We start from the raw sequence: 56636 nt of genomic DNA on the forward strand, positions 1-56636 counted from the left end.
CGGCGGGCGGCACCGGAACCGGGAGGCCACAGAGATGACCCGTTACGCCGCACCGGGCACCGAGGGTGCCATCGTCTCGTTCGAGTCCCGTTACGACCACTGGATCGGCGGCGCGTACGTCCCGCCGGCCCGTGGTCAGTACTTCGAGAACCCGAGCCCCGTCAACGGTCGCCCCTTCACGGAGATCGCCCGCGGCACCGAGGACGACGTCGAGCGCGCCCTGGACGCCGCCCATGCGGCGGCCCCTGCCTGGGGGGCCGTGCCCGCGGGTGACCGTGCGACCGTCCTGAACCGCATCGCCGACCGCATGGAGGAACATCTGGAGGAGCTGGCTGTCGCCGAGAGCTGGGAGAACGGCAAGCCGGTACGCGAGACACTGGCCGCGGACATTCCGCTGGCCATCGACCACTTCCGGTACTTCGCGGGTGCGCTGCGCGCCCAGGAGGGCTCGCTCAGCGAGATCGACGACGACACCGTCGCCTACCACTTCCACGAGCCACTGGGTGTGGTGGCCCAGATCATTCCGTGGAACTTCCCCATCCTGATGGCTGTCTGGAAGCTCGCCCCCGCGCTCGCGGCCGGGAACGCGGTGGTCCTCAAGCCGGCCGAGCAGACCCCCGCGTCGATCCATGTGTGGATGAGCCTGGTCGCGGATCTGCTTCCCCCGGGCGTGGTCAACATCCTCAACGGCTTCGGCGCGGAGGCGGGCAAGCCGCTCGCTTCGAGTCCCAGGGTCGCGAAGATCGCCTTCACGGGCGAGACCACGACGGGGCGCCTGATCATGCAGTACGCGTCGGAGAACCTCAAGCCCGTCACACTGGAGCTGGGCGGCAAGTCGCCGAACCTCTTCTTCGACGATGTCTGGGCGCAGGACGACGACTTCCGCGACAAGGCGCTCGAAGGCTTCACGATGTTCGCCCTCAACCAGGGTGAGGTGTGCACGTGTCCCTCGCGGGCGCTGGTCCAGCGCGGACACTACGGCGAGTTCCTCGAAGCGGGCATCGCCCGTACCGAACAGATCGTGCCGGGCCACCCGCTGGACACGGACACCATGATCGGCGCGCAGGCCTCGGCGGAACAGCTGAAGAAGATCCTCTCGTACCTGGAGATCGGCCAGCAGGAGGGTGCGAAGGTTCTGACGGGAGGTCAGATCATCGAGCACGGGGGCGAGTTGGACGGCGGCTACTACGTCCAACCGACGATCTTCGAGGGTGACAACCGCATGCGGGTCTTCCAGGAGGAGATCTTCGGCCCCGTACTCGCGGTGACGTCCTTCTCGGACTTCGACGAGGGAATCAGGACGGCCAACGACACCCTCTACGGGCTCGGCGCGGGCGTGTGGACCCGGGACAGCAACACGGCCTACCGTGCGGGCCGGGCCATCCAGGCGGGCAGGGTCTGGACGAACTGTTACCACGCCTATCCGGCCCACGCCGCTTTCGGCGGCTACAAGCAGTCGGGAATCGGCCGGGAGAACCACAAGATGATGCTGGAGCACTACCAGCAGACGAAGAACGTTTTGGTTTCATACAGCCCGAAGAAACTTGGGTTCTTCTAGAGCCTCAAGTTGGGTGCCTGGAGGGGCGTTACTCTTCCAGGCACCCACAGGGCGCAGCCACTATCCGTGACCGATCAGCAACTTTCCGGACCCGTTCACCATGAATCTGCGTCCGTCCGGACCAGCCACGGACCAACTGGGGCGCTACATCGCGTCGCCTTCGGCGAGACGAAGCTTGCGAAGAAGTGCAGACGGCGTCGAGTGATCGCGAGGACCGGCCCCAGCGCATACCGACGGTATCTCGGTCCGGGATGGCGCCACGTTCTCGTTGTTCGCGGAGGTGCACGAAGTTTCGGACACCGATGTATCCGTGCGCGGCAAGGACGCCAAGGCCGATCCGAGATGTAACGTCGCGCGGGAGTTGAGACAGCGTCACGGCTGCATCATGAAGGATCTCAGTGTCCTGCTCGGAGAGCAGACTGATTGCCTGGGCGCGTACCCAGACGTGGTCCTCAGGGTCAGTGGCGGACGCCTCGGCCAGCCGTAGCCCCTTTCCACGGAGCGACGCCGAACCGCCGGAGAACTTGAACGAGCTGAGCGGGTGGGGGCTACCGGTCACTTCTCCGTCCAGGTAGCTTGCGTCCCGCCTCCCGAGTGCGTACTCCTTGGCTAGCAGGAACGTCTGTCGTTGGACTTCGACCGGCAGGTCGATGACCAGGTTGCGGGCACCGGTGATGGCGTCCTGCCGTGCCATAGCGATCTCGCGGGGGTCGGCCGGGGACTGCTGCACGAGTAGGTGACAGCGTCACCTACTCGTGCAGCAGTCCCATGGCACCCACGCCACACGACCGCAGAACCACATCGAGCCAGACCCCCACAACCGAGACCCAACCTTGTAGAAGCAGCTGACCAGCCACCACCGATTCACTGATCAGCCAGCCCGAGCGTGACGTCACCGTGAAGCATGACCGCGACAACAGCCTCAGCGAGAGCCGGGAACATGCCCAACTGTTTCGTGGCAGTCGTGCGTGGATCCGTGCCCATCGCCTGCCACTGGCCTAACGCCCCAGAGATCGCCTTGCCGACCGGCTGGCCACGCAGAACGCTCCCCTTGTAGACCATCACCAAGTCATCCCCACCGAGCCTCTGCAACTCAAGGGAATACCCAAATCCCTCCGCCGTCTTCTTCACGGACCGGCTGATCTTGGCCATGCCTTCCTCCCAAACCACGGCTGACTACGAACCAGGACGCACCGAGCATCTCCTCCGTACACGGACCGCACAGCCACGCAGCACAACAACTCGCCACCTACACGTAGGTGACGGGGCATCATCGACGCGACGGTGGTGCCGCAGGCTTCCACTTACAGCGGCTAACACAATGAGGTGGATCGCTCCTGTTGGCCGTGTCCGCGTCAGGGGTTGGGCGTTGTCCGGGCATGGGGACTTCGCCGTGGATCGTGTCGGATGACCTTTGGGAGCGGATAGAGCCGCTGCTGCCGTGCAGGGAACGTCGGTTTCGGCACCCTGGACGGAAGCCGCTGCCGGACCGGCAGGTGCTGTGCGGCATCCTTTTCGTGCTGCACACCGGCATCCAGTGGGAGTACCTGCCAAAGGAGTTGGGCTTCGGGTCTGGCATGACGTGCTGGCGTCGGCTGCAGGTCTGGAACGAGGTCGGCGTGTGGGAGCAGCTGCACGAAGTGCTGCTGGTCGAGCTCAACGCGGCGGCCCGTCTCGACTGGTCGCGTGCGGTGGTCGACTCCAGTCACGTGCGCGCCATAAAAGGGGGAGCCGGACGGGACCGAGTCGGGTCGATCGTGGCAGAACCGGATCGAAACACCACTTGATCAGCGACGGACACGGCGCACCGCTCGCCGTGATCCTCACGGGCGGCAACCGCAACGACGTCACCCAGCTCATGCCGCTGATCGACGCCATCCCACCTGTCAGGGGCCGGGTCGGGCATCCGCGACGCAAGCCGGACTCACTCTTCGCCGACCGCGGGTACGACCACGACATCTATCGCGACCAGGTCCACCAGCGCCGCATCGTCCCTGCCAGCGCCCGCCGCGGCACCTACCGCTGGGTCGTCGAACGCAGCTTCGCCTGGCTCCACGGCTTCAAACGCCTCCGCATCCGCTGGGAACGACGAGCCGACATCCACGAAGCCTTCCGCGAACTCGCCTGCTGCCTCATCACCCACCGACAGATCAACTCATTGCGTTAGCCGCTGTTACACCGGTGCGCTCGGACAGTTCTCCGATTTGCACGAAAACTCCATTCTCGGCGAAGGCACCAGCGCTGATCGGTCCCATGTTCCAGTGGTCCGCCCTCCTCATGCAACTGGCTCTTCGGCTATGCATCCGCTCGACAGCGGTGGCGTTGGTCGACTCCCCGTCGCAGGAGACGGATTTCGCAGCTGCGACCTTGGAGCGTCGGCCGCCACGGCAGGACGTCGAGTCGCTCGGCCCGGCCTGGGAAGACCCCATGCCCGGCGCGGGGCAGCGAGGGCTCACCGCGATGGACACCTGGCTGCGGGACTCTTCCCGGCCGAAAGTCCCCGAGAAGTCCCTGCGGACGCGGATCGCCCCTCGGACGCCCTCGAACATGCAAGTCAAGGGCATAGCGCGCCAGGGCGCGGACATGAGCGTCAAGTACAAGGAGACGGCGCGCGGCGGCCTCGCGGTGAACATCATCGAGTGCTAGCTAAGCTAGGCGGACAGGCCCGGTCCCTTCGGGTCAACGGTCCTGGAACGTGTCCAGGGCCACGGCCTGGGCGACGACCAGGCGGGGGTCCAGTCCGGGGGTGAGGATGTCGACCACGTAAAGGTCCCGCGGCCCCCACTTCCTGTCCACCTTCAGCACCTGCTTGCCCCCGGTCTCGAAGTCGAAGTGGTACGGCCACAGGAACGGCACCAGGTCCAGCGGCAGGAAGTCCCAGACGCGGCGGAGCACGGCCACGAACCGGTTACGCTCCCGACCGACGGCGGCCGGGAATCCGGGCTGGTCCAGCACCCAGGTCGAACGCACCAGTGAGGCGACGACCTCCTCCTCGAAACCGCCGACAAGGTTGCCCTCCGCGTCCCGCACGTCGTAGCCATCACCGGCGCCGCGCTCCTCGATGGTGAACAGCACGCGGGTTCCGGACACGCCTGAGTGGAAGGTGATCTTCTCCTCGATCGAGAAATGCTTCACCTCGGTGCGGGCCAGGACCTCGCCCTCCGAGCCGTCCGGCATCAGCTTCCTCACCGTGTAACGGCCGGCCTTGAGACGGTTCTCCTGCCGGACGATGAAGCGTCTGCCGGTCCACTGTCCCGCACTGTCCACTGTTCCGCTCCCGAAGCCGTCGTTCCCTGTGCCGCCGCCGAGCGCGTCCGGCGGAGCCATCATCACCGGACCGCCCGCCCTGCGACAGTCTCCATAAGTCGTCACCCGTAACGACGAAAGAGAACAGGGTTCCCAGGAGCCCCCGCCTCCCGGACGCCCCTGACCGGAAGTCCGTGACCACGCTCCCGACCGGCTTGGGCATGATGAGCCGGCCTGTTGTCCGCCTGTCACACCGATCCCGCGCAGGAGACCGTATGATCCGGGTTCTCATAGCCGACGACGAACCGCTCATCAGAGCAGGCATCAGAATGATCCTCACCTCCGCCGAGGACATCGAGGTCGTCGCCGAGGCACGGGACGGCCGGGAGGCGGTGGACACCGCCCGGTGCACCGCGATCGACGTGGCCCTGCTGGACATCCAGATGCCCGTGATGGACGGTCTGACCGCGCTGGCCGAACTGGGCCGTGCCGCGCCGGGAGTACGGGCGCTGATCCTGACGACATTCGGGGAACGCGACAACGTCCTGCGGGCGCTCGGTCACGGCAGCGCGGGATTCCTGCTGAAGGACACCGCCCCGCAGGAGCTGATCCACGCAGTCCGCGCGGCGGCGGACGGCAACGCCTGCCTGTCCCCGGGCGTCACCCGCCACGTGGTGGACGTCCTCGCATCCCCCGCCGCAGCCGTGCGCGGCGAGGAGGCGCGCAGCCGCCTGGCCGGGCTGACCGGTCGCGAACGCGAAGTGCTGGGCCTGCTCGGCGAAGGACTGTAAGAGTGCAGGGCTAGGACGTTCCCACCGGGTGCTTTTCGTTCGCCGCTATAACAGCGGCTAACGCAATGAGTTGATCTGTCGGTGGGTGATGAGGCAGCAGGCGAGTTCGCGGAAGGCTTCGTGGATGTCGGCTCGTCGTTCCCAGGGGATGCGGAGGCGTTTGAAGCCGTGGGGCCAGGCGAAGCTGCGTTCGACGACCCAGCGGTAGGTGCCGCGGCGGGCGATGGCAGGGACGATGCGGCGCTGGTGGACCTGGTCGCGATAGATGTCGTGGTCGTACCCGCGGTCGGCGAAGAGTGAGTCCGGCTTGCGTCGCGGATGCCCGACCCGGCCCCTGACAGGTGGGATGGCGTCGATCAGCGGCATGAGCTGGGTGACGTCGTTGCGGTTGCCGCCCGTGAGGATCACGGCGAGCGGTGCGCCGTGTCCGTCGCTGATCAAGTGGTGTTTCGATCCGGTTCTGCCACGATCGACCCGACTCGGTCCCGTCCGGCTCCCCCTTTTATGGCGCGCACGTGACTGGAGTCGACCACCGCACGCGACCAGTCGAGACGGGCCGCCGCGTTGAGCTCGACCAGCAGCACTTCGTGCAGCTGCTCCCACACGCCGACCTCGTTCCAGACCTGCAGCCGACGCCAGCACGTCATGCCAGACCCGAAGCCCAACTCCTTTGGCAGGTACTCCCACTGGATGCCGGTGTGCAGCACGAAAAGGATGCCGCACAGCACCTGCCGGTCCGGCAGCGGCTTCCGTCCAGGGTGCCGAAACCGACGTTCCCTGCACGGCAGCAGCGGCTCTATCCGCTCCCAAAGGTCATCCGACACGATCCACGGCGAAGTCCCCATGCCCGGACAACGCCCAACCCCTGACGCGGACACGGCCAACAGGAGCGATCCACCTCATTGTGCTAGCCGCTGCAAGAGCACAAGCGAAGGCGCCTGACCTTGAACCGTCCTGGGTTCGGTAGAGAGCTCAGATTGTGGTCTTGACCTGGGGTTTTGTGGATTCCTTGTAGTGGTTGGCCTCGTACTCGGCGGGTGGGATGTGCCCTATCTCACCGTGCAGGCGGCGGTGGACATACCAGTCGGTCCACTCGGCGGTGGCGTCCACGGTCAGCTGCGTCAGGCGCTTTCCGACCTGGTCCACCGCGACCAGGGTGTGGGTCTTCTTGTGGGAGTCGATACCGACCACGATCACGGGATGCTCCAACGGGAGTCGGACGAAGTGTCATCGCCTCCGCGGGGGCACGCCTCAATCGGGCGAGCAGCACGCTTCTAAGGCCACATCGCGAAGAACGAAGACACCGACGGGGCGGCACATCGCCGAAAAGCCCTCAACTGACGTGGCAGCAAAGAAAAAAGCCAACCCATCGGCATCTGTCCGTGTCGCACCGTCACCGGGGCGACGTCTCCAACGACAGCATTGACGCGAAGAAACTCGCCGCCGCCTTCAGGATCCCGTTCGCTCGCTTCAGCTCGGCTTTCTCCTGCTTCAACGCCTTGAGCTGGGCCGATTCCTCCCTCGTCGCCCCCGAACGCGTCCCCGCATCGATCTCATACTGCTTCACCCAGTTCCGCAGCGTCTCGCGGGAGCCGATGCCGAGCCTATCGGTGACCACCTGCAGAGCGGCCGTCTCGTTCGGGTGGTCACCGTACACCTCGGCGACCATGCACACCGCACGGCGGCGGAGCTCAAGAGGGTAACGGGAAGGTCGTGCCATGACTCGTTCCTTTCATGAAATCGAGTCTCCATTCGGGCCGGGGCGATTCAACGTTTCTGATCAGACACTGGGCCGGACGCTGCGGGGCTCGGTCGGCGGCGGGGTGGAGTCCGCGCGCTGGGTGGAGACCTCCTCGCGGTCGTCCGGCTTGCCGTTCCGGTAGCGCATAAGCACACATCCGGCGAGTGCCGCCAGGCATATCCCCGCCACGATCAGCAGTCCCCCGCTGACGCTGCCCGTGCGCTCTTGCACCTGCCCGAGAAGCGTCGGGGCGACGAATCCTCCGAGGTTGCCGATCGAGTTGATCAACGCAATACCCGGCGCCACCATCGCACCGACCAGGTACTGCTGCGGGATGGCGAAGAACGACGAGGCCGCGACCTTGAAACCAGTCGTGGCGACGATCAGCATAACGACCGCAAGGACCGGCGAGGCGAGTGCGGCCACCGTCAGTCCGAGGGCCGCCAGCAGAAACCCGGCGCCCAGTACGGTGCGGCGCAGTCCGGTGCGATCCGAGAGATGTCCTGCGGCCAGGATCGCGAAGAACGCGACGGAGAACGGGATCACCGAGATCAGGCCGATCATGAACTCGCTCAGACCGCCGATGTCACGTACGAAGTCCGGCAGCCAGAAGGTGACCGAGTACTGGGCGAGTTGGGCGGCGAAGTAGACGAAGCAGAAGAGCAGCATCTGCGGGTCGCGCAGCATCGACCAGCGTGAGGGGGCCTTGCTCCTGACGGCGGCCGCCCGTTCGGCTTCCTCGGCGGCGAGCCGGTCGAGCAGCGCCATCTTCTCCTCGGTCGAGAGCCAGTCGGCGTCGGCCGGGCGGGATTCCAGCCGGGACCAGACCAGGGCGCCGACGGCGATGGCGGCGAGGCCCTCGATCAGGAACATCCACTGCCAGCCGCGCAGCCCGAGGGTGTCGTGCATGCTCAGCAGGGCGCCGGAGAGCGGCCCTGCGATGACCGCGGCGATGGCCGAGGCGGAGTAGAGCGCGGCGTTGGCCCGGCCGCGGATGGCGTTGGGGAACCACTGCGTGAAGTAGAAGATGACGCCGGCGAAGAATCCGGCCTCGGCGGCCCCCAGGGCCATGCGCAGGGTGTAGAAGATGGCCTCGTTGTGCGCGAACATCATCAGCGCCGAGACCAGTCCCCAGCTCATCATGATGCGGGTGAGCCAGAACTTGGCGCCGTAGCGTTCGAGCAGGATGTTGCTCGGGATCTCGAAGATCGCGTAGGTGACGAAGAAGAGGCCTGCACCGAGACCGTAGGCTCCGGCGCCGATTCCTGAGTCCGCCTCCAGGGCGTCTTTCGCGAAGCCGATGTTGACTCTGTCGATGTAGTTCACGACGAACATCAGCATGACCAGCGGAACAAGCCGCCGGAAGGCCTTCTTCGTCGCGGCGTCAAGAGCCGGCGGATTGGTTGCTGCTGTGGACGTGTGCTTCATTGCACCTGCCTCGGGGCGAGAAGGGGGCAGAGGCCAGTGCTGCCGAGCGGCGCCTGGCGGGGGAAGGGGAAGAGCGGCGACGCGGAGCTGGGTGGTCCGTGGTGCGAGGCCTCTTGAGCGTTCGCGGCCAACTCCGCCTCGCGGCGGACATGCGTCAGTCGAGGTCGCTGGGCATGGCCGAGGGAGGGCGGAGGAAGGTGCCGGTCCCTTGGGAATTGTGCGTATTCAGCTGATGTGCTTGTGAGTGCGCACCGCTATGTGCGTGCCACCTGGGAAAGGATGGCGGGAGTGCTCAGTGTGAGCGGTCCGCGGTAGGCCCCGCCGGGTCGATCCGTCCGTCGAGGGCGGGCAGGACGCGGGTGATGAAGCCGGAGACATGAGCGGCGAGCAGCTGCGCGGCGCGGTTCGCGTCGCCTTCGAGCGCGGCTGCCAGGATCCCCTCGTGCTCGTCCGCCTCGTCAGAGGAGCCCCCTGCCGAGCGCCAGCCGGACACGCCGACCAGGGCCGCCTGATCCCTCAGCTCGTCGAGGGTCCTGACGAGGATCGGGTTTCCGCAGGCCATGTACAGGGCCCGATGGAACTCGCGGTTGTGCAGGCTCATTTCCGCCGTGTCGCCGGTCGCGCCGGCCGCGGCAGCCAGGTCGAGCGAGCGGCGGGCCAGAGTGAGGTCCCCGCCGTTGCGCACGGATCGGCGTACACCTTCGGGTTCGAGGAGGATACGCATGTCGTACACGGCCGTGGCCGCCGCGCTGCCCATGGCCCTGACTCTGGCGCCGCGGTAGGCGCTCAGCACGACGAGTCCGGACCCGGCGAGTGTTTTGAGGGCCTCGCGGATCGGGGTCTTCGACATGCCCAGCGACGCTGCGATGTCGGACTCGACGACGGGCTGACCGGGGCGCAGCCGACCGGTCAGGATGGCGCGCCGGATGACGGATGCCGCCTGCTCGGTACGGTTGGCCGTGGGATCGACATGGTCGAGGGTCAGCTCGACGGGCGTGGACACCTCATCTGCCGTGCGGCGGTTGCTCACCGAGTCTCCTCTCACGTATCAGATATGATCCTAGAGACCGCTGACCGCCCCGGTCAATCGGCTGGATGTCTGTTCAGCTGACGCCGTCGGTGGTGACGGTCCAGGTCTTGACGGCCAGCTTGTTGATCAGTTCCTGGTCGTAGCTGACGCCTACGCCAGGACCGGAGGGGACCGGGAGCGTGCCGTCCTCGCCGATGCTCGTCCAGTCATCGGTGTAGCCGCAGGTGTAGATGCGCGGCGACGGGTTGGGGTGGTGCGGCGAGACGTTCGCGACCTCGTAGAACGACGTGCCCTGCATCGAGGCGACCAGGTGCCGATGGATGGGGCTCGGGCCGTGGACCTCGACACCCACGCCGAGTGACTGCGCGAACTTCATCGTGGTGAGGGAGCCGGTGACCCCGAGGTCGTAGTGCGCGTCCACCCGGAGCAGGTCCGTGCCGCCGGCCAGCAGGAAGTCCGCCTTGGCCTCGGGGCCGGGCACGTGTTCAGTCTGGAGGATGGGAATCTCCAGGGCATCGCGCAGCTGCTTGTGCTGGTGGGCGCCGATTCCGATCGGGCGCAACGGGTCCTCGTACCAGCGGAAGCCCGCCTCCTGGCACGCCTTTCCGACGAAGATCGCGTCACTGAGCGAGTCGAAGACGCAGGCGGGGTCGAGCATGAGCTCGGCCCGCTCCCCCAGGGTCTCGCGCATGCGGGCGACGTTGCGGGCCTCCTCCCACTTGTCCCCCTCGTGCCAGCTGTGCATCTTGAACCCGGTCCAGCCCGCACGCTGCAGCTCGGCGAAGAATTCGACAACCTGCTCGCTCGAGGAGAGACTTCCCGACCGGTCGGCATTCACCGTCGAGGCGTAGGCGGGCACGTGGTCCCGCCAGCCGCCGAGCAGCTCGGTCAAGGAGGCACCGTAAGCCTTGCCCGTCAGGTCCCACAGGGCGTTGTCCACGAAGGACAAGCCGTAGTTGTGCATGGGGCGAGCCATGCGCCGGGCGGTGCGGTACAGCCGCTCGCGGTGCTGCCAGGGGCGTCCGACCAGCACCCGTGCCACGTCGACGGCCTGGACCGCGGCGGCGCTCGCTGTCGCGTGGTAGGCGTACTCACCCGTCAGACCGTCGTCGGTGTGCACGCGCACCATCAGGTGGCCGCGCAACCCGACGCTGCCGGGTGTGTAGTACCACGACCCCGCACGGTCCTCCGAGGAGAAGTCCCGGACGTAGTCGGGCTCCTCCTCGTTGAACTGGATGATCTCGACCTTATCGACGAGCGACATGGTTGCCCTCTCCGTTCTGGGTGGTGCCGGCCGTCCTCACCCTGCACCACAACCGAACCGCAGTAGATATCTGGTATATGACTCGTCGAACTTAAGCAGCGGCAACCGGGACGTCAAGACTTACGTGAGAGCAAGATGACGGCGAGAGTCGGCTGCGGGTCCCACCGGGCGCTCCTCCGGCAGCCAGAAAATCGCCCTGAGCTGCATATACGTGAATTCGCTCGACGTGTCGATCCTGTCAGCGGACCTGGAGTGACGGCGCATACAACGCGAACAAGGGCGGCAGTCGCGCCATGCCAGATGCCCGTTTCAGGCAGTTAATCCGATGTTCGACGCCCGGCGGAGCCTTGACCGATCGTATATTGCGGCCTAGTTTTCATATCTCGTATATGAAAACAAGGGGTTGAGTCGCCCCTGGATTGGAGGAGAACATGGACCTCTCGGCACTGCGGTCCCGACTGGCCACGGTCGTCGCGATCACGCCGACGCCCTTCACCGACGAAGACGAGGTGGACCGTTCCACTCTCGAACGCGTCGTTGCGCGCCTGGTCGAGGGCGAGGTCGGTGTGGTGACCGTGAACGGCAACACCGGCGAGTTCTACTGCCTGACACCGGCCGAGCGCCGCACCGTCCTGGAGGTGGTGGCCGCCGGTTCCACCGGACGCGCCCTGCTGTTGGCGGGAGTCGGCTTCGACGTCGCCACCGCGATCGACGACGCCCGCTTCGCCCGCGATCGCGGCGCCGAAGCGATCATGGTGCACCAGCCCGTGCACCCCTACCTGTCGGCCGAAGGGTGGGTCGAATACCACCGCAGCATCGCCGCCGCCGTCCCCGACCTAGGGGTGGTGCCCTACGTCAAGAACACGGCCGTCGGCCCTGACCAGTTCGAGGCACTGGCCGACACCTGCCCGAACGTCGTCGCGGTCAAGTACGCCCTGCCGGACACCGCCGCCTTCGCCGTCGTGGCACGCCAGGCCGGTCTCGAACGGTTCACCTGGATCGCAGGCCTGGCCGAGCTGTCCGCACCCGGCTATGCGGCTGTCGGCGCACGCGGCTTCACCTCCGGTCTCGCCAGCATCGCTCCGCACCTGTCGACCGGCATGCACAGGGCCCTGACCGGCGGGGACTACGACACCGCCATGAAGATATGGGACAGCGTGCGGGAGTTCGAGGAACTACGGCTGGCCCGCAACAACGCGGACAACGTCAGCGTCATCAAGGAGGCCCTCCACCAGATCGATCTCGGCAGCTCCCGGGTCCGGCCGCCGTCCGCCCCGCCGACGCCGCAAATCCGTGAAAGGGTCACCACGATTCTGCAGTCCTGGGGTGTCAAGTGAGCAGCGAAACGATCACTACGGCCAACCCGAGCACCGGCGTCGTCACCGCGACCGCGCTGCAGAAGAGCACGGACGAGGAAGTGGCCGCAGCCTGTGCGCAGGCGGCGCAGGCCACTGCCGAACTGGCCGCACTCGGCAGGCCCTTCCGCAGCGCGCTGCTGCGCCGGATGGCCGCGGCACTCGATGCCGAAGCGTCCGAGATCGTGGCGATCGCCGATCAGGAGACAGCCCTCGGAAGCGGACGCCTGGAAGGCGAACTGACCCGCACCACCTACCAACTGCGGCTGCTCGCCGACGTCGTCGACGAGGGCGGCTACCTCGAAGCCACGGTCGACCACGCGGCCGGCACCCCGATGGGCCCCCGCCCGGACCTGCGCCGGATGCTCGTTCCCCTGGGTCCGGTGGCGGTCTTCGGCGCCAGCAACTTCCCTCTCGCCTTCTCCGTGCCCGGCGGCGACACGGCGTCCGCGCTCGCCGCCGGCTGCGCGGTGGTCGTCAAGGCACACAGTAGCCACCCCCTCACCTCGGCACTGTGCGGGCGCATCCTCCGCGAGGCAGCGGATGCGCACGGCGCACCCGCAGGAACACTGTCCCTGATCCACGGCACCGAGGCCGGCCGGACCCTGGTCACCGATCCGCGGATCACGGCCGTCGCCTTCACCGGAGGCCACACCGGAGCGGCGGCACTGAAAGCGGCGATCGCCACCCGCCCCGTACCGATCCCCTTCTATGGCGAGCTCGGCGGCGTGAACCCTCTGGTCATCACACCCCGCGCCGCCGACGAGCGGGGCACCGAGATCGCCCACGGTCTCGTCGACTCCTTCACCCTGGGCGGCGGCCAGTTCTGCACCAAGCCCGGCCTCGTCTTCGTGCCCGAAGGGCACACCGGGGACGAACTCGTCTCAGCCGTACGCAGCCGGACGGCCGCCTCCCCGATCCCCGCCCTGCTCAACAAGGGAATCGCCGGCTCGTACCACGACAGCCTCGGCCGGCTCGCGCCGACAACCCAGCTCACCCTGGCACAAGCAGAGAGCGGCGAAGGTTTCCGTGCCCCGCCGGCGGTGGCGGTCCTGGACTCCGAGCAATTCGACCCCTCACAGGTGGACGAGGTCTTCGGTCCAGTGGCTCTCCTCGTCCGCTATCACCCTGAGACGCTCAACTCGGTGATCGAGCAGTTGCCCGGGGCCCTGGTCGGCACCGTCCACGGCGCCACCGGCGACGACCCGGTGCGCGACTCCGCCGCCTCGGTACTCGCCGCCCGATGCGGCCGAGTGCTCTTCGACGGCTATCCCACCGGGGTAGCCGTGACCTGGGCACAGCAGCACGGCGGGCCCTGGCCGGCCACCGACAACCAGCACACATCCGTCGGACCGGCCGGCCTGCGCCGCTTCCTTCGGCCCCTGTCCTGGCAGAACAGCCCCGCCCACCTCCTGCCACCCGAGTTGAGGGAAGACACGCGCACGGCGCCCCGCCGGGTCGACGGCCTTCTGCAGCTTCCGCGACCTTAACTGAGCGTCTGGCCTGTGAGGTGTGTCTTGTCCCGAGTCGACATCCCACCGCGCTAACTGATCGTTTCAGAATGAGGTTTTGAGCCGTCTCAAGCAGATGATGCTGCACGCGAGTTGGAGGAGTCCGAGGTGAAGGTCGGCGCGTGTCTCGTAGCGGATGCGGAGCCGTTTGAACCAATGGAGCCAGGCAAAGGTCCGCTCGACAACCCATCGAGTCTTGCCCAGGCCGGAACCATGCGGGGCGCCACGTCGGGCGATCTTGGGCGTGATGCCGCGAGCCCGGATGAGACGGCGGTACTTGTCGAAGTCGTAGCCGCGGTCGGCGAACAGCCGTCGAGGTCGGTGCCGTGGTCGGCTGCACAGGCCACGAATGCGGGGCATCGCGTCCAGCAAGGGCATGAGCTGGGTGACGTCGTGGCGGTCTCCGCTGGTCAGAGAGATGGCGAGCGGAGTTCCGTTCCGATCGACGATGAGGTGGTGCTTGCTGCCAGGCCGCGCTCGGTCAACCGGCGAAGGTCCGGTGTGAGCCCTCCTTTGAGGCCTCTGGCGTGCGAGGCATCGATCGCCGCGTCGTCCACCTCCACTGGTCCGTCTCTGCGAAGTTCTGCCAGCAGGACTTCGTGCGGGCGTGGCCACACTCCCGCAGACGGCGCCGGGCCGTCACCCCACTGCACCCGACGACCTCAGCGGGTACGTCCCGCCAAGCTCACACTCTTGCGAAGCACGTAAACGATGCCCCGCGGAGCAGCACGGTCATCGGCCGGCAACCGCCCGGGAGTAGCGGTGCCGCCGCGGCGCACGAGCCGGCAGCAGCGGAGCCACACGTTCCCACAGGTCATCCAGACACAAGATCAGGAGACACCCAACAGAGCCTGGGAAGCGCTGTACCGGTGGGCGGGGGCGGACAGATACGCGCCCACCGTGGTCGTGCTGGGTGCCAGCACATCCCGCAGGACACCACCATCGCCGCCCCGCACGCCCGGCGCGCCATGGTCCGCCTGCGGCTCGTCGCGCACACGGCCAAAGCGCCTGCGGTGCGGGGGCACGTGCTCAGTGTCTTCGAGGACTTAGCAGGCCAGCCCGCCACCACCCAAGTATCTGGTGGACGAGGTCAGCGCCTGGCAGGCCGACAAGAGCTCCCCGCGCAGCGGCTCTCTCGCGTTTCTCGCGCTGATGACCGCCGAGGGCGACGGCAGCCCGCAACTGCTGCCCATGCCGGGCATCGACACGCCCCGAGCCGTGCACGAATTGCTCAGCTCGCCCACGACCGCCCCCGAGGTCATCTCCCCGCTGACCGCATGGATCGGCAACAGCACCAAGGACCCGGCCGCCTACACACAGCTGCGCGACCTGCTCCTGCCCGCGCCGCGCGGCCACAACATGTTCGAGGCCGGCATGAAGCTCCTGCAGGAGCTCCAGGGCCTGTCCACCACCGACGGCGTCAGCGTGGCCGCGCCGAAATGGTCCACCGACTCCACGGACACCAACCACCCACACGTAGCAGCTCCTGCACAAATGGATGTGGCGAGCAGCGCCAACGTGCTGGTCGCCACGGTAATCCGGTAGCCGAGGGCACAAGATCCGGACCATTTCCGGACCAGTCCCCGACCGAAGGCTGCACCAATACCACCTGGCCTGGTCAGCGTGGGTGCAGCGCCTGTACCACCAGCAGACGAAGAACCTGCTGGTGAGCTACTCGCCGAAGAAGCTCGGCTTCTTCCAGCGGCACGAAAGAAGGTGCCTGACCTGGGATTTTCCCCGGGACAGGCGTCTTCTTGGGGCGCACGGCCCTTCCCGTGGGGGCGTCGAAATGCTCCTCAGGACCGTCCAGGGACATGGCGTAGCGCTGGAAACGCTCTTGGACGCTCTGACAGGAATGGCGCGATGACCCGCCGACCGGCGGGGCTTCTTCGGCTGTTCCCGCCGTGGGGCGCCCGACAGGTTGGTGCGGTGGTGCGCATCATGGTTCGCCCGTACGCGGGTGTGACGTACGAACTGGCCGGAACCTCCGGGTTCAGTCGCGTCTGCTGATGCGGGGCATGGCCCCGCACGGGGCGCCGCCCTGCGCGGAGTCGTCCCGGTGGGGCAGGTCCGCCCCGTCTGCGCGGTCGGACCAACCCCACCGGGACGAGGTGCGGGAAACCGTCAGGCCGTGGCGAAGGCCGCGAGGATTCCGGCCGTCAGCGCCGAGCGTTCGACCATGCCGCTCAGTGTCACGTGCTCGCTGCGGGCGTGTGCGCCGCCCCCCACCGCGCCGAGTCCGTCGAGTACCGGTGTGCCCGCGGCCAGGATGAAGTTCCCGTCGCTGGCACCGCCCACGGCAGTCTCCCGCAGGTCGAGCCCGAGTGGGGCGGCACACTGCCGGGCGATCGCGAACAGGTGCCCGACGCTCTCGGTGCGCTCGAAAACCGGGCGGTTCCAGCCACCGGCGACGTTGAGGCCGGTCCTGGGGTCGACCGGGGCGAGCGCGGCCAGGGCCTTGTCCAGCCGGGCGCGTTCGGTGTCGGTCGCCACGCGGATGTCCAGGTGGGCGGTGGCCTCTCCCGCGGTGACATTGCTGCGGGTCCCGCCGCGGAGCACACCGACGTTGACCGTGGTACCGGCCTGCGGGTCGGCGAGGGCCTCCAGCGCGAGCACCTGACGGGCCATCTCGTTGACCGCGCTGGCGCCGCGCGTCGGGTCGAGTCCGGCGTGTGCCTCCTCGCCGGTGACGGTGAGGGAGAACAGCCCGACCCCCTTGCGGGTCGTCTTCACAGCCCCGTCCGCGCTCGCCTCGAAGACCAGCGCAGCCCGGGACCTCCGGGCCTCGGCGACGATGACGTCGCTGGACGACTGACTGCCCGTCTCCTCGTCACCGTTGAGCAGCAAGGTGCACTCCGGACGCGGCAGACCCAGCGCCGTGAGCGCGCGCAGCGCCCAGACTGCCTGGACGAGTCCCGCCTTCATATCGAACACACCGGGGCCGGAGATGCGGTCGCCCTCCCGGTGGTAGGGCCACTCACCCAGGGTCCCCGTGGGCCAGACGGTGTCGTAGTGGCCGACGAGCAGCAGCGGGGCACCGGACGACGGGCCCGAGCCCGCGTAGCGGCGGATCAGGATGTCGCCCGCCTCGTCGCGGGGGATCAGCTCCTCGGCCGTGGGGGCACCGAGGGTGGTGTCGAGCCAGCCGCGGACCCAGGCGAGGCAGGCCGCGAGGGAGAGGGTGTCCTCGCTGGAGCTCTCCTGGGAGGTGTAGGCGGCGAGGTCGGCGTCCATCGCGTCATGGTGCTGGTCCAGCCAGCGCTGTACGGCGACGGCCTGGGCCTCGGTGAGCACGGGGGATGTCGGCAGACCATGACCTGCGGAGGCCTCGGCGGCCGTACCCCGGCCGGCCGCCACGGCCAGCCGGTCGAGGACGTCCAGGCGGGACTCGGACATGGCCGAGGGGTCCTTCTCCAGTTCCCGCAGACCGTCCACGACGGCCCGGAGTACCGGCATGTCCCGCCCCGCGCGCCGCGCCTGCTCGAACACCGGGGCGTAGTGCGTGGTGACCTCCACGGGGCGGCGGCGGACGGCCAGGTCACGCCAGATGCCGCTGCGGTCCTTGGGCTGGGTACGCAGCCACGCGGTCAGCCGGTCGCAGGCCGCATCCCGCAGGGCGGGGTCGTTGTCGGGCCGGAAGGCCGCCGCCTCGAAGGCGTCGAAGGACTCGAGACGGACGTCTGCCGCTTCGGCCACCGCGTACACCTCGGCGGTCAGCGCGTACATGGTGGCGCGATGGCGGTCCATGAGGTCGGCCATGGGGGCGTCGGCCAACGCGGTGGCCGAGAGCATCGCGCCGAACGCCGCCTTGGCCCACAGGTAGCCCTCGACGTTGTCGTCGGCCCGCGCGGGGCCCCATGCCTGGAGGTCGGCGACGAGAGCTCGAACCCGGTCCGAAACGGGTGCGCCGCCGCACTCCCCGATGACGAACGCGCCCGGTCCTCCGTCCCGCACCACCCCCGGTTCGACGAGGTCGGCGAAGATGTTGACGAATGCCGCGAGGGTACGGCCGGTGCCGGCGTGCTCCGCGATCAGCGCCTCGTTGAAACCGTTCTGCACGGAGACGACATAGCCGTCCGGGGCGAGGCGGGGCGCTATCCATTCCATGGCCGCCCCGGTGGCCTGTGCCTTGACGCTGAGCAGGACCCGGCCGAGCGGCGGCCCCTGGTACGCGTCAGGCGTGGTGGCGTCCAGGCGGACGCTCTCACGCTCCTCCCCGCGCAGGATGGCCAGGCCCTCCGCCTGGATCGCGGCCACGTGGGCCGCGTCGGTGTCGATGACCGTGACGTGGTGTCCGGCCGCCGCGAGATGGTGGGCGAGCGTGCCTCCGATGGCACCCGCTCCGACCACAGTGTAGGCGTCGCCGGTCATGAGGTGTGTCCCTTCGTGGTGTCTTCGGCCGCCCCCTGGAGCGGCTGCGGGGAGGTGTGCGTGGCCGGAGGGGCGGTGGCGGTCTCGCCGCCCGCTGGTGGCCACAGCCGTGGCAGTTGGCTCGCGCCCGTACCGCTGCCGCCGTCCACTCGCAGGATCTCCCCGGTCACCCAGGAGGCTTCGGGGCCGGCGATCCACACTACGGCGCGTGCGATGTCCGCCGGGGTGCCCGGCCGTCCCAGGGGATTGACGGAGACGGCTGCGGCGTATTCGTCGGTGACGGGGTTGCAGGCGCTGTCCACTCCGATGAAGCCGGGGCTGACGGCGTTGACGCGGATGCCGTACGGGCCGAGTTCGAGAGCCGCCGCGCGGGTTGCCATCTCCAGCGCGGCCTTGGAACTCGCGTACGGGCCGCCGCCCGGCCGGGCGCGCAATGCGGAGCCTGAGGAGATGTTGACCACCGACGCGCTCCGTCCTGAAGCAGCCGCGCGGCGGGCCAATTCGGCCGTGGCGAGGACCGGTGCCCGGGTGTTGAGCGCGAAGACCCGGTCCCATTCGGTGGCGGTGACCTCGGCCATGTCGAGCGATGGGTAGACACCGGCCGCGTTGACCAGCACGTCCACCGGACCGTGGGCGTCCCAGGCACCGGATACGGCGGCGGCCGGGCCGCCTGCGGTGCGCAGGTCGTGTACCTGGTGGGCCCCGCCCAGCGCGCTCGCCGTCGCCACAAGGCGGTCGGCGTCGATGTCGACGAGGGTCAGCGTGTGGCCGGTCGCGGCGAAGTGTTCGGCGATGGCCTGTCCGATACCGCTCGCGGCGCCGGTGACCAGTACGTGCGTCATCAGGAGAACTCCTTGTCCTTCGTCTCGGGCATGGTCAGGTAGACGACGAGGGAGAGCAAGGCGGCACCGGAGACGTACAGCCAGAGCTTGTCGGCGTGGCCGGAGTCGCTCAGCCAGGTGGTGACGTACGGGGCGGTGCCGCCGAAGACGGCGACGGCCAGCGCGTACGGCAGGGCGATACCGGTGGACCGCACCTCCGGCGGGAACTGCTCGGCCATGATCACCGCGCAGTTGGCGGAGTAGCCGAGGATGAGCAGCATGCCTGTGAGCTGTACCAGGAACAGGACCAGGAAGCTGTCGTTCAGCAAGTGCAGCATCGGCCAGGAGAGGAGGACGAAGCCCCCGGCGAAACCCACCAGGGTGGGCTTGCGCCCCAGCTTGTCGGAGAGCAGCCCGGCGAAGGGCAGCGCCACGATGAAAATGAGCAGGCACAGGGTCTGGGAGAGCAGCGCCTGCTTCAGCGGGATGCCGGTGGTGAGATTGGCGTACGTAGGAAGGTAGTTGACCCAGATGTAGTAGGTCAGCGTGCCGGCGATGGTGATGCCGGCGACCCGCAGCGCGGCGGCCGGGTGCTCGACGAACATGGCCTTCAGCGGGTTCTTCCGGTCCTGCCCCCCGGCCTTGGCCTCGTTGAAGGACTCGGTGTCCTCGACGGTGACCCGCAGCCAGAGGCCGACGAGGCCGAGCAACGCGCCGATCACGAAGGCGGCCCGCCAGCCCCAGCTGCGCAGGGCTTCGTCGCTGAGCAGCGAGGTGAAGGCGGTGCCGAGCAGTGAGGCGATCAGGACGCCGCCCGCGACCGACACCTGCTGCCAGGAACCGGCGAAGGCCCGCCGTCCGGGCGCCGCGGACTCGACCAGGAACGCCGAGGACGAGCCGAACTCGCCGCCCGCGGAGAAGCCCTGGGCCAGCCGTGCGAGCAGCAGGATCACCGGCGCCGCGATGCCGATCGTCTCGTAGCCGGGGGTGATCGCGATGATGAGACCGGCGCCCGCCATCAGGCCGATGGTGAGGGAGAGCCCCTTCTTGCGGCCGTGCCGGTCGGCGTACGCGCCGAGGACGGCGGCACCCACCGGTCGCATTACGAAGCCGACAGCGAAGACGGCGAGCGTGGACAGGAGTGCGACCGCGCCTTCGGCCTTGGGGAAGAAGACATCCGCGATGATCTTCACGAAGATGCCGTAGAGGGCCCAGTCGACGAATTCGACGGTGTTGCCCACGGAGCCGGCCACGATGGCCTTGCGCTGTTTGGGCGTCAGTTTGTGGGACGGAGCGGTACCGGATGCGGCGGCGTCGGTTTTCACGAGGAGGGTCCTCGCCTTCCTTGGGGTGTTTCTCAGGAGACGGACCGGGGTCCGGGCAGCGGGCGCGGGTGTTCCCGGTGGGGACGGTTTCATCACGACATCGCGGGGCGGGCACGGCCATGGTGCTGGGCGCGCCGGGGGACGGGTGCGCGTACGAGGGAGCGCACATGAGAGTGGTGTGCGCGGACGGGGTGCGGCATCCGGGTGTGGGTACGCCGGAGTGTGGGCGGTGACGCGGGTACGCGTACGAGGTGCCCGTGGTGGGCCGCGGGGGCTGCGGGTCAGGCCTGCCGCTGGTGCGCGAGGCAGTGCTCGGCGACCTCGCGGTGGGTGGCGAACCACACTCCGGTGTGCTCTGCGATGTGCGCGAGCAGTTCGTCGAGCACGACCAGCCGGGAGCGGTGACCGATGATGTGCGGGTGCATGGTGAGCTGGAAGAGGCCGCCGGCCGTGTACGCGGCGTCGAACTCGTCCTGCCAGATCCGGAGCACGTCCCGTGGCGCGATGTAGGGACGCAGCGAGCCGAAACGCTCCATCATGAAGTACGGCGCGTCGTCGCGGATCCACTCCACCGGGATCTCCGCCACGCCGGTCGCCTCGCCGTCCTCGACCAGCTCGTAGGGCTCGTCGTCGGCCATCAGCGAGGAGTCGTACAGCAGGCCCATCTCACGGGTGATCGCCAGGGTCTGCGGTGAGAAGTCCCAGCTCGGGGTGCGGATACCGACAGGGCGTACGCCGCCGATCCGCTCCAGAGTGTCGGCTGCGCGGAACTGGAGCTCCCGCTCGGTCTCCGGGGAGAGGAGAGTGTTGCGCTCGTGGATCCAGCCGTGGATCGCCAGCTCGTGTCCACCGGCCGTGTAGGACTTGGCCTCCTGCGGACGCAACAGCGCGCAGACGGCGGGCATGAAGAAGCTCGCCTGAACGCGGTGCCGCTCCAGCAGGGCGAGGATCTTCGGCACGGCGACGCGGGCGCCGTACTCGCCCTGGGCGAGTTTCGCCGGGCTCGTCTCGCCGTCCCGCAAGGCCGGGGTCTCGTGGTCGGAGTCGAAGGACACCGCCACCGCACAGCGGGCCCCACCGGGCCAGCTGCCGGGCGCCAGGGAGCGCCCGGCTCGGACGCGTCCGACATGACCGCGCCAGGTCTGCTCGTCCCATTCCCACGGCTGCTGCTGTTCGCTCTGCGGCATCAGGATCCCGCCTTCCGTGAGAGAAAAGTGTTCTGGGAGGGTTCGTAACGTTTGCCTTCCGGCTCTCGCCGCTCTTGCGCGGCCCGCCGGTGGTGCACCATGGTGGCCGTCTCCTATTCATCAACCCCGGAAATCGTTGAGAATCGCCATGAGGCACCTTCAGGTAAAGGATTCCGCCGCGCTGCAGGCACAGCTCGACGAGACAGACCTCGCCATCGCCCACGCGCTCCAGATCGCGCCCCGCGCATCGTGGACGGCGATCGGCGAGGTACTGGGGCTGAGCTCGGTGACGGTCGCCCGCCGCTGGGGGCGGATCTCCGACCGGGGCCTGGCATGGGTGACGGCGACCGGCAGCCCCGCCCTGTGGCGGTCCCTGTGCAATGCCTTCATCGACGTGGACTGCGGGCCTTCCGCCCGGAGCGGCGTCGCGCTCGCGCTGGCCCGGGACCCGCGGACGAAGTCCGTCATGGAGCTGGCCAGCGGGCGCGACATCCACGTCAACGCCGTCACCCAGGACCTGCCCAGCCTGTCCCGCTTCATCCTGGACGGGGTGAGCCGGCTGCCGGGGGTGATACGGGTGAACACCCAGATCACCACGCGCATCCTCGTCTCCGGCAGCGACTGGCGGCTGGATGCGCTGTCTCGCGCGCAGCAGCTCCTGCTCCAGGCCGTCGCGGACGAGACCGCGCCCCGGCAGGCCGCCCCCGGGCCACTCAGCGGCCCGGACCGGGAGCTGCTGCTGGCCCTCGCCCCGGACGGCCGCCTGCCCGTCACCGATCTGGCCGAGCGCACCGGCACCAGCCAGACCGCCGTCCGACGGCGGCTGGCACGGCTGGAGCGTACGGGTGCCGTAGCCTTCCGCTGCGAGATCTCCCAGCACATCACGGGCTGGCCGGTCACCTCGCTCATGTGGGCCAAGGCTCCGGTCGCCCAGCGGCGGCGGATCTTCGAGCAGCTCGGACGGATACCTGACGTCCGGCTGCTGACCGCCACCAGCGGCGAGACGAACATGCTGCTCTCCACCTGGCTGCACTCGGTCGACAGCGCCCACGATCTGGAGGACCGGCTCGTCACAGGGTGCCCGGGGCTGGAGATCGCCGACCACGGCATCGTCCTGCGGACCAGGAAGCGGCAGGGATGGATCCTCGACGAGATGGGACGCCGCCTGGAGAGCGCGCCCATCGATCCCTGGTACGACGGGGACATCGCACCCCCGGCCCGCTGACGAGCCCGCGCCCGGCCGGCGGTGGCGCGACGCGTACCACGCATCCGCGCCCCGTCACCGGCCCACACGGCGGTGATCGCCCGGTTCAGCGGCATGGCGCTGGTGGGCAGTGGGTGCGCGACTTCGGCGGGATGGCCTGGAAGAAGGTCTTCGCCTAGCTTTTCGCGGTATGAGTCAGGCCCCCGGCAGCGCCTGGCGCAGGGGGCCTTCCTCATTCCCAGCCTCCACGCACCGGCAGGTCACGGTACGGCGCACAGCCGAGCGGTGAACCGAGGTACGCGCCGACTCCGTGCGGTCACCCTCGCCGAGGCCTGGGAGAGGCCACAGGGAGCCTGCGCCCGCAGAAGCCGGTGAGGCGGCCAGGAGCAGGAGCGGGCCGAACGGTGCCCTTGGACGCATGCCGCGAGAGAGGTTGACACGAACACGTCTACTTGTATGGTCTATACCAAAGAACTCACCGCTCCGCTTGCGGAGTTGGTCCCACTCGGCGTTTCCGCACGCCGACGAGGACGGTGAGTGCGCGTGGACCTTCGCGCCTCTTGGCCCCCCACCCAGAGGCCGTACCCCGGCATGTGCGGGCACCCCCCACATATGACCGCACATGCCCCGGGCGGCCTGATGTGAAGGAGTACGTATGCACGCCAGCAGGAAGACAGCGGCACTGATCGGTGCGGCCCTGGCCCCCGTCATCGCGATCAGCCTCCCCGCCGGTTCGGCGAGCGCCCACGGCTACATCTCGGATCCGCCCAGCCGGCAGGCCCAGTGCGCCGCGGGCACGGTGTCCTGCGGGGACATCACCTACGAGCCCCAGAGCGTGGAAGGCCCCAAGGGCCTGACCAGCTGCAGCGGCGGCAACAGCCGCTTCTCGGAGCTGGACGACGACAGCAAGGGCTGGGCCGTCACCTCGGTCCCGAAGAACACGACGTTCTCCTGGAAGCTCACCGCCCAGCACTCCACCAGCACCTGGGAGTACTACGCCGGCGGTCAGCAGATCGCGGTATTCGACGACGGCGGCGCGAAGCCGGGCGCCGTGGTGAACCACGACGTCGACTTCGGCGGCCTCACCGGGCAGCAGAAGGTGCTCGCCGTGTGGAACGTGGCCGACACCGACAACGCGTTCTACGCCTGCATCGACGTCAACGTCGGCGGCTGACACACCAAGTGGAGTGAGACCGGGAGGGGCTTTGCGTGAGAAGCCCCTCCCGAGCTCCGCGTCGAGCCCGGAGACGGCCCCCGCCATCGGCAGGCTCCCCCACCTCAGATCTGGTTCTCGCCGCCGTCGACGTACAGGTTGGCACCCAGCATGTAGGTGCTGTCCGCGGAGGCGAGGAAGGCCACTGCGGCGGCGACCTCCTCCGGACGTCCGACCCGGCCGATCGCGACCTTGGCGCCGATGTCCGCCTTGAACGCGGCCGAGTTCTCCTCGCCGACGAGTTCGGTGATGCCGGAGGTGTCGATCGGCCCGGGTGAGACCGCGTTGACGCGAATGCCCCGGCTGTTGAGTTCATTGGCCCAGGTCCGCGCGAAGGACCGGACAGCGGCCTTGGACGCCGCGTACGCCCCGAACGCCGGCGTGCCGTTGTCGGCGGCCGTGGAGGCATTGAGGATGACCGAAGCGCCGTGGTTGAGGAGCGGCAGTGCCTTCTGCACGGTCAGGAACGTCCCCTTGACGTTGACCTCGAAGATGCGGTCGAACTCCTCGCCGACGGTCTGCTCCAGTGTCGCGAACGAGGCAGTGGCCGCGTTGGCGAACAATACGTCCAGGCCTCGCCCCCGCTCACGTACCGCGTCGTACAGCCGGTCCAGATCGGCCGCGTTCGTGATGTCACCCGGCACCGCGGTGACAGCAGAGCCGATGGACTCGACGGCATCCTTCAGCTCGGCCTCACGCCGCCCCGTAATGAATACGTGCGCCCCTTCGGCCGCCAACCGTGTGGCAGTGGCCCGGCCGATCCCCCGCGTTCCGCCGCCCGTGACGACAGCCGTCCTGCCCTCGAGTGTTCCCATGCCTTGACCGCCTCCTCATTCTGTTCCGATCGGAACAGAACTCGACCGTAGCACTTCCGTTCCGATCGGTACAGAAAGGGTAGGATGGGAGGCGTGGAAGAGACACGCAAGGCACCGATCGGTAGGCCGCGGGGCTTCGACGCCGATGAGGCCCTGCAACGGGCCATGGTCCTCTTCTGGGAGCACGGCTACGACGGCGTCAGCCTCACCGACCTGACCCGTGCCATGGGAATCACCAAGACCAGCATGTACGCGGCCTTCGGCAACAAGGAGGACCTCTTCCGGAAGGCCCTGGAACGTTACGCCGAGGGCCCCGCCGCCTACAGCACCCGCGCACTGCGGGAGCCCACCGCCAGAGGGGTGGCCGCCGCCTACCTCACCGGCTCCATCGACGCCTCGACCCGGGCGGGCTGCCCGGCCGGATGCCTCGGCGTCCAGGGCTTCCTGGCCGAAGGACACCTCGGACCGGGCGCCGGTGAAGCGCTCGCCGCATGGCGCGACGACAGCCGGGCACAGCTTCGTGACCGCTTTCGACAAGCCATCGACGAAGGCGATCTGCCCGCCGGCACCGACCCGGAGACCCTGGCCCGCTACCTCATGACCATGGCGAACGGGATCGCGGTCCAGGCGGCCACGGGCGCCACCCGCGACGAACTCCAACGCGTCGCGGACGCCGCCCTCCACAGCTGGCCACCTGCCTGAGCTTGCTTCGGCCGTGTCCACCGAGGCGGGCGGCGGGCACCCGGTGACGCGGTGACCCGGTGACGCGCCACCGGCCGCCCCCACGGTGCGCGTCGCCCCTCTTCGGCGACATCGCGGCTCGGTAGTATCCGGAGTATGGCCATCAGACTGGAAAACGTCGGCATCGCCGTTCGCGACCTCGAAGCCACAATCTCCTTCTTCACCGACCTCGGTCTCACGGTCGTCGGCCGCGACACGGTATGCGGCGAGTGGACAGACACCGCCGTCGGCCTTGACGGCAATCACGCGAGGATCGCGATGCTCCAGACGCCGGACGGTCACGGTCGCCTTGAGCTCTTCGAGTACATCCACCCCGAAGCGATCGAGTCGAAGCCCACCCGTCCCAACGAGATCGGCATGCATCGCGTCGCCTTCTCGGTCGACGACATCGACAAGGCCCTTGAGACAGCGGCAAAGCACGGGTGCCATCCGCTGCGCGGTGTGGCGACCTATGAGGACGTCTACAAGCTCACGTACGTCCGCGGCCCCAGCGGCATCCTGGTGATGCTCGCCGAGGAGCTGAAGAAGACCTGACGCCCGACCGGCATAGGGCACCGTCACCGTGCTTACGCGATACATCAAACCCGGAACGACCGGACTGGAAGTCTCCGGCAGGATCCTCTACCGCGACGAGGACCAGGCGGTGGCCGGGCGTGTCCACGAGATCGCGGGCAAGCGGGGTCTGTCCCCGGCCCAGGTCGCCCTGGCCTGGGTCATGCGCAACCCGGCGGTGACCTCGCCCATCGTCGGGGTCACCAAGCCGGCCCAGCTGGCCGACGCGGTCGCCGCGGTCGCCGCGGTGGACATCGAACTTCGACGAGGCCGAGGCGGCCTACCTGGAGGGGCCCTACCAGCCGCATGCGGCCGCCTACTTGGAAGAGTCCTTCTACAAGTCGCGCCCTGTGGCGGGCTCCCGGTAGTAACGCACGGCCATCATGTCGTGTGGCGTGGCCACCGCGTGTCTGTTTCAGGCCAGTTGTCAGCGGTGATCCTCACCCGTAGGGCCCGCGCGGAGAAGAGACCTACAGGGCGCCGCCCCGTTCGCCGCCCCTGCCGCTGCCGCGCACACGGCACTGCATTGTCAGTGGCTGCTGCCATCATGCGCGCATGAACTCGGACGACCAGGAGAAGAAGGCTCTGTCGGCGTTCCTCGCAGCGCAGCGGGCCAGCGTGCTGGCCATTGTCGACGGCCTCGACACGCAAGCCCTGACCACGTCGGTCCTGCCCTCAGGCTGGACGCCTCTTGGGCTCATCGAACACCTGGGGCACGCGGAGCGGCACTGGTTCCAGGAGGTCGTCACCGGGGCGGCCGAGCCGTTGGCGTGGTCCGACGACCATGCCCCGTTGACGACGCCACGACCACCTGATCTGGTTTTCGCCTTCTACGACGCACAGTGCCGTCGCTCTGATGCCGTGATCGCCCGCACGCCGTTGTCGGCACCCCCACAGGGCCGTCACGCCGATCCCCTCGGGGACGAAGTCTCCGACCTGCGCGGGATCGTCCTGCACATGATCGAGGAAACCGCGCGTCACGCCGGCCATCTGGACATCGTCCGCGAACTCCTTGACGGACGGACGGACAGGACTCGGGCCCCGCTGAGTGCCGTCCCGGAGCCCCCGGCCCTGTGTGTTCAGCCCTTACGTTCGCAACAGGCCCTGGGAGTCGGCGACCCACTGCGTGAGGCTCTGCAGCAGCTGTCGGCCCGTCGGGTTCTGGTCGGACAGGATCGTGAGCTGGAAGACGTGCGGCATCGCCTCGTACACCTCGACCGACACCTTGCTTCCGGCGTCCGATGCCGCCTGTGCGAAACGCAGGGTGTCGTCCAGCAGTGCCTCCGCCGCTCCGACCGTCAGCAACAGCGGCGGGAGGCCGTCGAGAGCGCCATGGATCGGGGACTGCGGGGGCAGGTCGGGGCGGGCATCGGCGAGGTACTGGCCGATGAGGCGGGTGAGCAGGGTGCGGTCGACACCTGAGTCGTGAGCCGCGTTCTCGTCGATGGACCGGCTGGACAGGGTGAGATCGGTGATCGCGGAGTTGGCGATGACGGCGGCCGGGAGGGCGGTGCCGGACTCCTTCAGGGCGAGGAGGGCGGACAGCGACAGGGTGGCACCCGAGGACTCCGAGAAGATGACGATCCTCGCTGCGGGCACCCCCTGGTCGAGCAGGCTCCGGTAGACGGCGAGAACGTCGTCCAGTGGAGCCGGGTAGGGGTCGGCCGGTGCCAGGCGGTAGTGAACGACCAGTGTGGGGCGGGCGGTTGCCTGTGAGATCCGATGGGCCGTCAGGTTCATCAGCTCCGGCATCCGGTGCTCGAAGCCACCGCCGTGGACGTAGAGCACGACGCCCTCCTCCAGGGACGCCCCGCCCGCCGTCACCCAGACCGTGGGCACGCCCCCGCTCTCGGGTAGTACGGGACTCAGATCTGCGTCGGCGGGCAGTGCGAAGGACCGGTTCCCGAGGCCGGCCAGCTCCGCCATGACCGCGCCGGCGGCCGTGGTGGCGTCGGGCTCGGCGGGGATGCGGGTGATGTCCATGGTGCAGAGAACTATCAGCTGCTCTTCGGACACGGCAACGCATTTGGGAGACGCCCACGGGCACTCCCCCGGCGACACCCGCTGACGACACCCGCTGACGTCACCCGCAGATGTCACCCGCTGACGTCACCCGGGCAGGAGCTCGACGTAGCCGTCCGTTCCGTGCACGCGGATCCGCTGTCCGTCCCGGATCAGCCGCGTGGCCCCGTCCACGCTCACGACAGCCGGCAGACCGTACTCCCGGGCGATCACCGCGCCATGGGTCATCAGGCCGCCCACCTCCGTCACCAGGCCCGCGATGCCGACGAACAGCGGCGACCAGCTGGGGTCCGTGCAGACCGTGACCAGGATGTCCCCCGCCTCGAGGTCGGCCTGCGCCATGTCCAGGATCACGCGGGCCCGTCCCTCGACAGCCCCGGCGGACACCGCAAGCCCGGTCAGGGCGCCGGTCGGCACGTCGTCGCGCCGGTACGCACCGGAGAGGGCCTCGCCGTCCGAGGTGAGCACCCGGGGCGGGGTAAGTGCGTGGTACGAGCGGAACGCGTCCTTACGCCGCTGGATGAGCCGGTGATCCACCTGCTGCGACCGCACGGCGTCGTGGAACTCCTGGAACGTGAGGTGGAAGACGTCATCCTTCTCGGGAAGCACACCGGCCCGTACGAGGCGCTCGGCCTCCTCCGACAAGGCCTGCTTGTAGACGAAGTAGCGGCTTACGACTCCGTACTTCGGGTACTCCCGGTACCCGATGAAGCTGCGGACCCGGTCGATCATCCGCTTGGTCTCCTGGGCTTTCCTTTCCCCGTCCGGCAGGGCACGCAGACGTGCCAGCACGTCCTGTTCCTTCTTCCGCGCCTCCTGCCGCCCGTGCTCGAAGCGTCGCTGTGCGGCGCCCGGTCCGAAGTTCCTGACGTTGTCGAGGATCGCGGGTACGAGTGTGGTCGGGCGCTCCCGCCACCGTGGCCTCGTGATGTCGATCTCGCCCGCGCAGCGCATGCCGTACCGGTCGAGGTACGCCTGGATCGCGTCGTGTGCCTCGGTCCCGCCCCGGAGCTCTGCCAGATCGTCCAGGAACTCCTCATCCTCGACACCCCGCAGGAACTCCACCACGTCCGGATGCGGGCGGACGGCGTCCGCGACGTCGAGCAGTTCGAGTCCCATCTGCGAGGTGACGTTGCCGGGGGCGGACAGGGTGAGCGTGTCCGCCGTGTTCTTCTCGCCGAGCCACTCCAGCAGTGTGTCGTTGAGCCACCAGGTGGCTTCCATCCCCACCATGATCGCCTGAAGGCTCCGGGGTTCGGCGAGTACTCGCTTGTGCTCCTCGAAGGCCTCCAGCAGGAAGTCGAACAGTGCTGGTCCGGTCTTCGTCCTGATGTTGCGCTCCAGGGCGGCGACGGACGCCCGGCTGCGCTCGATCAGCTCGGCGACCATCGCCGGATCGGCCTCGGTCGGGGCGGACGGGAACGGTGGGGCCAACAGAATAGGGGGGACGAAAGCGTCGGTGCGGGCGATGACGGTCTCCAGCGCGTCCCTGACCAGCGGATCGCCTCTCCCCATGACATCCAGGAGGGCGGCGCGGCTCTCGGGCGAGGCAAGGCGCCGGGTGACGTCGACGAACAGCCTCCCGCCGGCCTCGTACATCGGTGCCATCGCTGTCAGCTGCCACACCGAGAGTCCCAGGGCCTTCATGGGGTCGGTCATCATCTGCGCATGACCGACGGAGACGTAGACGTGGCTCTCGTCGTCGGCCCGTTCGGGGATGGGGAACAGTGTGGTGATCGGCCGGCTCTGCACGATGTGGAAGTCCTCGTCGGCCAGACACCACTCGATGTCCTGGGGGCACCCGAAGCGTGCTTCGATCCGCCGCCCGAGCCGCACGAGCCGCACGGCCTGCTCGTCCGTCAGCGCCGGCTGTTCCCGCCGCCGCGCGTCGATCACCACTTCCTGCGTGCCGCCCGTCGGCAGGGCGTGAACGGCACGCTGTTTGACGGCGATCGTCCTGGCCACGACTCCGTCGCCTCGGACCGTGAAGATGTCCGGGTTGACCAGGCCGGAGACCAGGGACTCCCCCAGGCCGAAGCCCGCGTCCACGGTGGCGACCTTCCGGTTGCCCGTGACGGGGTCGGCCGTGAAGAGGATGCCGGATGCCTCCGGGAGGACCATCTGCTGTACGACCACGGCCATCTGGACCGTGCGGTGGTCGATGCCGTTCCGTCGGCGGTAGATCACAGCCCGCTCGGTGAACAGTGAGGCCCAGCACCGGCTGATGTGCCGGAGGACCGCCGTCGGCCCCACGACGTTCAGGTACGTGTCCTGCTGGCCGGCGAACGAGGCCGTCGGCAGATCCTCCGCCGTCGCACTGGACCGGACGGCGTAGGCGGCCTGCTCGCCGAGCCGGGAGAGCGCTCGGGTGACCGCCGCTGAGATGTCGTCAGGGATGACGGTCTCTTCGATGGTCCGGCGGATCTCCGCGCTGAGTGCCCGGATCTGCTCCCGGTCGTCCGGGTCCAGGCGCGACAGCCGATCGAGCCCGTCGAGCCGTTCATCGATCGCCGGTGCCTGCTCCATGATCCGCCGGAAGGCATCCGTCGTCACGCAGAAGCCGCCCGGCACCCGGATGCCTTCGATGCGCGACAGCCCTCCCAGGTGCGCGCCCTTGCCGCCGACGACGGCGGCCTGCGTCTCGTCGGCCTCTTGAAGGTCCCACACATACCGATCGTTCACCGTGATGCCTCCGAGACAGCTGTGGCCCATCGCGCCCATCTCTGCGACGGCGCGTTTGTGCAGGTGGTGGGCTTGGCCGACGATTGTGCGCCAGGACAGGGGCCTTGCCGCAAGCCCCCCTGTGCGCTATATCTTGATAGTGGCAAGGAGACCTCTCCTTGCCTTTGCCTTTTCGGCCCTCCTGATCCGACAGGTCGTTCACCGTGTGAAGGTTCGCTCCGGGATGGTCGGGTTCGTTGATCATGACTTGCGGGCCCTGCTTACGCGCGGGTAACTACATGCCTTATGAACCTCTTCAGCCGCAGCTCCCTGCTCCGTCGTCAGGAGCCCTCCATGGAGGAGCCCTCCTCCGCCCCGGCGGCCGCAACTGCTGCGGTTCTCCCCGATCCCGGCCTGGCGGCCCTCACCGGTGAGTGGATGATCGACCCCGCGCACAGCAGGATCGGCTTCTCCGTGCGGCACGCCATGGTGACGACGGTCCGCGGCGCGTTCCTGGAGTACGAGAGCCGCCTCTACTTCGACGGGCGCAACCCTGCGCGGTCCAGGGCGGAGATCTCCCTGGCCACGGCGAGCGTCGACACCGGGGTCGAGCAGCGTGACGCGCATCTGATCGGCCGCGACTTCCTGGACGCCTCGAAGCACCCGCACATCAGCTTCGCGAGTACCGCCGTACAGCTCATCGGCAAGGACGTCTACCGCATGACCGGCGACCTCACCATCCGGAGCATCACCCGGCCCGTGATCCTGGACCTCACGTACATCGGTCATGTCACCGATCCCTTCGGCTACGAGCGCGTCGGGTTCGACGGGACGACCACCATCAACCGTTCCGACTGGGGTCTGACCTACAACGCCCGTCTGGCCGAGGGCGGCGCCATGGTCAGCGAGAGGCTCCGTCTGCAGTTCGACATCGCCGCCATCCGCACCCCGCCGGCAGCCTGACGCTTCGTCAACTCAACGTGTCCGTACCGTCGGTGGGGGCCGCGCCGCCTCTGAAGGTGCGGCGGTACGCGCGTGGCGACACCCCCAGCGTCGCGTGGAAGTGCTGTCGCAGCGCGGTGCCGGTCCCGAATCCGGCGTCGGCGGCGATCCGGTCGACAGGCAGGTCTGTTTTCTCCAGCAACTGCCGTGCCCTGTCCAGGCGTTGCTGGGCGAGCCACTGCATGGGCGTGAGCCCGGCCTCCTGCCGGAAACGCCGGTTGAAGGTGCGCACGCTCATCGACGCGCGTTCGGCCAACGCGTCGAGCCTCAGGGGCTGTTCCAGGTGTCGTAGCGCGTACTCCCGGGCCGGGCCCGTCGAGCACCGCTCGGGCGGGGTGACCGGGCGTTCGATGTACTGGGCCTGACCGCCTTCCCGGTGCGGTGGTACGACGGTTCCGCGGGCGACCCTGTTGGCGACCTCGGCGCCGTGGTCCGTCCGGATCATATGGAGGCAGAGGTCGATGCCGGATGCCACTCCGGCAGAGGTGAGGACCCCTCGGTCATCGGTGTACAGCACATCGGCGTCCACCTCGATCTCCGGGTAGAGGCACCGGAACTCCTCGCAGGACTTCCAGTGCGTCGTGGCCCGCCGCCCCACCAGCAGCCCCGCCGCCGCGAGCACGAACGAGCCCGTGCAGATGGAGGCCACGCGCGCGCCGCGGGGGATCCGGGCCAGCGCCCGTTCCACATCGGCGTCGATCCGGCCGCGGTCCTGCGGCTCGTAGTCCTCCTCGGCGGCCGGTACGACGACGGTGTCCGCGCGCTCCAGCACTTCGGGGCCGAGGGCGACGTTGATGGTGAAGTCCGTGTCGGTCGGTACGACACCCGGCCGGGGTGTGCAGGTGACGACGTCGTACAGGGGCTCGCCCGACGCCGAGACCGCCTGCCCGAACAGCCGGTGCACGATCCCGAGCTCCATCGGCAGCAGGCCGGGCCGCACGAGCACCACCACCTGGTGTCTCGTCCGATTCATCGCGTTCACACCCCTCTCGCGGTCATGGCCAGATTCTTGCAGAAGTCGTCCATCTCGCCAGTGGTCGGTCTCCCGGGACCAGCGTGACGATCGAACGCATGGATGCAGTCAACGACAGGGACGCCCTCGACGGTCCCCCTCTCCGCGGCAGGCTGGGGCATCGCGCCTGGTGGGTGGCGGCTGCCGCGCTGCTCGCCATCGTCGTGGCCGGCGCCTTCTCGACCGTGCCCGGGCTGCTCACCGGCCCCCTGCACCGGGAGTTCGGATGGTCCCGAGGATCCATCGGTCTGGCCGCCTCGGTGAACATGGTTCTCTACGGCCTGACCGCCCCCTTCGCCGCCGCGCTCATGGACCGCTTCGGCATCCGACGCGTGGTGGTGGTCGCTCTTCCGGTCATCGCGTCGGGAGCCGCGCTCACCACGGTCATGACGACGTCGTGGCAGTTCACCCTGTACTGGGGCTTGCTCGTCGGGCTGGGCACGGGCTCCATGGCCACGGCCTTCGGCGCCACCGTCACCCAGCGCTGGTTCGTGCGGCGGCGCGGCCTGGTCACCGGTGTGCTGGCCTCGGGCAGCGTGTTCGGGCAGATGGTGTTCCTGCCCGCCCTGTCCTGGACCGTGGACCGTCACGGCTGGCGCCCGTCCCTCGTCACCCTCGCGCTCGCGGCGTGTGCCACAGCGCCGCTGATGTGGCTCGTACTGCGGGACCGCCCCGCCGATGTCGGCCATGAGCCCTACGGAGCCACCACCGGCCGTGCGCCGAAGCCCCTGGGCACCGGCAGCACGGCAGGCACAGGACGTGCGGCGAACACCGGCAGCACCCCGGGCCCCGTCCCCACCGGACCGGAGGGCCGCGCGGGCCGCAGGGCCGTCATGGTCCTGCGTGACGCGGCGGGGACCGGCCCCTTCTGGCTGCTGGCCGGTGCGTACGCCATCTGCGGGGCCTCCACCAACGGCATCATGTGGACCCACTTCACCCCGGCCGCCCACGACCACGGCATGCCGGCCACCACAGCGTCCTCCCTGCTGGCGGCGATCGGCGTCTTCAACGTGGTCGGCACCGTCGCGTCCGGCTGGGCCACGGACCGCGGTGACCCGCGGCGGCTGCTCGCGGTCTTCTTCGCCCTGCGCGGACTGCTGCTGATGTGCCTGCCCCTGCTGATGAGCGCCACGGTGCAGCCGTCGATGCTGGTGTTCGTCGTCGCCTTCGGCCTGCTCGATCTCGCGACCGTCCCGCCGGTCATCGCGCTGTGCCGTGAGTTCTACGGGGACGCCGGCGCCGTGGCCTTCGGCTGGGTCAGCGCCGCACACCAGGTCGGCGCCGCCGTGGCCGCCTACGGAGGGGGCGCCGCCCGCGACGCCTTCGGGACGTACGCCCCCGTCTGGATGGTGCTCGGCGCGCTGTGCGCGGGGGCCGCGCTGCTGTCGCTGCTCGTCCGGCGCGCCGCCCCGGAGGGCAGGACCGCCGGGCCGTGCCTATCCGCCGTAGACCACCTGTGACTCCGCGAGCGCGTCGGCGAAGTCATCGGCGAAGCGTACGGACTCGGCCGGGGTGAGGGTGGCGGTGGTCACCCGCACCCCGGGCGGGGACGCGATACGGAAGCGGGTGCCGGCCGCGGTCCACCAGCCGCGGGTGCGCAGGGCGTTGACGACGGCGGACTCGTCCCGGACGGGCACCCATGTGTTGAGGCCGCTCACCCCGTGGGACGCGATGCCGTGCTCCGCGAGCGCAGCACCCAGGGCTTCGCGGCGGGTGGTGTAGGTGCGGGCGGCCTCCGCCACCAGCCGGGTCACGGCCGGGTCGGTCAGCAGATCCCTGACGGTCACCTGGAGGATATGGCTGACCCAGCCTGAGGTGAGCAGCATCCGTCCGTCGTGACGCGCGAGGGTGACGGGGTCGCAGGCGAGGGCGGCCCAGCGCAGGTCGATCCCGAGGTGCTTGGACACCGTGCGCACATGGGCCCAGCGGGGCAGTCCGCCGGATGCGAGGGGTGCGGCGTCCGCGCCGGCGATCTCCGCGTTGTGGTCGTCCTCGACGACCAGTACGTCGGGGAAGTCGCCCAGCACGGCCAGGAGCGCGTCGCGGCGGCCCGGCGTGAAGCGCGCGCCGAGCGGGCACTGTCCGCGGGGGCTGCACACCAGGGCCCTGGCCCCCGCGCGCAGTGCGGTGCGCAGAGCCTCCGGGCGGATGCCCTCGTCGTCGACCGCGACCGGCAGCATGCGCAGGCCCAAGGCCGGTACGAGGTCGAGGAGATGGTGGAAGCCCGGGTCCTCGACGGCCACGGCGTCGCCGGGTCTGAGCTCGGTGGAGAGCAGTCTGGCGATGCAGTCCAGGGCGCCGTGGGCGAACGTCACCGATCCGGTGGGCACGTCGTCGCGGGCGAACCAGGTGCGGACGGCGTCCTCCAGCTCGTCGAACCGCGGAGCCGCACGGTGTGATCCGGCCACAGGTCCCAGGCTCGCGGGCGGGGTCAGCACCGGGAGGCAGGCGGGGTCGGGGTGTCCGCCGGCCAGGTCACGCAGGCCCGAGGGAACCCGGGGCGGCCGCCGTGAGGTGACGGCGGGGGCGGACGCCACCACTGTGCCTCCGCGTCCCAGGGTCACCACCATCCCGCGCCCGCGCAGCTCCTTGTAGGCCGCAGCGACGGTCCCGGCGCTGACACCCAGTGACTCGGCGAGACGCCGGACGGGAGGCAGCGAGGCTCCCGGCCGCAGCGTGCCGTCGGCCACCCGGCTCTCGACGGACGCCGAAATCTCTCTGGCCGTACCGCCCGCGATCCCATATTGTTCTGCCACAGAGAAGAGTTTGTACCGATACAAAATATCTGTCAAGGGGGGTCCTGATGGAACAGACGCCGAGCCGCGTGCCGTTCGCCCGGCGCCTGGCCGTACCGGGCGGCCGTGACGGGCGGCGCATGCTGGTGGTCGCCGTCATCGACAAGATCGGCACCGGCCTGTGGACGGGAGCGGCCACGCTCTACTTCCTCTACGTCGCGCACCTGACGGTCGCTCAGATCGGCGTCCTGATGGGGCTGTCCGGCATCCTCGGCATAGCCGGACCGCCGCTCGCGGGGCGGCTGGCCGACCGCTTTCCCGTGACCCGCATCCTGTTGGCGGCCCAACTGGCGCGGGGCGCGGCTCTGCTGGCCCTGCTCACGACGGACGACTACGTACTACTGGTGCTGTTCTCGGCGCTGGGCGCCCTGCCGGACCGCGCGTCGAGCGTTCTGACCAAGTTGTTCGCGGCGCGGGTCGCCGGCCCCCAACGCATCCGCTACCAGGCGATCCAGCGGACCGCCGCGAACATCGGGTGGGCCGTGGGAGCCGCGGGGGCCGCCGCCGCGCTCACCGTGGGAAGCACCGCGGCCTACCAGGTGCTGCTGCTCGCCAATGTCGCCTCGTACGCGATCATCGGGGTCCTCACCCTGCGGTGCGCGGAACCGAAGGCTCCCACCCGTGTCGTCACCGGGCAGGCCGCCGCCGACACGCACCGCGCCCACTCCGGCTCCCTTGTCCGCCCGACGACTCCCTGGCGGGACCGCCGCTACCTCGCGTTCACGGGGTCGGAGATCTGGCTGTTCCTGGACGACAGCATCCTCCAGGTCGGATTTCCGCTGTGGATCGTCCACGCGACCGCCGCGCCGGTCGGCCTTGCGCCACTGATCCTCGTCCTCAACAGTGTGCTGGTGATCGCGCTCCAGGTGCCCCTGTCCCGCTTCGGCGAGACGAGGGCGGCCGCCCGCAGGCTGCTCGTCCCGATCGGTGCCGCCTTCCTGACGGGCGGCGTGGCGCTCGCCGCCTCGGCGGGCGGCGGCCTCTGGTTCGCCACCGTAGCCGTCCTGCTCGCTGCCACCGCCTTCACGATCGCCGAGATCCTGCACTCCATCTCGTCCTGGGAACTCTCCATCGCGCTCGCGCCCGGGGAAGCGCAGGGCGCCTATCTCGGACTGCACGGTCTGGCCCAGTCCGGGCAGCGCAGCCTCGGCCCTGTCGTGGTCGGGGCCGCAGTGAGCGTGGGCCCGTTCGCCTGGCCGGTGCTCGGCGCCACACTCGTGATCGCCTGCCTAGCCCAGCACCGGCTGGTCAGGCCGTCCGCCGCCACCCCGGCCACCCGCGCCACGGCGGAGCACCTCACCGAGGAGCGCCCCGCCGCGGACCGGCCTGCCGCGGAGCGTCCTACCGCGGAGCCCGCCCGCCCTCCGGCCACGTCACCGCCGCCACGTGCGCACGGAAGCTGAGGGCTGGCCTGCCCGTCATCCGCTCGACCGTATCGGTGACGCGATCCTCCGCACCCTCCGCGATGGCCAGGTCCAGACCGGCGAGCACGGCCGCGAACTCCTCCGGGACACCGGCGGCGACCAGATGGTCACACATCTGCCCGTATGTGAGGCGCCGGTGCGCGGCCGGCCGCCCGGAGGCCTCGGCGACGAGGGCCGCCACCTCGTCGTAACTCAGCGCCTCGGGGCCGGTGATGACCAGATCCGTGTCGGGCGCCACCGCGTCGGTGAGCGCGCGTACGGCAACGGCCGCGATGTCCTCGGCGTCGACGAAGCCGACACGCCCGTCGCCCGTCGCGCTCGACATCACACCGTCCGTACGCAGGCCTTCGGCGTGCAGATGGCGCCCGGTGAAGTTCTGCATGAACCAGGAGGGCCGCAGGACGGCCCATTCCCCGAACAGCCCGTCGGCCAGCAGCGCGTGGACCCGCCCCACGCCCGGCCCTCCGAGCGGAATCGCCGAAGAGCTGAGCAGCACCACCCGCTTCACCCCTGCGGCACGGGCCTGCTCGAGGAAGGGCCGCATGGCGGTGGCAGGCTCGGGGTCACCGACCGGCGGTACGAGATACACGCGGTCGACCCCGTGCAGCGCGGGGCCATGAGTGGCAGTGTCGTACCAGTCGAAGCGCACGGTCCGCGCGCCGTCCGGCGGGCCGGGCGTGCGGGAGGCCGGAACGACGGCGTGCGCCCGCTCGGTGAGCTGCCGGGCGACCCGGCTTCCGGTGGTGCCGGTCGCGCCGGTGATCAGTGTGCGATGGTCCATGTCGCTCCTCATGAGGCGTCGAAGAACGTGACGTCGGCGAAGGCGTCGTCGGAGGGGGGTCCCATGATCGCGAGCGGGTTCCAGTAGTCGCGGTAACGGGTGATCCTGCCGCGCTTGACGGTGACCACGGCGACATAGGGCATCTCGTACGGGGCCCCGGTGGCGACGATGCGGCCCACCCCCCGCCATTCGGCGATGACGGTGTCCGGGTCCCGCAGCTCGTGGATCTCCAGCCCCATGACCTCGCGCAGGTCGATGGATTCCGGGTAACCGCGCATGTAGGCGGCGACGGCCTCCCTGCCCTCCAGCTTCGACGGAAATCCGGCCGGTGCGTAAGGGAACTCGAACAGCGTGTCGTCGTCGACCAGGGCGGTCCAGCCGTCGATGTCCTTGTCGAGCAGAAGCCGCAGGCTGTGGCGGTACAGGTCCGCCGGACCACGGGTGTCACTCATCGGAATCACCACCTCTAAGATATGGACTGCAAGTCCGTTTACCCTTGGAACCATACGGACCGTCGGTCCGGTTAGCAAATGGAGAGGCCATGTCCGAGCGCAAGCAGCGCGCCGACGCCACCCGTAACCGCGAGGCCGTCCTGGCGGCGGCCGACGCCCTCTTCGCGCGGAGCGAGAGCCCACGCAGCGTGTCCATGGACGAGATCGCGGCGGCGGCCGGGGTCGGCAAAGGCACGCTCTTCCGCCGTTTCGGCGACCGCACCGGACTGATCCAGGCCCTGTACGAGGCCCGTGTCCAGCCCCTGCGCGAGGCCGTGGAGTCAGGTCCGGCCCCCCTCGGCCCGTCGACGCCGCCCCTCGAACGCGTACCGGCTCTGCTGGACGCGATGCTCCGCTTCAAGATGGACAACCGCCATCTCTCCATGGCCCTGGAGGAGGCGGGCAGTGGCAGCCCCTACGCCGCGGGGCACTACACGCGGTGGCACAGCGACCTGGAGGAGATGCTCCGGCAGATTCCGGCCACCGCCACCACCGCCGGCTTCACAGCACACGCCCTCCTGGCCGCGACCCGCGCCGACCTGGTGGAACATCTGCTGGGCGAACAGCAGATGACGCCCGAGCAGGTGCGGCAGGGCCTGGCCGGCCACATCGCGAGGGTCCTGGGAGACCACGGAAACGACTGACCGCCCGAACACGCCGGTGGTTTCCACGGACGGCGGACACCCCCCGTGGATCACCCGGGGTACCGTGGCCGAACACGAGTCCTACCGAGCCGTTTTGGCCTCCACGAGGTGACGAGCGATGAACGAGTACCCACTGCCCACGCCCCATCCCACGAGTGCCCATCCCGCTCGTGTCTACAACGTCTGGCTGGGCGGCAAGGACCACTATCCGGTGGACCAGGAGGCGGCCGAGCTCGCCGCGGTGGCGAACCCGACCATCGTGCCCTCGGTCCGGGCCAACCGTGCCTTCCTCGGCCGCGCCGTACGTCACCTCTCGGCGGCCGGGATCCGTCAGTTCCTGGACATCGGCACCGGCATTCCCGCCGCGGAGAACACCCACGAGGTCGCCCAGCGGGCCGCTCCCGAGTCGCGGGTCGTGTACGTAGACAACGACCCCATCGTGCTCACCCATGCCCGGGCGCTGCTGGTCAGCGGCCCCGACGGCCACACCGACTACGTGCAGGCCGACGCGCGTGATGTGGACACGATTCTCGCCGAGGCCTCGCGCACGCTGGATCTGGACCGGCCGGTCGCCCTGATGCTGGTGGCGATCATGCAGTACATCAAGGACACGGAGGACCCGTGGGACATCGTCCGGCGCCTGCTGGACCGCCTCGCCCCGGGCAGCTATCTGGTCCTGTCCCACCCGGCCGCCGACGTCACGGCCCCCGAAGTCGCCGAATCCATGCGGATCTACAACGAGCGCGCCGCCAGCCACGCCTCCGCCACCCCGCGCACCCAGAAGGAAGTGGAACGCTTCTTCGACGGCCTGGAGATCCTGGAGCCGGGCGTGGTCACCCTGACCCGCTGGCGTCCCGAGCCGTCCGACGGCACGGACGACACCCTGCCCATGTGGTGCGCAGTCGCCCGCAAGCCGTAACCGGCGTACGGAACACCCCCTAGGTGGCGCTGCGCTTGCTCGCCTCCCGCAGTCCGTGGTCCACGGCACGGTCGAAGGCGGGGTCCTGCGCGTCGGCCGTGCTGCCCGGCCGTCCGGCGCGCAGGAGTTCGCGCCAGTGCTCCTGGCTCCAGTCCGCCGGGGCCGAGGTACGCACGAAGTCCTCGATCAGCGCGCGGAACCGGGCGGGGTCGTTGTGGAAGGGGAAGTGGCCGGCGCCCTCGAAGATCTCCAGGCGGCTGCCCGGCATGGCCGCGTGGGCGGCGTAGGCGTGGTGCACGCGGACGACGCTGTCGCGTGAGCCCCACAGCAGGAGCGTGGGCATGCCCTGGGCCAAGTAGCAGCGGTCCAGCATCGTGACCACCTGGCCCCGCCAGTCCACCACCGCCCTCAGCGTGCTGATGAACGCGCTGCGGGACGTCGCATCGGGAAGGGCGTCCACGAGGCCGAGCAGCTCATCCGCGTCCTGCCCGAGGTCGGTGTCGAGCAGCTTGATCAGCCGTGTGAAGAGGCCCACCTGACTGCGCATACCGGGCAGACGCAGCGTGGACAGCATCAGGTCGGCGCCCGGGAGGGACACGGCTCGCAGGACGGGGTTGACGTCCCGCCCCACGCCACCCGCGCTCACCAGGACCAGCCGGTCGGTGCGTTCGGGGTACTGGTACGCGAACTGCATCGCCACACCGCCGCCGAGCGAATGGCCGACCAGGGTGGCGCGTTCGATGCCCAGGACACCCAGGAGGTCGCGGATGCCGTTCGCGTAGGCGGCCACCGAGTAGTCGGCCCTCGGCTTGTCCGAGGCACCGTGGCCGAGGAGGTCGGGGGCGATCACGGTGTGATGGCGGGCCAGCTCGGGAATCACCTCGGCCCAGGTCTCGGAGGAGTCCCCGATGCCATGGATGAGCAGGATGGCGGGCCCCTCCCCCGCGATCCGGTACGCACGGCGGTAGCCGTGAATGGTCCGGTGGGACACCTCCACACCGTGCTCGGCCCGTTGTCCGCGTGCTGGCGTGCCGGCCACGTCACCGCCTCCGTCCGCTGCTCCGACGATTCCCGAGCGAGCGTAGAAAGCCCCCGCGCCCGGAGCGTTGCCGGGGCGTTTCGGACGGCGCCCGGGTGGGACCGCAATGACCGCGAGCCGCCCCGGCATTCGTAACACGCGGGGGACGGTCACTCCGGCAGACGCGCCCTGTGATCATCTGCGTCCGCGGCGGGGCCCGGCAGCAGATGGGCCTGGTAGAGCGCGGGGCCACCGCGTCCTGGCAGCAGGGAAACGCTCCGGGAGCCACCATCGGCCGGGGGCGGCGTGCCCTCGCCTGCCATGCCGCCCCCAGTCGCCGTGCCGTCACCGTTCGCCATGCCGTCCCCAGGCGCCGTGCCGTCCCCGGCTGTCAGGACGGCCGTCGGTACGTGGCGGGCGAGGGCGCGGAGGGCTTCGGGGGTGATGCACGCGTCGTGCCCGGCGGTCTGGCGTGAGGCACAGCCGGAGTAGTAGGCGATCGGCACGGCGTTCTCCCCGCTGACCACGCACGGTGGACGTACGCCCAGCCGGTGCAGCTCCCCGGCGACCGCGGCGAACTCCGTGCTCGTCGCATGGCTGGTGCGGATCACATGGCTGAGCACGGACAGTTGGACGGTCAGATGCGCGGCCAGCACCAGGGCCAGCGCGGCCGTGCCCACGCGGCGTCGGGCGCGCCGTACCCGGGCGAAGAGGTACGCCACGTATTCGGCGACCGGCACCGCGAGCAGGGCGTACGCGGGGAGCAGGAAGCGGGGTGCGGCGTATTCGACCAGGAAGAGATACGGAAGGGCCATCGAGACCCCCGTCACGGTCGCCAGCAGTGCCGCGGTCCCCCGGCCCGCACGCCGGGCCGCCGCGATCCCGCCGACCGTGAGGAAGGGCAGGGCCACCCACCACACCGAGGTGCCGGGGCTCTCCCAGCCGATGTCGCAGGGGCGGCACAGGGTCCGGCCCGCGAGCGCGCGCAGATGGTCGTCGACGGCGACGTTCCAGCCGAGCCCGCCCTGGATCTCGCCCGCCCGGTGCAGCCGGGCACCGAGGCCCCCGTAACGGGCGTACGCCTCGGCCACCCAGGGTGTGCAGCCGGCCACGAGCCCGCCGACGAGTGAGGCGCACAGGCGTGGCCGGCGGCGGCCGGGCACCAGGGTGACGGCGAGGGCCAGCGGCAGTGCGAGCCAGAATCCGTCGGCCGGCCGCATCAGAGCGACCAGCGCCACGGCCGCCCCGGATCCGGCCACCGCCGACGGCCCGGCGGCACGGCGTATGGCCGTCACCACCCAGCCGGTCGCGGCCAGGGCGCCCAAGGCGCACCACAGGTTGGGCATGGCCGCCGGGCCGTAGAAGAGGGTCGGCCACAACCCCGCGAACAGGGCGCCCGCGCCTGCGAGTACGGGCGGTGGCAGCACTCTGCGCCACACCCGCAGGGCAAGGAACAGAGCGGCGGCGGACAGCAGGGCGAGATAGACCCGCAGTGCGGTGGTGGATGTGGTGAGCGCCGCGGCGGGGGCCACCAGGTAGGAGATCCCACGGGCGCGGGGCGCGCTGAAGAAGGCGGAGGGGGCGTTGCCGCCGACCTGGCTGACGTAGACGGTCTCGTCCCACCCAAGACCTGAACCCGGTACGACGATGGCCAGTTGGACGGCGGCGAAGAGCACGGCAACCGCCACCGGCCAGAACAGCGCTCCAGATGCCCACCGACTCCCCAGGACGGCCTCGGCCTCGGCCTTCCAGACGGCCTCGAACTTGCGGACGGGGCGCGGGGCCGACTTCAGTGGCGGCTCCGGCGCCGGCTTCTGCGCCTGCTTCAGTGGCGGGCTGTCCTGCATGGCCGCTCCTCTCCTCAGCGGGGTGCCGCTGGGCGGAGGTGTGCGGCCTTGGTCAACGAGCCAGGGGTGCGGGGAGTCACCGGCGGGCCATGACCGGCTGGGTGACCGGCTGCCACTGGTCGCGGACGGAGCGGTACGCCCTGGCTGTCAGTCCATGCCCTTCTTGCCCGGCGTCCAGAACGGCTTGGTCAGGACCGAGCGCCGGTCCCACCCTGCCTCCTGGAGCACCCGCCGCACTGCTTGCACGTCCCGTGCCTCCCCGGCGACATACGCGATTCCGCCGGGCTCGGGGGCAAGACGGCGTACCGCGTCCGGCAGTGATATCTCGCCCCGGATTATCCAGTCGAGCCGATCGCCGCCCGCCAGGGGCAGCCGGTCCGCAGCTGTCGCCGTCTCGACGCACCCGGAGACGACGGCTTCCTCGGGCAGTGCCGCGAGCATCGCACCGAACGCGACCGAGGCCGTCTCGTCGCCGACGAAAAGGTGTCGGACGGCGTCGGGACGCAGCGTGAACGTGCCTTCGGGACGCCGCAGCCGCACCTGTTCGCCTGGTGCGACGGTGCGCCCCCATTGGGCGCCCGGTCCGCCCGCGGTGTGGTCCAGTACGCACAACTCGACGCCGCCGGACGGGTCGTAGTGCCAGACCGAGTACGTACGGAGAGTGAGTCCGCCGCCGACCAGGACTCGCACCTGCTGGCCCGGCCGGACCTCCAGCCCTGCCAGTTGTCCGCCGTCAATACGCAGCCGACGCATCCGGGCGGTGACCTGCTCGACCTCGGTGACGGTGCCGCGCACGGTCAGAAGGTCGAGGACGGGGTTCAGGACAGCGGGCATGAAGGGCTCCTCAACGGGGCGGAGTTGTCGTACTTGGCGAAGTCTTAACGCGATAGTACGCGTTTTCGAGAGATCGCGATAGTGCGCGTTTGGGTGGGGTTGCCGTAACCGGCGATCACGGCCGCCGTCGCCGGTTACGGCGACCGTGCGCAGGACCGGACCCACACCTGAGGTCGGGCCCGCCCGGTGCGGCGGGAGCGAGACAGCCACGCCAAGGGCGAGGGCCGGCGGAGATGAACAGGAGTCAGCAGGCATTCATCCGCTACGGAGCCTCTGCATCACGTCGAAGCGGTTCGCTTCGACGTGATGCAGAACGAGGACGGCCTACACGATCACGGTTGCGCGGCGCGGGCAGCAGCGCGCACGGTCCGACCAGGACCCACAAGGCGACGAGCGTGGCGATCGCGCACTCACCGCGGGCGCCGATCGTCGCCTGCGCCCGCGGTGAGCGCCTTGTGACGGCGTAACAGCTTCGGCCGGCACCGGCGCCGCCCGAACGGTGCGCGCACGCTGCCGCGCCGGTGGGCGACCACCAGGTGACGCTCAGGCGTTGCTGGTCGCCAGGATGCCGGTGCCGTAGTGCTTGGCGTACCCGTTCTCGACGCCCACGAGGATTTCGACGATCTCGAAGTAGTGGTCCCAGAACGGCGTCTCGCGCAGCGCCTCGATGACCAGCTGGAAAGCCTCGTGATCGCGCGCCTCCCAGACCCAGACGTCAGTAACGCGGGCCGTATAGAACTCGGTGTCGAAGTAGCGCCAACGTACATCCTCGGCCTTGCCCTTGATGGCGGGCAGAACGTTTTCCTGGAAGGCGGCGACGCGCTCCGGCACGGACAGATCCAACCAGGCGCGATTGGTCTTGAGGAGGATGAACGCCGTTACGGCGGGCTCGAAATCGGACATGGAAGGTCTCCTCGCAGGATGCTGGACGGTGGTCACAATGCGGCGCCGTGGGACCTCACACGGCTCTCCACAACCAGTTTCGATTCACTGTGTATCGAAACCGTAGAGGTATCGGTGCACGGTGTCTAGTTATTCGGCGAGCCAGGCGCGCGATGCCGTCCTGCACGCCGTCGACGACCTGCTGATCGAGGCCGGCTACGCGACCCTGACCATGAAGGGCATCGCCATGCGGGCGGGCGTCGGGCGGCAGACCGCGAGTGCCGTCCTGACTCGCATCGACCCGGCCCGGCCTGCCGACGATCAAGCAATCGCCCGGCTCACCGGACCGGTCTTCTTCTGGATCATGAGCGGGTGCGACCCGGCGCGGCTCGACACGCATGAGCTGGCACGAAGCTTCCTCAACGGCCCCGGATCCGAGAAACCCTGAAGGCAGAGCTCTGCACCACGTCGAACACCCCACCCACGCAGGATGAAAGGGCCACGGTGTGTCCGCGCCGACAGTGGAGGCGGCGAGAAACAGCGTCTTGCGCGAGCCGCCCTACGGATTCAGCTCCCGCACCCCCGTGCCATGGAGGTGGAGCGCCCACAGCAGTGCTCCGAGGGACGCGGTGTGCAGCACCGCGCGGACCGTGTTCCAGGTGGTCCAGCGGGCCTCGAACGCCTCACGCGCGTCCCGGAGACGGTCGGCGGCCGAGTCGAGCGGCACCTTGTCCAGCGTGTCGTTGAGCGGGACGTTCTGCGTACCGGTGACGAGGAACGCCGCCAGGTAGAGCGCCAGCGCCGCGATGATCCAGGGCAGGGCCCCCGGGCTGTGCCCCTTCGCGGCAAGGACGGCCGCCAGTACGAGCAGGGGCAGCGGAAGCAGGAACGGGGTGAGGAACCAACCGTTGATGATGGCCCGGTTGATGTGCTGCATGCTCTGGACGAAGGCCCGGTCGTCGCCACGGGACAGGCCCGGCATGACGGCGTACGAGAAGGCGCAGAACAGGCCGGCCATCAGTGCCGCGCCCAGGGCCGAGGCGAGGAGTGCCACGGTCTGCAGGGTTCTCATGGGTGCTCCGAATCCGGCGCTGTGGCCCGTCCGAGGAACAGGATGACGCCCCGTCGGGGCCGGTGATCCGCAACAGGCTCTCGCCTGCCGGGACTTCACGCAACAGCTTTGCTGCGCCCCACCCCGGCACCGGCCCCCTTTCGTCTCCTGGGGGCTGCCTCTCGCCTGTGGTGCCGCCGGGTATCGCGCAGTTGTTCGCCGCCAACGCTGTCGAGGTCAACGTCGATGCCCTCACGGGCAGCCTCGCGCAGCCGGTCGGTGATCGGTCCGTCGCGACGGTCGAAGTCCGCGTCGATGCCGAGCATTTCGGTCGGAGAGGCGACCTTGTCCCGTGATCCGGTGCTGCCGATCACCGGGCTGCTCCCTTGGACCGGGCGATCCGACCCCGCCATTCCGCCGGTCGTCCCGGCCGCGCCGGAAACGAGCGCGGTGTCCCCCGCTCCTCGCCCAGCGAGCACGGCCAACGATCATGGCGGGCCGCTCCTGCACCCGGCAGGATGGGTCCGTGCCGAAGAACCCGCCGGAAACGATGCAGCACCACCTGCGCCAGCGACTGAACCGCCACGCCCGCGCACGCTGGCCCCACGTGGACGCCGTCGCGGTCCGCTTCCGCGCGGGATTCGCCTACGTGGCCGCCGAGTTGTCCGGCCAGGAGAGTCTGCCCCTATGCCGCCTGCGCTTCACCGGCGGGCTGCACACCTGGGGCTTCGCCCTCTCTCCGGCCGGCAACGACAGCTACCGCGACACCATCCTGCCCAGCGGCCTGCCGGTCGGATCCCCGGAGGAAGCCCTCGACCGCGCAGGCGCGCTCCATCTCGACGCTCTCGCGTCGGCCATCCGGGTTCCGGCGGGACTTGTCGTCCTGGTCGGCCCGCCGGCCTCCGGCAAGACCAGCTTCGTTCGGGCGCTGATCGAGAGCGGGCAGATCGATGCGGAAACCGTGGTGTCCAGCGACGAGATCCGCGCGGAGCTCTTCGGCACCTCGCCTGCGGAAGCCGAATCCGACGCGGCGGACGCACGGATCTTCGAGGAACGTGACCGCAGGATCATCGCCCGGCTCGCCACCGACCGCAGCGCAGTCGCCGAGTCGACGAACGTCACCCCGCAGGCACGCGAACGGCTCATCGCCATCGCCGGCCACTTCAACGCGCCGGTGACCATGCTGCGATTCGACCCGGACGTCACCGACCTCCTCCAGCAGTACACCGAGCGAGGCCGCACCGACCTCACCGCCTCGGACGTCCGCGCCTACGCCGCGGCCATGGCCCAGGACGCCGGTGCCGACCAGCTCCGCTCCGAGGGCGCAACCACCGTTCACGATGTCCCCGGACGCCGCCAGGCGACCACGCCCGCCGAAGCCGCCGCGCACTTCTCCTTCGCCTCTTTCGTATCCTTCGCCTGACGACACAAAGGACCGACTCGTGAGCCCCGAGCCACCGTTGCCGTTCCAGCTCCTGCCCGGCGCCGCCGCATCGTCGGTGCTGCTGCATGTGCCGCACTCCTCCCGGGTCGTCCCGGAGCGGGTGCGCGACGGCATCGTGCTCGACGACGAGGCGCTCGAAGCCGAGCTCGACCACATCACGGACGCCCACACGGCCGCCCTGGCCGCCGGAGCGGTCGCGGCCTGTGCGGTGACCCCGTGGAGTTTCGTCAACGGGCTGTCACGGCTGGTCGTCGACCCCGAGCGGTTCCCCGACGAGCGGGAGGAGATGCTGGCCGCCGGCATGGGCGCGGTCTACACCCGCACGACGCACCGGGAGCGGCTCCGCCTGTCCGACGCGGATCCGGGACCGCTGCTGGACCGCTATTTCCACCCGTACGCCCGTGCGATGACCGAGGCCGTCGACGAGCGGCTCGCCGCCACGGGGCGCGTGGTCGTCATCGACGTCCACTCCTATCCGAGCACCGCGCTCCCGTACGAGCTGCACGGCACCGGTCCGCGTCCGCCGGTCTGTCTGGGCACCGACCGCCTCCACACTCCGCCCGGACTGGCGGCCCGGGCGGAGGCGGCGTTCGCAGGATTCGGCGGCACGGGGCTGAACAGCCCGTTCGCCGGTACGTATGTGCCGCTGAAGCATTACGGGAAGGACCCGCGGGTCGGCGCGCTGATGATCGAGATCCGGCGCGATCTGTACATGACCGAGCCGGGCGGCCCGGCAGGACCGGGGCTCGACGCGCTCGCATCGGCCCTGGCCACACTGGTGGACGGACTGGGTGAGGAGTGACGGGTGACCGGGGCCTCGGCTACCTCGGTCGGGCGTACGGCCGGGTCATGATCTCCATGTTGTGGCCGTCCGGATCCTCGAAGTAGGCCCCACGGCCGCCGAAGAGGCGGTTGATCAGGCCAGGTTCGGTGTGGTGGGGGTCGGCGTAGTAGGTCACGTCGAGTGCCTGGAGCCGGGCGATCATGGTGTCGAACTGTGCGTCGGGGACGAGGAAGGCGTAGTGCTGCGGCTGCACCGGCTCGCCCCGCTGCTCGTAGTAGTCGAGTGTCACGCCGTTCCCCAGGTCGACGGGCAGGAACGGGCCGAACGGGGCGCCGACCTCCAGGCCCAGGACCGTGGCGATGAACTCGGCCGACAGACCCCGGTCGGCGGCGAGCACGGCGTGGTGGTCCAACTGGACGACATCGACGCCCTGTTGGTCTCCGTGGGTCTCCTGCTGTGGTGTGTGAGGCATGTTCTGCTACGTCTCCATGTCGTGGATTCCGCTGGGAAAGCCCGCGCCGCGTTCGGGCGCGGGGCAGGAGGGCTTCACGACAGGGCGGCGGGGCTCGTGCCCGCCACGCGCTCACGCAGGGGCCGGGCTACTCTCTCGAACATGGCCCATGGCCGACCCGGCAGTCACGGGCCTGACCCTAACGGCTCGGGGGATTCCACCGCAACGGAGCCGCAACGGAGCCGCGACAGGGCCGCGACAGCGCCGGCGCGAGCTCGTGTCAGAAGAAGACGCCGCACCTCAGCAGCACGTTCGCGTACGGTCTGGCCTCCCCCGTCCGTACCACCAGGCGGGCGGACGCGGTGAGTGCCTTCAGTCGGTCGTGGGGCACGTGCGTCAGCTCCGGGAGGCGGGCGGTCAGGAGACGGGCGGCCTCCGGGTTGCCCTCCCGGATCTCCTCGGCCGCCGTCGCGCCCTCCACGACCAGCTCGTCCAGCAGGCCGTCAAGGACCTCGGCGAACGACGGGACGCCCGCGCGGAAGGCCAGGTCGACCACGCGGGGGCCCGATGGGATGGGCATGCCCACGTCGCATATCAGGACGCCGTCGCCGTGGCCGAGTTCGGCGACGGCTCCCGCGAGATGGCGGTTCAGAATGCCTGACCTCTTCACAACGTCCCCTTCACAGTGACCTCTTCACGAGAACGCCGTCCACAGCGCGGCGACCTCTTCACGACCACCCGCGCACGGCAACCGCCTCTTCGCGACGCACCCTTCACAGCGCGGCGACCTCTTCCGCGGTCGGGAAGGACGCCTGCGCGCCCTCCCTGGTGACGGCAGCGGCCCCCACCCGTACGGCGAACGCGGCGGCCTCGGCGAGCGCGTCGCCCAGGCCGAGCCGCCAGGCCAGCGCCGCGGTGAAGGCGTCGCCCGCGCCCGTCGTGTCCACGGCGTCGACCCGGGGGCTCGGTACCCGTACGGGGTCGCCCTCATGGGAGTCGGAGACCAGCGCGCCCTCCGCGCCCAGGGTGATCACCACGGAGCGCGGGCCGAGGGCGGTGAGCCCCCGCGCCCAGGACTCCGGGGTGCTGCCCGCGCTCTCCCCCAGGATGTAGCGCGCCTCGTGCTCGTTGACCACCAGCGGGTCGCAGGCGGCCAGCACTTCGTCGGGCAGAGGCGCGGGCGGGGAGGGGTTGAGGACCAGGCGCGAGCCGGGGCCGAGCGAGCGGGCCGTCTCCGTGACGGTGGCCGGGGGGATCTCCAGCTGCACGGAGACCACGGCTGCCGACGCGAGAAGGGGCCGCGCGGCCCTGATGTCCTCGGGGGTGAGGCGGGCGTTGGCGCCCGGGGAGACGACGATGCTGTTGTCGCCCGAGGGGTCGACGGTGATGAGCGCGACCCCGGTGGGCGCCCCTCCGACGAGTACGCCGCTCGTGTCGACGCCCGCCTCCTGCTGCGAGGCGCGCAGCAGCAGCCCGTGGGCGTCGTCGCCGACCCGCGCCAGGAGCGCCGTACGGGCACCGAGGCGGGCGGCGGCGACCGCCTGGTTGGCGCCCTTGCCGCCGGGGTGGACGACGAGGTCCGAGCCGAGCACCGTCTCCCCCGGACCGGGGCGGCGGTCGACGCCGACGACGAGGTCGGCGTTGGCCGAGCCGACGACCAGCAGTTCGTGCCGGAAGGGCGAGGCGGGCCCGGGGGCATCGGTTCCGTGCATCTGAGCGGTACCTTCCGTGATCAGGAGAAGTCGGCGACGTTCTGCCGGGTGACGACCTTGACGGGCACCTTGACCATGCTGTCGATCTTCTTGCCGTCGGCCGCCTTGATGGCGTTCCGTACGGCGATCTTCCCCAGTTCGCCGGGCTGCTGCGCGACCGACGCGTACAGAGTGCCCGCCTCGACCGCCGTCAGGCCGTCGGGGGTCCCGTCGAAGCCGACGACCGGGACGGACTTTCCGGCCTTGCTGCCCAGTGCCTTGACCGCGCCGAGTGCCATCTCGTCGTTCTCGGCGAAGACGCCGTTGATGCCGGGGTGGGACTGGAGGAGGTTCGTCATGACGTCCAGGCCCTTGGTGCGGTCGAAGTCGGCCGGCTGGGTCGCCACGATCTTGATGTCCGGGTACGCCTTGATGCCGGCGGCGAAGCCCGCACCGCGCTCGCGGCTGGCGGAGGTGCCCGCGGTGCCCTGGAGGACGATGATGCTGCCCTTGCCGCCGAGCCGGTCCGCGAGTGTCTTCGCCGCGAGCTTGCCGCCCGCCACGTTGTCCGAGGCGACGAGGGTCTCGGTCTCGGCCTTGTTGACGTCCCGGTCAGCGGCGACGACGGGGATGCCGGCCTTGTTGGCGCCACGGACGCCGGGGCCGATCGCGTCGGAGTCCACCGGGTTGACGATGACGGAGTCCACTCCTGAACTGGTGAAGTTCTCCAGCTGGTTGGCCTGTTGCGAGGCGTCGTCCTGGGCGTCGGTGACGGTGAGGTCGACCCCGGCCGCCTTCGCCTCCTTCTGGGCGCCCTCCTTCATCTGGACGAAGAAGGGGTTGTTCAGGGTGGAGAGCGACATGCCCACCTTGGTGGTGGTGCTGGATGAGCCGGACTTGAAGAAGGTCACAGCGGCGATGACGGCCGCCAGGCAGATCACCGCGATGCCGACCTGTATCGCGCCCTTTCGGCCCTTCCCCGGTGATCCCGGCGCCGCTGAGGCGCCACCGGCGGACGCGCCGCCGGATCCCGCCTTGCGGCGCAGTGTGTCCAGCAGCACCGCGAGTGCGATGACGACGCCGATGACCACCTGCTGCCAGAAGGCGGACACCGACAGGAGGTTGAGGCCGTTGCGCAGCACGGCGAGGATCAGTGCGCCGATCAGGGTGCCTGACGCCTTGCCGACGCCGCCGGCGAGGCTGGCGCCGCCGATGACGACGGCGGCGATGGCGTCGAGTTCGTACCCCTGTGCGGCCTGCGGCTGCGCGGAGACCAGACGGGAGGCGAGGACGATGCCGGCGACGGCTGCGAAGAGGCCGGACAGGGCGTAGATGGCGAGCTTCTGCTTCTTGACGCGCAGCCCGGAGAGCCGGGCGGCCTCCTCGTTGCCGCCGATGGCGTACATGGAGCGGCCGATGTAGGTGCGGGCCAGGATGAGTGCGGCTATCAGGCCCATCGCGATCATGACGAGCACGGGGACGGGGAGCCAGCCGCCGAGTGTGTCTCCGAGTACGGAGATGGAGTCGGGGAAGGCGATCGGCTTGCCCTGCGAGATGACCAGGGCGAGGCCGCGGGCCACCGACAGCATGGCCAGCGTCGCGATGAACGAGGGCAGCTTGCCGTACGCGACGAGGGCGCCGCTGACGAAGCCGCAGGCGATGCCGGTGGCCACGGCGATGATGACCGCCAGCCAGACGGGAACGCCCGCGGACGTCGCCGACCAGGCGAGTACGGTCGCCGAGAGCGCTGCGACGGAGCCGACGGACAGGTCGATGCCGGCCGAGACGATGACGAAGGTGACACCGAACGCGAGGATCGCGGTCACGGCGGCCTGGACACCGACGTTCAGCAGGTTCTGGGTGGTGAGGAAGTCGCCGGAGAGCAGCGACATCGCCACCAGGAGGACGACGAGTGCGCTGAGGGCGCCGTTGTCGAGCAGGAGGCGGCGGAGGGTGTGTCCGGCGCCGCCCGCGCCCGCCTTGCTCGGGTGCGTGTCAGTGGCCACGGGGGCCCTCCTCTGCGTTCTCGGTGGGTGTGGTGCTGGGTGCGGCGCTGACGGCGAGTGCCATCACGGCGTCCTGGGTGGCTTCGTCGGCGGGGAGTTCACCGGCGATACGGCCCTGGGCCATGACCAGGACCCGGTCGCTCATGCCGAGGACCTCGGGCAGGTCGCTGGAGATCATCAGGACGGCGTGCCCCGAGGCCGTCAGCTCGTTGATGAGCTGGTAGATCTCGACCTTGGCGCCGACGTCGATGCCGCGTGTCGGCTCGTCGAGGATCAGCACCCGGGTGTCGGCCAGGAGCCATTTGCCGATGACGACCTTCTGCTGGTTGCCGCCGGACAGGGTGCGCACCTGCTGGCCGAGGCCCGCCATCCGTACGCCGAGCTGTTCGGCGATACGGGCGGCGGCGGTGCGCTGCGCCTTGACGTCGACGAGTCCTGAACGGGTGGCCGAGCGGAGGGTGACCAGGCCGAGGTTCTCCTGGACGGAGGCGTCGAGCACAAGGCCTTGGCCCTTGCGGTCCTCGGGGACCAGCCCGATCCCGGCGCCCATGGCTGCGGTCACGTCGTGCTTGCCCAGCCGCTCGCCGCGTACTTCGACGGTCCCGGCGTCGTAGGGGTCGGCGCCGAAGACCGCGCGGGCGACCTCGGTGCGGCCCGCTCCGACGAGTCCGGCGAGGCCGACGACCTCGCCGGCCCGCACCTCGAAGCTGATGTCGTGGAACACCCCGTCGCGGGTGAGCCCGCTGACGGAGAGCAACGCCGCTCCCGCGCCGGGACGTTCACGCGGGTACTGCTGGTCGATGCTGCGTCCCACCATGAGCTGGACGAGTTCCGCCTCGGGTGTCGTGGCGGGCACCTGGTCGACACTGCGGCCGTCGCGCAGGACGGTGACCCGGTCGCCGAGGGCCGCGATCTCGTCGAGGTGGTGGGTGATGAAGACGACGCCGACACCGTCGGCGCGCAGCTGCCGCACGATCCCGAAGAGCTTGTCGACCTCCTCGGAGGTGAGGACCGCTGTGGGCTCGTCCATGATGAGGACGCGGGCGTCCAGGCTGAGCGCCTTGGCGATCTCGACCATCTGCAGCCGGGCGATGCCCAGTTCGCGGACTCTGGCCCGCGCCGAGATGTGCAGGCCGACCCGGCGCAGCAGCACCTCGGCGTCGGCCTCCATGCGACGGCGGTCGATCATGCCGAAGCGGCGGGGCTGGCGGCCGAGGAAGATGTTCTCGGCGACCGTCAGATCGGGTACCAGGTTGAACTCCTGGTGGATCGTGGCGATTCCGAGCTTCTCCGCGTCCTGCGCGCCGTGGATGCGTACCTCCTGGCCGCCGGCGAGGATCCGCCCGGCGTCCGGGCGGTAGGCGCCGGAGAGCATCTTGATGAGGGTGCTCTTGCCCGCGCCGTTCTCACCGAGCAGGACGTGCACTTCTCCGCTGCGGAGGTCGAAGTCGGCACTGTCCAGAGCGACGACACCGGGGAAGGTCTTGCGTACGCCTTCGACGCGCAGCAACTCGACTTGTTCGCTCACTCGTTGCTCCCGGGGGTGGGGGTGCGCTCGCCGCAGGAGCTGCGTACGACGAGGCGGGCGGGCAGGGTGACGGACTGCGGGGGGCGGCCCTCGACGATGTCGACCAGCGCGCGTACGGCGGCTCGGCCGAGGTCTCCCGTGGGCTGGGCGATGGCGGTGATCGGCGGGCTGGTGTGGACGAACCACGGGATGTCGTCGAAGGCCGCGATCCCGATGTCCTCGGGGACGCGCAGGCCGTGTGCGCGGATGGCGTCCAGGGCGCCGAGCGCCATGAGGTTGTCGGCGGCGAACACGACCTCGGGCGGCTCGGGCAGGGACAGGAAGCGCTCGGTGGCACGCCGGCCGCTGTCGGCCTGGAAGTCGCCCTGTCCGATGTACGCGTCGGGCAGCGCGAGCCCGTGTACCCGCATCGCTTCCCGGAAGGCCTCGACGCGTTCGTTTCCTGTGGTGGTGGCGGCCGGGCCCGCGATGATGGCGAGCCTGCGGTGGCCGAGAGCGTGGAGATGGGCGACCAGGTCCTGGATGGCCCGGTGGCCGTCCGCGCGTACGACGGGGATGTCGACGCCGGGGATCCAGCGGTCGACGAAGACCATCGGGGTGCCGGTGCGTGCGACGTCCAGCAGCAGCGGGGACTCGCCGTCGGCGGGCGAGACCAGGAGCCCGTCGATCCTGCGGTCGAGGAGCGTACGCACGTGGTGGTCCTGCTGTTCGAGCCGTTCGTCGGCGTTGCCGATGATCACGCTGTAGCCGAGACCGCGCGCCTCCTCCTCCACGGAGCGGGCCAGCGCGGTGAAGTACGGGTTGAGCACGTCGCTGATGACGAGGCCGAGCGTGCGGGTCTGGTCGGTGCGCAGCGAGCGGGCCACGGCGTTGGGCCGGTAGCCGAGGGCGTCCACAGCGGCGAGTACGCGTCCCCGGGCGTCCGGGCTGACGGAGGGGTGGCTGTTGAGGACGCGGGAGACCGTGGCGACAGAGACTCCTGCCTGGGCCGCGACATCCTTGATGCTCGCCATTTCCGGGACCACCTCCTTGTGGTTTCCGTGTGCCTCGAAACCAACCGGCCGAGACCGTGGAATCGATTACATGGCTGATTGGAATCGATTACACGACGGAAAACAAGCCCTTCGCCGGAGTCCGAGACGGGATCGTGATCCGTGATCCGGGTGGAGCACCCGGTCCGCCGGGAGCCCCCGGAACGCAGAAATGACCGGCGAGCATCAAGGCTCGACCGGTCATTCCTTCGCGAGTGTCCGAGGGGGGACTTGAACCCCCACGCCCGATAAAGGGCACTAGCACCTCAAGCTAGCGCGTCTGCCATTCCGCCACCCGGACAAGGTGTCTGTCGTCCCGGGGTGCTCCCCGTGGCGACAAAGAAAACAATACCAGGGGTTCGGGGTGCCCCTCACCTGCGTTTCCGGTGGTCAGTTGCTCCGGCCCGTGCGCTCCGCCGCTTCCGCGGAGCGCACGGGCCGGAACGGTCCACGGGTTACAGATAGCCGTCCCAGATGAACCTGGCCCGGCTGTCACCGCCGGGCGCGTCGTCGTCGAGGTGGCCGGTGATCTCGTACCAGATGTTCCCCGCGGAGTTGATGCACTCGTAGTACTTGTGGACCGTCTTGCCCTTGGCGATGTAGCCGGTGACGGTGGAACTCGCAGAGGCGCCCGTGTGCACCGGGGTGCGCGCGTTCGTCACTCCGGCCCTTCCGTCCCCCTTACAGGTGAGAGTTCCCTGCGTGCTCGTCCCACCTGCGGGTGCAGCCGTGGCCGACGGGGCTGCGGTGAGGGCGGCCGAGGCGATCAGGACAGGAAGGGCGATCGCCGACCACACCTTGGTCCTCTTCAAGAGGTGTCCTCCTTGACTCCGTGAATCGATGTACTTGTGTACGGCGCGCCCCTGGACGTCAGTGACGCGCACCAAGATCGTACGAGCGTTCACCGGCCGTCGACAGCGAATTGCTGATCCTGTAACTGTCAGTCCCCGCAGCGGCTCTCGCGGAGCGAGTGCAGGTGCTCGCTGGACTTGCGGGCGAAGGCGTACGACTCGTCCGGGTTGTCGTGCTCGACCTGCCAGTGGTGGTAGGTACGGCCACGGTCGGTGCGGGCGGTGACCCGGCTCAGGAAGTTCTTGTAGTCGATGTCCCCGTCGCCGACGTCCGTCATGTCGTAGCCGTCCACGGCGGAGTCGTTGCGGGTGCCGTCCTTGATGTGGAAGAGCGGGTAACGGTCGGGCTGCTTGAGTATGTAGTCGATGGGGTTGAAGGGCGCGGGGGTGCCGTCCACCCGCTTGCCGAAGCGGAACTGGCCGCAGAACGCCCAGTAGATGTCCATCTCCAGATAGACCAGGTCGGGGTCGGTCTCGGCGAGCAGGACGTCGTAGAGGCGGACCTTGGGCTTGTCCGTGGCGAAGGAGAACTCCTCCGCGTGGTTGTGCTGGTAGAACTTCATGCCGCGCTCGCGGGCGGCGGCGCCGTAGGTGTTGAAGTCCTCGGCCGCGCGCTTCCAGCCGTCGACCGTGTCGCCGTAGCGGAACGGACCGGACGCGGTGCCGATGTGCTTGAGGCCGAGTGCCTCGGCGTCGTCGAGTACCTGGGTGAGGTTCTGGGCGAAGGAGTAGGCGCCGGGGTTGTTGTCGTCGTAGTAGTTGACGTGGCTGCCTATGGGGTGGAGGCCGTGGTCCTTCGCCAGCCGCCTGAGCTGGGCGAGGGTGATGTCGCCGCCCGCGCCCTGGGTGTATCCGGCGAACTCGATCTCGTCGTAGCCGTACTTCTCCAGTTCGGCGAAGACGGGCGCGAAGCCGACGGATGCGACCTTGTCACGGAGGCTGTACAGCTGGACGCCGAGGCGGCCGGGGGGCAGGACCGGACGGCCCTTGCCGTGGCCGTGGCCGTGTCCATGGCCGTGTCCGTGTCCGTGGTCCTGTGCGTGGCCGGCAGCCGGACCGGACGCCTGGGCGGCGGCCCCGCTGAGGAGGGTCGCTGCCGTGGCTCCTGCGGCGACGCCCAGGACGTTGCGGCGGCTCAGTCTGCGCGCGAGTTCGAGGTCCTTCGGGGTGCGGCTCATGATCACAAATCTCCCTGTGAACGTGCGGGCGGGACGGATTGTCAGTGCAGTCCGGCAAGCTTGAGAAGCAAGGACTTCACTTCGGTGGCCTGGACTCGGCCGGTGAACGCGTGGGGGGTGGAGCAGAGGATGAGCG

Annotated in this window: 54 protein-coding genes, 1 tRNA gene and 3 pseudogenes (1 of these 58 running past the window's edge); 21 read left to right on the forward strand and 37 right to left on the reverse strand. The window is 69.5% G+C overall.

Going from position 1 to position 56636, the window contains the following annotated elements; all coding sequences use genetic code 11:
* Positions 1 to 34: 34 nt before the first annotated feature.
* Positions 35 to 1558, forward strand: a complete 1524-nt coding sequence (locus OG623_RS03800; RefSeq protein ID WP_406144271.1) for an aldehyde dehydrogenase family protein — start codon at positions 35 to 37, stop codon at positions 1556 to 1558.
* A gap of 864 nt (positions 1559 to 2422) precedes the next feature.
* On the opposite strand, the gene OG623_RS03805 is transcribed toward OG623_RS03800, so the two are convergent.
* Positions 2423 to 2710, reverse strand: a complete 288-nt coding sequence (locus OG623_RS03805) for a hypothetical protein (protein WP_406144273.1) — start codon at positions 2708 to 2710, stop codon at positions 2423 to 2425.
* Between the two features lie 227 nt (positions 2711 to 2937).
* Here OG623_RS03805 and OG623_RS03810 point away from each other — a divergent pair.
* Both OG623_RS03810 and OG623_RS03815 read left to right on the forward strand, forming a co-directional pair.
* A protein-coding gene (locus tag OG623_RS03810) for an IS5 family transposase (protein ID WP_406144274.1) occupies positions 2938 to 3725 on the forward strand; the annotation gives its coding sequence in 2 pieces (ribosomal slippage) (positions 2938 to 3289 and positions 3289 to 3725; 789 coding nt in all).
* A 149-nt stretch (positions 3726 to 3874) separates the two neighbouring features.
* Positions 3875 to 4204, forward strand: coding sequence for a hypothetical protein (locus OG623_RS03815; RefSeq protein WP_406152129.1), 330 nt, complete (start codon positions 3875 to 3877; stop codon positions 4202 to 4204).
* Positions 4205 to 4237: 33 nt separating this feature from the next.
* Here the strand turns inward: OG623_RS03815 and OG623_RS03820 are convergent, their stop codons facing one another.
* Positions 4238 to 4825 carry a hypothetical protein gene (locus tag OG623_RS03820; protein ID WP_406151666.1) on the reverse strand — a complete coding sequence of 196 codons (588 nt, stop codon included), beginning with the start codon at positions 4823 to 4825 and terminating at the stop codon, positions 4238 to 4240.
* 254 nt (positions 4826 to 5079) lie between these two features.
* On the opposite strand from OG623_RS03820, the pseudogene OG623_RS03825 reads away from it, so the two are divergent.
* A pseudogene (locus OG623_RS03825) lies at positions 5080 to 5592 on the forward strand (response regulator transcription factor); the annotation flags it as partial.
* 60 nt (positions 5593 to 5652) lie between these two features.
* On the opposite strand, the gene OG623_RS03830 reads toward OG623_RS03825, so the two are convergent.
* The 6 genes and pseudogenes from OG623_RS03830 to OG623_RS03855 form a co-directional block, all read right to left on the reverse strand.
* Positions 5653 to 6440, reverse strand: a protein-coding gene (locus tag OG623_RS03830) for an IS5 family transposase (RefSeq protein ID WP_406144275.1) whose coding sequence is annotated in 2 segments (ribosomal slippage) — positions 5653 to 6089 and positions 6089 to 6440 — 789 coding nt in all. Because the reading frame shifts where the segments join, the coding sequence is not laid out codon by codon here.
* A gap of 127 nt (positions 6441 to 6567) precedes the next feature.
* Positions 6568 to 6792, reverse strand: coding sequence for a hypothetical protein (locus OG623_RS03835; RefSeq protein WP_406144277.1), 225 nt, complete (start codon positions 6790 to 6792; stop codon positions 6568 to 6570).
* Positions 6793 to 7027: 235 nt separating this feature from the next.
* Positions 7028 to 7315: pseudogene (locus OG623_RS03840) on the reverse strand (transposase); the annotation flags it as partial.
* A 60-nt stretch (positions 7316 to 7375) separates the two neighbouring features.
* Complete coding sequence (locus OG623_RS03845; RefSeq protein WP_406144278.1) at positions 7376 to 8764, reverse strand: MFS transporter; 1389 nt, start codon at positions 8762 to 8764, stop codon at positions 7376 to 7378.
* Positions 8765 to 9056: 292 nt separating this feature from the next.
* Positions 9057 to 9749, reverse strand: a complete 693-nt coding sequence (locus OG623_RS03850) for a GntR family transcriptional regulator (protein ID WP_406151668.1) — start codon at positions 9747 to 9749, stop codon at positions 9057 to 9059.
* 118 nt (positions 9750 to 9867) lie between these two features.
* Positions 9868 to 11058 (reverse strand): enolase C-terminal domain-like protein, encoded by a 1191-nt coding sequence (locus OG623_RS03855; protein ID WP_406144279.1) that lies wholly within the window; start codon positions 11056 to 11058, stop codon positions 9868 to 9870.
* Positions 11059 to 11489: 431 nt separating this feature from the next.
* On the opposite strand from OG623_RS03855, the gene OG623_RS03860 reads away from it, so the two are divergent.
* Positions 11490 to 12395: a dihydrodipicolinate synthase family protein gene (locus OG623_RS03860; protein WP_406144280.1), complete on the forward strand. Its 906-nt coding sequence runs from the start codon at positions 11490 to 11492 to the stop codon at positions 12393 to 12395.
* The gene (locus tag OG623_RS03865) at positions 12392 to 13903 is read left to right on the forward strand and encodes an aldehyde dehydrogenase (NADP(+)) (RefSeq protein ID WP_406144282.1); all 1512 of its coding nucleotides are present in this window, start codon (positions 12392 to 12394) and stop codon (positions 13901 to 13903) included. Before OG623_RS03860 ends, OG623_RS03865 begins: the two co-directional genes overlap by 4 nt.
* A 66-nt stretch (positions 13904 to 13969) precedes the next feature.
* Here the strand turns inward: OG623_RS03865 and OG623_RS03870 are convergent, their stop codons facing one another.
* Entirely contained in the window at positions 13970 to 14539 is a 570-nt protein-coding gene (locus OG623_RS03870) for an IS5 family transposase (RefSeq protein WP_406144283.1), read from the reverse strand.
* A gap of 215 nt (positions 14540 to 14754) precedes the next feature.
* A complete protein-coding gene (locus tag OG623_RS03875) occupies positions 14755 to 14919 on the reverse strand; it encodes a hypothetical protein (RefSeq protein ID WP_406144285.1) in 165 nt (54 codons plus the stop codon).
* Between the two features lie 85 nt (positions 14920 to 15004).
* Here OG623_RS03875 and OG623_RS03880 point away from each other — a divergent pair, with 85 nt between their 5' ends.
* The gene (locus OG623_RS03880; RefSeq protein ID WP_406144287.1) at positions 15005 to 15469 is read left to right on the forward strand and encodes a hypothetical protein; all 465 of its coding nucleotides are present in this window, start codon (positions 15005 to 15007) and stop codon (positions 15467 to 15469) included.
* A 579-nt stretch (positions 15470 to 16048) separates the two neighbouring features.
* Here the strand turns inward: OG623_RS03880 and OG623_RS03885 are convergent.
* From OG623_RS03885 to OG623_RS03900, 4 genes are all read right to left on the reverse strand, one after another.
* A complete protein-coding gene (locus tag OG623_RS03885; protein WP_406144289.1) occupies positions 16049 to 18295 on the reverse strand; it encodes a 2-dehydropantoate 2-reductase in 2247 nt (748 codons plus the stop codon).
* Positions 18292 to 19137, reverse strand: a complete 846-nt coding sequence (locus OG623_RS03890; protein ID WP_406144291.1) for an SDR family NAD(P)-dependent oxidoreductase — start codon at positions 19135 to 19137, stop codon at positions 18292 to 18294. Before OG623_RS03890 ends, OG623_RS03885 begins: the two co-directional genes overlap by 4 nt.
* Positions 19137 to 20441, reverse strand: a complete 1305-nt coding sequence (locus OG623_RS03895) for an MFS transporter (RefSeq protein ID WP_406144293.1) — start codon at positions 20439 to 20441, stop codon at positions 19137 to 19139. Before OG623_RS03895 ends, OG623_RS03890 begins: the two co-directional genes overlap by 1 nt.
* 281 nt (positions 20442 to 20722) lie before the next feature.
* Positions 20723 to 21628: a polysaccharide deacetylase gene (locus tag OG623_RS03900; RefSeq protein ID WP_406144294.1), complete on the reverse strand. Its 906-nt coding sequence runs from the start codon at positions 21626 to 21628 to the stop codon at positions 20723 to 20725.
* 148 nt (positions 21629 to 21776) lie between these two features.
* On the opposite strand from OG623_RS03900, the gene OG623_RS03905 reads away from it, so the two are divergent.
* A complete protein-coding gene (locus tag OG623_RS03905) occupies positions 21777 to 22853 on the forward strand; it encodes an Lrp/AsnC family transcriptional regulator (protein WP_406144296.1) in 1077 nt (358 codons plus the stop codon).
* A 634-nt stretch (positions 22854 to 23487) separates the two neighbouring features.
* Positions 23488 to 24006 carry a lytic polysaccharide monooxygenase auxiliary activity family 9 protein gene (locus OG623_RS03910; RefSeq protein ID WP_406144297.1) on the forward strand — a complete coding sequence of 173 codons (519 nt, stop codon included), beginning with the start codon at positions 23488 to 23490 and terminating at the stop codon, positions 24004 to 24006.
* A gap of 104 nt (positions 24007 to 24110) precedes the next feature.
* Here OG623_RS03910 and OG623_RS03915 read toward each other — a convergent pair whose 3' ends face one another.
* Positions 24111 to 24860, reverse strand: coding sequence for an SDR family NAD(P)-dependent oxidoreductase (locus OG623_RS03915; protein ID WP_406144298.1), 750 nt, complete (start codon positions 24858 to 24860; stop codon positions 24111 to 24113).
* Between the two features lie 84 nt (positions 24861 to 24944).
* Between OG623_RS03915 and OG623_RS03920 the strand changes: the two genes are divergently transcribed.
* From OG623_RS03920 to OG623_RS03935, 4 genes and pseudogenes are all read left to right on the forward strand, one after another.
* The gene (locus tag OG623_RS03920; protein ID WP_406144300.1) at positions 24945 to 25562 is read left to right on the forward strand and encodes a TetR/AcrR family transcriptional regulator; all 618 of its coding nucleotides are present in this window, start codon (positions 24945 to 24947) and stop codon (positions 25560 to 25562) included.
* Between the two features lie 135 nt (positions 25563 to 25697).
* Entirely contained in the window at positions 25698 to 26135 is a 438-nt protein-coding gene (locus OG623_RS03925) for a VOC family protein (RefSeq protein ID WP_406144302.1), read from the forward strand.
* Positions 26136 to 26244: 109 nt separating this feature from the next.
* On the forward strand, positions 26245 to 26712 hold the full coding sequence (locus OG623_RS03930) for an aldo/keto reductase (protein WP_406151670.1): 468 nt from the start codon (positions 26245 to 26247) through the stop codon (positions 26710 to 26712).
* Positions 26709 to 27161 (forward strand): annotated as a pseudogene (locus OG623_RS03935) (DinB family protein); the annotation flags it as partial. The gene OG623_RS03930 and the pseudogene OG623_RS03935, both read left to right, overlap by 4 nt.
* Positions 27162 to 27239: 78 nt before the next feature.
* Here the strand turns inward: OG623_RS03935 and OG623_RS03940 are convergent.
* Complete coding sequence (locus OG623_RS03940) at positions 27240 to 28169, reverse strand: alpha/beta hydrolase fold domain-containing protein (protein ID WP_406144303.1); 930 nt, start codon at positions 28167 to 28169, stop codon at positions 27240 to 27242.
* 93 nt (positions 28170 to 28262) lie between these two features.
* Positions 28263 to 30857 (reverse strand): rifamycin-inactivating phosphotransferase, encoded by a 2595-nt coding sequence (rph, locus tag OG623_RS03945; protein ID WP_406144305.1) that lies wholly within the window; start codon positions 30855 to 30857, stop codon positions 28263 to 28265.
* A gap of 285 nt (positions 30858 to 31142) precedes the next feature.
* Here rph and OG623_RS03950 point away from each other — a divergent pair, with 285 nt between their 5' ends.
* Complete coding sequence (locus OG623_RS03950) at positions 31143 to 31799, forward strand: YceI family protein (protein ID WP_406144307.1); 657 nt, start codon at positions 31143 to 31145, stop codon at positions 31797 to 31799.
* Between the two features lie 7 nt (positions 31800 to 31806).
* Here OG623_RS03950 and OG623_RS03955 read toward each other — a convergent pair whose 3' ends face one another.
* Positions 31807 to 32811: a GlxA family transcriptional regulator gene (locus OG623_RS03955; protein ID WP_406144308.1), complete on the reverse strand. Its 1005-nt coding sequence runs from the start codon at positions 32809 to 32811 to the stop codon at positions 31807 to 31809.
* 98 nt (positions 32812 to 32909) lie between these two features.
* On the opposite strand from OG623_RS03955, the gene OG623_RS03960 reads away from it, so the two are divergent.
* Complete coding sequence (locus OG623_RS03960) at positions 32910 to 34310, forward strand: MFS transporter (protein WP_406144309.1); 1401 nt, start codon at positions 32910 to 32912, stop codon at positions 34308 to 34310.
* On the opposite strand, the gene OG623_RS03965 is transcribed toward OG623_RS03960, so the two are convergent.
* Positions 34287 to 35606 carry an aminotransferase class I/II-fold pyridoxal phosphate-dependent enzyme gene (locus OG623_RS03965; protein ID WP_406144311.1) on the reverse strand — a complete coding sequence of 440 codons (1320 nt, stop codon included), beginning with the start codon at positions 35604 to 35606 and terminating at the stop codon, positions 34287 to 34289. The two genes, OG623_RS03960 and OG623_RS03965, sit on opposite strands and share 24 nt — an antisense overlap.
* Positions 35607 to 35653: 47 nt before the next feature.
* On the opposite strand from OG623_RS03965, the gene OG623_RS03970 reads away from it, so the two are divergent.
* Positions 35654 to 37048 carry an MFS transporter gene (locus tag OG623_RS03970; protein WP_406144312.1) on the forward strand — a complete coding sequence of 465 codons (1395 nt, stop codon included), beginning with the start codon at positions 35654 to 35656 and terminating at the stop codon, positions 37046 to 37048.
* On the opposite strand, the gene OG623_RS03975 is transcribed toward OG623_RS03970, so the two are convergent.
* Positions 36987 to 37850, reverse strand: a complete 864-nt coding sequence (locus tag OG623_RS03975; protein ID WP_406144314.1) for an NAD(P)H-binding protein — start codon at positions 37848 to 37850, stop codon at positions 36987 to 36989. The two genes, OG623_RS03970 and OG623_RS03975, sit on opposite strands and share 62 nt — an antisense overlap.
* A gap of 8 nt (positions 37851 to 37858) precedes the next feature.
* Positions 37859 to 38302 (reverse strand): nuclear transport factor 2 family protein, encoded by a 444-nt coding sequence (locus OG623_RS03980; RefSeq protein WP_406144316.1) that lies wholly within the window; start codon positions 38300 to 38302, stop codon positions 37859 to 37861.
* 89 nt (positions 38303 to 38391) lie between these two features.
* Here OG623_RS03980 and OG623_RS03985 point away from each other — a divergent pair, with 89 nt between their 5' ends.
* Positions 38392 to 38985 (forward strand): TetR/AcrR family transcriptional regulator, encoded by a 594-nt coding sequence (locus OG623_RS03985; protein ID WP_406144317.1) that lies wholly within the window; start codon positions 38392 to 38394, stop codon positions 38983 to 38985.
* Between the two features lie 118 nt (positions 38986 to 39103).
* Positions 39104 to 39904: an SAM-dependent methyltransferase gene (locus OG623_RS03990; RefSeq protein WP_406144319.1), complete on the forward strand. Its 801-nt coding sequence runs from the start codon at positions 39104 to 39106 to the stop codon at positions 39902 to 39904.
* Positions 39905 to 39923: 19 nt separating this feature from the next.
* Here OG623_RS03990 and OG623_RS03995 read toward each other — a convergent pair whose 3' ends face one another.
* From OG623_RS03995 to OG623_RS04010, 4 genes are all read right to left on the reverse strand, one after another.
* Positions 39924 to 40943 (reverse strand): alpha/beta fold hydrolase, encoded by a 1020-nt coding sequence (locus tag OG623_RS03995; protein ID WP_406144321.1) that lies wholly within the window; start codon positions 40941 to 40943, stop codon positions 39924 to 39926.
* A 149-nt stretch (positions 40944 to 41092) separates the two neighbouring features.
* Positions 41093 to 42769 carry a hypothetical protein gene (locus OG623_RS04000; RefSeq protein ID WP_406144323.1) on the reverse strand — a complete coding sequence of 559 codons (1677 nt, stop codon included), beginning with the start codon at positions 42767 to 42769 and terminating at the stop codon, positions 41093 to 41095.
* A gap of 147 nt (positions 42770 to 42916) precedes the next feature.
* Complete coding sequence (locus OG623_RS04005; protein WP_406144325.1) at positions 42917 to 43603, reverse strand: siderophore-interacting protein; 687 nt, start codon at positions 43601 to 43603, stop codon at positions 42917 to 42919.
* A 543-nt stretch (positions 43604 to 44146) separates the two neighbouring features.
* Complete coding sequence (locus OG623_RS04010) at positions 44147 to 44506, reverse strand: darcynin family protein (protein WP_406144326.1); 360 nt, start codon at positions 44504 to 44506, stop codon at positions 44147 to 44149.
* A gap of 121 nt (positions 44507 to 44627) precedes the next feature.
* Here OG623_RS04010 and OG623_RS04015 point away from each other — a divergent pair, with 121 nt between their 5' ends.
* Entirely contained in the window at positions 44628 to 44933 is a 306-nt protein-coding gene (locus OG623_RS04015; protein ID WP_406144327.1) for a hypothetical protein, read from the forward strand.
* A 111-nt stretch (positions 44934 to 45044) separates the two neighbouring features.
* Here OG623_RS04015 and OG623_RS04020 read toward each other — a convergent pair whose 3' ends face one another.
* Entirely contained in the window at positions 45045 to 45557 is a 513-nt protein-coding gene (locus OG623_RS04020; RefSeq protein ID WP_406144329.1) for a DUF1772 domain-containing protein, read from the reverse strand.
* Positions 45558 to 45652: 95 nt separating this feature from the next.
* Positions 45653 to 45910, reverse strand: a complete 258-nt coding sequence (locus OG623_RS04025; RefSeq protein WP_406144331.1) for a hypothetical protein — start codon at positions 45908 to 45910, stop codon at positions 45653 to 45655.
* Positions 45911 to 46062: 152 nt separating this feature from the next.
* On the opposite strand from OG623_RS04025, the gene OG623_RS04030 reads away from it, so the two are divergent.
* Positions 46063 to 46959, forward strand: a complete 897-nt coding sequence (locus OG623_RS04030) for an AAA family ATPase (protein WP_406144332.1) — start codon at positions 46063 to 46065, stop codon at positions 46957 to 46959.
* 19 nt (positions 46960 to 46978) lie between these two features.
* Entirely contained in the window at positions 46979 to 47782 is an 804-nt protein-coding gene (locus tag OG623_RS04035) for an N-formylglutamate amidohydrolase (RefSeq protein ID WP_406144334.1), read from the forward strand.
* Positions 47783 to 47801: 19 nt separating this feature from the next.
* Here OG623_RS04035 and OG623_RS04040 read toward each other — a convergent pair whose 3' ends face one another.
* The 10 genes from OG623_RS04040 to OG623_RS04085 all read right to left on the reverse strand — a co-directional run.
* On the reverse strand, positions 47802 to 48236 hold the full coding sequence (locus tag OG623_RS04040; RefSeq protein WP_406144336.1) for a VOC family protein: 435 nt from the start codon (positions 48234 to 48236) through the stop codon (positions 47802 to 47804).
* Positions 48237 to 48495: 259 nt separating this feature from the next.
* Positions 48496 to 48885: a D-ribose pyranase gene (rbsD, locus tag OG623_RS04045; protein WP_406144338.1), complete on the reverse strand. Its 390-nt coding sequence runs from the start codon at positions 48883 to 48885 to the stop codon at positions 48496 to 48498.
* Positions 48886 to 48988: 103 nt separating this feature from the next.
* Positions 48989 to 49927, reverse strand: coding sequence for a ribokinase (locus tag OG623_RS04050; RefSeq protein ID WP_406144339.1), 939 nt, complete (start codon positions 49925 to 49927; stop codon positions 48989 to 48991).
* A gap of 20 nt (positions 49928 to 49947) precedes the next feature.
* Positions 49948 to 51912 carry a substrate-binding domain-containing protein gene (locus OG623_RS04055; RefSeq protein ID WP_406144340.1) on the reverse strand — a complete coding sequence of 655 codons (1965 nt, stop codon included), beginning with the start codon at positions 51910 to 51912 and terminating at the stop codon, positions 49948 to 49950.
* Positions 51902 to 53440 carry a sugar ABC transporter ATP-binding protein gene (locus tag OG623_RS04060; RefSeq protein WP_406144342.1) on the reverse strand — a complete coding sequence of 513 codons (1539 nt, stop codon included), beginning with the start codon at positions 53438 to 53440 and terminating at the stop codon, positions 51902 to 51904. Before OG623_RS04060 ends, OG623_RS04055 begins: the two co-directional genes overlap by 11 nt.
* The gene (locus tag OG623_RS04065; protein ID WP_406144343.1) at positions 53437 to 54453 is read right to left on the reverse strand and encodes a LacI family DNA-binding transcriptional regulator; all 1017 of its coding nucleotides are present in this window, start codon (positions 54451 to 54453) and stop codon (positions 53437 to 53439) included. Before OG623_RS04065 ends, OG623_RS04060 begins: the two co-directional genes overlap by 4 nt.
* Before the next feature lie 234 nt (positions 54454 to 54687).
* Positions 54688 to 54772: transfer RNA gene (locus OG623_RS04070), tRNA-Leu, on the reverse strand.
* A gap of 154 nt (positions 54773 to 54926) precedes the next feature.
* Positions 54927 to 55283, reverse strand: a complete 357-nt coding sequence (locus OG623_RS04075) for an SH3 domain-containing protein (RefSeq protein ID WP_406144345.1) — start codon at positions 55281 to 55283, stop codon at positions 54927 to 54929.
* A 128-nt stretch (positions 55284 to 55411) separates the two neighbouring features.
* Positions 55412 to 56500 (reverse strand): sugar phosphate isomerase/epimerase family protein, encoded by a 1089-nt coding sequence (locus OG623_RS04080; RefSeq protein ID WP_406144346.1) that lies wholly within the window; start codon positions 56498 to 56500, stop codon positions 55412 to 55414.
* Between the two features lie 41 nt (positions 56501 to 56541).
* Positions 56542 to 56636 carry the 3' end of an alkaline phosphatase family protein gene (locus OG623_RS04085; RefSeq protein ID WP_406144348.1) on the reverse strand. It continues 1303 nt past the right edge of the window, so 95 of the gene's 1398 nt are visible here — the last part of the coding sequence; the start codon falls outside the window, past its right edge; the stop codon is at positions 56542 to 56544.

The organism is Streptomyces sp. NBC_01012, assembly GCF_045162755.1.
GTDB lineage: Bacteria > Actinomycetota > Actinomycetes > Streptomycetales > Streptomycetaceae > Streptomyces.

Excerpts from the sequence above, each read along its gene's own strand:
- OG623_RS03800 (WP_406144271.1), top strand. The coding sequence starts at position 35 with ATGACCCGTTACGCCGCACCGGGCACCGAGGGTGCCATCGTCTCGTTC.
- OG623_RS03805 (WP_406144273.1), bottom strand. The coding sequence starts at position 2,710 with ATGGCCAAGATCAGCCGGTCCGTGAAGAAGACGGCGGAGGGATTTGGG.
- OG623_RS03845 (WP_406144278.1), bottom strand. The coding sequence starts at position 8,764 with ATGAAGCACACGTCCACAGCAGCAACCAATCCGCCGGCTCTTGACGCC.
- OG623_RS03855 (WP_406144279.1), bottom strand. The coding sequence starts at position 11,058 with ATGTCGCTCGTCGATAAGGTCGAGATCATCCAGTTCAACGAGGAGGAG.
- OG623_RS03860 (WP_406144280.1), top strand. The coding sequence starts at position 11,490 with ATGGACCTCTCGGCACTGCGGTCCCGACTGGCCACGGTCGTCGCGATC.
- OG623_RS03885 (WP_406144289.1), bottom strand. The coding sequence starts at position 18,295 with ATGACCGGCGACGCCTACACTGTGGTCGGAGCGGGTGCCATCGGAGGC.
- OG623_RS03890 (WP_406144291.1), bottom strand. The coding sequence starts at position 19,137 with ATGACGCACGTACTGGTCACCGGCGCCGCGAGCGGTATCGGACAGGCC.
- OG623_RS03900 (WP_406144294.1), bottom strand. The coding sequence starts at position 21,628 with ATGCCGCAGAGCGAACAGCAGCAGCCGTGGGAATGGGACGAGCAGACC.
- OG623_RS03905 (WP_406144296.1), top strand. The coding sequence starts at position 21,777 with ATGAGGCACCTTCAGGTAAAGGATTCCGCCGCGCTGCAGGCACAGCTC.
- OG623_RS03910 (WP_406144297.1), top strand. The coding sequence starts at position 23,488 with ATGCACGCCAGCAGGAAGACAGCGGCACTGATCGGTGCGGCCCTGGCC.
- OG623_RS03915 (WP_406144298.1), bottom strand. The coding sequence starts at position 24,860 with ATGGGAACACTCGAGGGCAGGACGGCTGTCGTCACGGGCGGCGGAACG.
- OG623_RS03920 (WP_406144300.1), top strand. The coding sequence starts at position 24,945 with ATGGGAGGCGTGGAAGAGACACGCAAGGCACCGATCGGTAGGCCGCGG.
- OG623_RS03925 (WP_406144302.1), top strand. The coding sequence starts at position 25,698 with ATGGCCATCAGACTGGAAAACGTCGGCATCGCCGTTCGCGACCTCGAA.
- OG623_RS03950 (WP_406144307.1), top strand. The coding sequence starts at position 31,143 with ATGAACCTCTTCAGCCGCAGCTCCCTGCTCCGTCGTCAGGAGCCCTCC.
- OG623_RS03955 (WP_406144308.1), bottom strand. The coding sequence starts at position 32,811 with ATGAATCGGACGAGACACCAGGTGGTGGTGCTCGTGCGGCCCGGCCTG.
- OG623_RS03960 (WP_406144309.1), top strand. The coding sequence starts at position 32,910 with ATGGATGCAGTCAACGACAGGGACGCCCTCGACGGTCCCCCTCTCCGC.
- OG623_RS03970 (WP_406144312.1), top strand. The coding sequence starts at position 35,654 with ATGGAACAGACGCCGAGCCGCGTGCCGTTCGCCCGGCGCCTGGCCGTA.
- OG623_RS03975 (WP_406144314.1), bottom strand. The coding sequence starts at position 37,850 with ATGGACCATCGCACACTGATCACCGGCGCGACCGGCACCACCGGAAGC.
- OG623_RS03980 (WP_406144316.1), bottom strand. The coding sequence starts at position 38,302 with ATGAGTGACACCCGTGGTCCGGCGGACCTGTACCGCCACAGCCTGCGG.
- OG623_RS03985 (WP_406144317.1), top strand. The coding sequence starts at position 38,392 with ATGTCCGAGCGCAAGCAGCGCGCCGACGCCACCCGTAACCGCGAGGCC.
- OG623_RS03990 (WP_406144319.1), top strand. The coding sequence starts at position 39,104 with ATGAACGAGTACCCACTGCCCACGCCCCATCCCACGAGTGCCCATCCC.
- OG623_RS04000 (WP_406144323.1), bottom strand. The coding sequence starts at position 42,769 with ATGCAGGACAGCCCGCCACTGAAGCAGGCGCAGAAGCCGGCGCCGGAG.
- OG623_RS04005 (WP_406144325.1), bottom strand. The coding sequence starts at position 43,603 with ATGCCCGCTGTCCTGAACCCCGTCCTCGACCTTCTGACCGTGCGCGGC.
- OG623_RS04010 (WP_406144326.1), bottom strand. The coding sequence starts at position 44,506 with ATGTCCGATTTCGAGCCCGCCGTAACGGCGTTCATCCTCCTCAAGACC.
- OG623_RS04020 (WP_406144329.1), bottom strand. The coding sequence starts at position 45,557 with ATGAGAACCCTGCAGACCGTGGCACTCCTCGCCTCGGCCCTGGGCGCG.
- OG623_RS04040 (WP_406144336.1), bottom strand. The coding sequence starts at position 48,236 with ATGCCTCACACACCACAGCAGGAGACCCACGGAGACCAACAGGGCGTC.
- OG623_RS04050 (WP_406144339.1), bottom strand. The coding sequence starts at position 49,927 with ATGCACGGAACCGATGCCCCCGGGCCCGCCTCGCCCTTCCGGCACGAA.
- OG623_RS04065 (WP_406144343.1), bottom strand. The coding sequence starts at position 54,453 with ATGGCGAGCATCAAGGATGTCGCGGCCCAGGCAGGAGTCTCTGTCGCC.
- OG623_RS04080 (WP_406144346.1), bottom strand. The coding sequence starts at position 56,500 with ATGAGCCGCACCCCGAAGGACCTCGAACTCGCGCGCAGACTGAGCCGC.